The organism is Betaproteobacteria bacterium, from assembly GCA_016713305.1.
GTDB lineage: Bacteria > Pseudomonadota > Gammaproteobacteria > Burkholderiales.
On record JADJPK010000011.1, the window covers coordinates 57,672 to 115,342 of the forward strand.

Here is a 57,671-nt window from a genome sequence, read left to right on the forward strand (position 1 = left end):
ATGCCGGGTCAGCGGTACAACGGCGCTTGGGCGGTGAAGGCCAAGGAGACCGACTTCAAGAAGCTCATCGACGATTCGTTCGCGGAAATGCTGGCCAACGGCGAGATCCAGGCGATCGTCGAGAAATACGATGTGCCGTGGTTTCCGCCCTTTCCCGAAGGGCAGGGCAACTGAGCAGCAGTGGATCGCGTGATGCAGGTGCGCGGATCGCGAGCCGGACTTCCAACACCACCTCCGACCTAAGAGAAACGACATGTGGAACAGCTTCATTGAACTGAGCACTCTTTCCATGGGAGTCATCCCGGTGCTCGTGGTGCTCTTCACCGTGGGTCTTGCCGTGGTGATCGAGCGCCTGTGGTTCTTCCACCGGGTGCTGAATCAGGGCGCCGCCATCGAGCACGACCTCAAACGCACCGGCTATCGCGATCTGGACGGACTGCGCGCGGTTGCAGCACGCTTCCCCGGCGCGATGCAATCCGTGCTGGTGACCACGGGCGCGGATTCGCAGGCCGCCGATGCCGAGGCAGCCGAACGCCTCATCGACGAATCGATTCTCGAGGTCGTGCCGGTGATGGACCGCAACCTCTGGGTGCTGGACACCGCTGTCACGCTGGGTCCGCTGCTCGGTCTGCTGGGCACGATCTTCGGCATGATCAAGACGTTCAACGTGCTGGGCAATCAAGGCGTCGGAGCCGGCGCGGGCGCGGTCACGGGAGGCATCGGCGAAGCGCTGGTGGCCACCGGCGTCGGGCTGTTCATCGCGATCGTCGGTCTCATCTTCCTCAACTACTTCAACAAGCGCGTGCGTCTTGGCGTGCAGCAGATGGAACTCATCAAGATCACGGTCGTGAACCGCCTCCACGGCGGCGGCGCCCGCTAGGAGCTGCGCACATGCGCTCGCGCACAGACCGTTACTTCGAGGCCGACAAGGCGCGGATCGAAGTGATCCCGATGATCGACATCATGATGTTCCTGCTGGTGTTCTTCATCATGATCACGATCGACACCATCGCCGGCAGCGGCATCGCGCTGGACCTGCCCGGTTCCAAGACCACCCAGGTCATCAAGGACACGCAGATCACCATCGGCGTGCAGAAGGACGGCGCCATGTTCATCCAGGGCAAGCCGCACACGCCGGAGGAACTCACGGCACGGCTCAAGGCCGACAAGGAGAAAGGCAAGGTCGACGTCGTCATCGCCGGAGACAAGGAAGTCCCGCTGCAGAAGTTGCTCGACGTGATGGACATCGTGCGCGCCGAGGGCATCCAGTCTGTCGGTATCGCCGCTTCCAAGACGGCACCGGCCGACGCCGCTGCTACACCTGCCACGACGACGCCCGCCAAGAAATGAGCGAGACCTCGCCGCCGCGGGCTTCCGAGCCGCGGCCTCCGGGAGCGGGCCGCAAACTCCTGTCGTTTCCTCGTGCGCTGGCCATCGCCCTCGCGCTGGAGGCGGCCGTGTGGGTGTACGCGACGATCAACTGGAGCGACCTGTTTCCGCCTCCCGAACCCGAGCCCATGAAGGTCGAGTTCGTGAAGCTGCCCGAGCCTCCTCCGCCGCCTCCGCCTCCGCCGCAGCCACCGAAGCCGAAGAAGAAGAAGCCGGAACCGCCCAAACCGCCGGAGCCGCCCAAGCCGGAAGACAAGCCGCTGCCATTGCCGGAGCCGCCCAAGCCCGAACCGCCGCCACCCGAGCCGGAGCCGCCGCCCCCTCCGCCACCCCCGCCGGATCTGCCTCCGCCCGACAAGCGGGCCAAGCCGGTGAAGAAGCCGCCGGCCGTGTATCCGAAGGACGCGCTGTCGCAGGGCATCGAAGGCAAGGTGCGCGTGCGCCTGCTGGTGAGCGGTACGGGCAAGGTGCTGAAGACCGAGGTGATCGAGTCGACGCCTCCGGGCGTGTTCGACTATTCCGCCACCAAGGCGGCGAAGCACTACATCTTTCCGCCCGACGAGAACGGCGTGGAGGAATTCGAGATCGACCAGGTGTTCGTCTACCGGATCGAAGACGACCGCTATGGTCCTCAGACGGGGACGGGGCAACGACCCGAGCAGGCGCCGAGCAGAAGCCGCAGTGACCTCCCCGGGGTGTCGTTACGGCATGGCCGCGATCTACACTTGCGGCCATGGCCCAAGATGATCCGCCGCCCGATCTCGCCGCTGCCCGGAACGCGTACGACCGAAGGGAGTTCGCCCGCGCGCTGACGCTCCTCGATGCGCTTCCGGCCGGGCAGGGGCCATCGGCGGAAGCGCTCAATCTTCGCGGCAACGTCCACCTTGCGTGCGAAGAACCGGCGCGGGCGCGCAGGTGCTACGAGGCGGCACTTGCGGCCGACCCCGACTTCGCCAAGGCCCGCTTCAACCTGGGCCTCGCCTGCCTGCAGGACGGAGACGCGACCGCGGCAGGGACGCATCTCCTTGCCTCCCTGGAGCAGAGTCAGGGGACTTCCGAAGACCATCTGCTTGCCGGCAATGTGCTGCACGCCACCGGCCGCCTGAAAGAGGCAATGGACCAGTGGAGCCGCGCCGCCGAGATCGATCCGTCCCAGTTCGCCGCCTGGATCAATCTTGGCAGTCACAGCCGCGCCGCCGGGCGCTTGCCGGAGGCCATCGCCGCCCTGTCGCAAGCCGTGTCGATCGCGCCGGGCGTCGCTCAGGCCCACCTCGAACTGGGCATTGCGCTGCGCGAAGCCGGAGAGCTCGCGCCGGCCGTCGAGTCCCTGCGAACGGCAAGCGAACTGGATCCCGCGGGAATCGCGCCAACGCTGCATCTTGCCGACGCTCTTCGCCTTGTCGATCGCTCCCCGGAGGCGATGCTGCTGCTCGACGCACTGGCGTCGCAGCACCCGGGCGAGGGTGCCATTGCCAAGCTTCAGGGATTGCTCGCGCTCCAGTCCGGCCAGCGTGAAGCGGCTGCTGCGCACTATGGGCGTGCGGCGGAACTGCTGCCCGGCGACGAGGAAGTGCGTCACCTGCGCGATGCCGCAGAAGGGCGACGGGTCGACACGGCGCCCGCGGGGTACGTGCGCGCATTGTTCGACGATTTCGCCGGCCGGTTCGATGCCGAACTGGTGGATGGCCTCCGCTATGCGGTCCCCGAGGTGCTCGCATCCGAGTTGCTGCGTTGGCTGCCGGCGGAGGGAACGGGAAAGATCGTGGACCTGGGATGCGGGACGGGCCTGGTCGGAGAAGCGCTTCGCGGGTCCGGACTGCGGCTCACCGGCGTCGACCTGTCGCCCCGCATGCTGGAGAAGGCGAGAGAACGCGGCCTCTACGAGGAACTCGTGTGCGCGGACTTGCTGGGCTACCTTGCCGACGCCATACCGCAATCGTTCGTGGCTGCCACGGCCGCCGATGTGCTCATTTACGAAGGCCGCATCGAACAGGTTCTCTCCGGGTGCATGCGCGTGCTGGTGCGTGGCGGCATCGTGGCCTTGTCGATAGAGACGCACGACGAACCGGACGCGGGCATCACCGTCCTGCGGCCAAGCGGCCGCTTTGCGCACCACGCGGACACCGTGGTGGCGCGTGCCCGCGTGCTGGGTTTCGAGGTCCTGCAGCAGCACACGCTGGCGCTTCGCATGGATCAGGGGCGCCCTCTGGCCGGGGCCGTGCTGGTGTTTCGAGCCGGCGGACGCTGAGACTCCACGGGTGTCTGCCCGTGCGCAATGGCGGGTACGCCGTTTTCTGCCCGGACGCCTACTCCACGTCCGTTTCGGTTTGCAACGCAATTCGAATCGGGAGGAATGCGGATTTCGTCCGCAAATCTCCGGCACGGTTTCATTGAGGCGGAGGACGGGTCCGCTTAGACTCGCGCGACAGGACCGAGGAGACCGGGATGCACGAGCTGGTAGTGCGGAATGCGACGCTGTTGGATGGCACCGGGGCGCCCCGCAAGATGGCGGACATCGCAGTGGACGGTTCGACGATCTCGGCGGTCGGCACGGATATCGGGTCCGCTCGCCGGGAGATCGATGCCGGAGGATTGCTGCTCACGCCCGGCTGGGTCGACATCCACACGCACTACGATGGACAGGCGACGTGGGACCCCTACCTCACGCCTTCTTCGTGGCATGGTGTCACCACGGCCGTCTTCGGCAATTGCGGCGTTGGCTTCGCGCCCGTGCGTCCCGGCAAGGAGCGCTATCTCATCCAGCTGATGGAAGGCGTGGAGGACATCCCCGAGACGGTCCTGGCAGAAGGAATCGACTTCCGTTGGGAAAGCTTCGAGCAGTACCTCGACGTTCTGGAAGCGGCGCCGCACATCCTGGACATCGGTGCCCAGGTGCCGCACGCTGCGCTGCGCTTCCACGCCATGGGCGACCGCGGTGCCGATCACGCGCAGCGTCCGACCGACGACGAGATCGAACGCATGGGTTTCGGGCTCGAATCGGCCTTGCGAGCCGGCGCACTGGGCCTCAGCACCTCACGGACGAAGAAACATCGGACGCGCGACGGCCGCTACACGCCAGGACTTTCGGCGGCAGACGTGGAACTGGCGGGTCTTGCTCGCGCCATGCGACGAGCGGGCGCAGGTGTGATCGAGGTCAACTCGGATTTCGGCGATGGCGACTTCGAGCGGTTGCGCGCGGCGGCCGAGATCGCCGGCCGGCCGCTGTCGGTGCTGCTGCTCCAGGTCCACAACGCTCCGGATCTGTGGAAGGACACGCTTTCGCGCATCCACGCGGCACGGGCACGCGGCATGGACGTGACCGGGCAGGTGGGGTCCCGGCCCATCGGCGTCATCTTCGCGCTGGAGGAGCGTGCACCCGTTCCTCACGCATCCCCTGTTCACGGCGATGGACGATCTCTTACCTCAGGCGCGGTACGCGCACCTCGTCTCCGACGCAGACCTGCGCCGCCGGTTGTGGTCCGAACGGCCCGACGACGCGCACACGAAGTGGATGGCCGACGCGATGGCGCGCACCTTCCGCCTTTGCGAACCCTTGAACTACGAGCCGGATCCGATGGAGAGCGTGGCCGCGCATGCTGCCCGCGAAGGCAGGGATCCTTTCGAAGTCGTGCTGGACTGGATGCTCGAAGACGGCGGCAAGGCGATGCTGCTGCACACGTTCGAGAACTACTTCGACGGCGATCTCGAAATCGTGCGGACGATGCTGGAGGATCCGGCCACGGTTTGCGGGCTGGCAGATGCGGGCGCGCACGTGGGACTTCTCTGCGATGCCAGCTCCGCCACGAGTCTCATCACCCATTGGTCGCGCGACCGCACCCGCGGGCCGAAGCTGCCGCTCGAGTTCCTGGTGAAGAAGCAGACGTACGACACCGCCCGCACGTACGGACTGCACGATCGCGGCGTTCTCGCGACTGGCTACAAGGCCGACTTCAATCTGATCGACTACGAGAACCTCGAGCTCGAGATGCCCCGTGTCGCCTACGACCTGCCGGCGGGAGGTCGCAGGTTGGTTCAGAAGGCGCGAGGCTACCGGCACACGTTCGTGTCGGGCGTGGAGACGATGCGCGATGGCGAAGCGACGGGTGAAATGCCCGGCCGGCTGATCCGGGGTGGCTGCCCGGCGCCTTGAGCGCCATTTCTTTCGTTCCCGGGGAAGACGTCGTCTCGCAGATCCGCCGAGGGCTGCGGGCACGGCCGTCCGCACATGAGCCCGAACGTATCGAACGAGTGCTTGTAAGACAAAATACAGTTCGGTCATACTGCCGCAGCCGGCAATTGGCGCAGGGCGTGGGATGCCCGGTTCCAGATGTCGGCGGCACCTGCGCCGTGCAACGGGGCGGTGCCGGTCGGAACATCACGAAACCAAGCTCAAACGGGAGAGAGAACTCATGCAACAACGACATATCGGCCGAACGGCCATCCGCACGCTGGCCGCAGCCTGCGCCGCAGCTGCGATTTCGCTGCCCGCCCTTGCCGACGAGGTCAAGTGCGGCATGTCCAAATGGGGCCCGAACGATCAGATCGGTAACCTCAACCATCTCGGCTCGCACAAAGTGTTGCAGGCCATGAAGACCGTGACCAAGGGCAAGGCCTATCAACTCGGCATCGAGACCAACCGCCTGACCCCCGCGTTTCCTCCCCGCAACTACGCCGTGACCGTGCTTCAGCCCAACCAGGTCAACGGTGTCAGTCTGGGGCCGACGAAAATGACGTACAACGACGACATCGTGATGGGTTGGAACGGTGTCGGCTCCCAGATCGACGGCCTGGGCCACATCGGCGTCGACGCCAAGTACTTCAACTGCCTCAAGGGCGAAGACATTGGCAAGGTGACCGGTCTTGCCAAGTACGGCATCGAGACGCTTCCGCCCATTGCCACTCGCGGCATCCTGCTGGACATGGTCCCCCTGTACGGGAAGGACGGTCTCGTTCCCGAAGGGACTGCCTTCAACAGGGCGGAAATCGAAGCGGCCATGAAGCGTCAGGGCATCAAGAGCATCGACAAGGGCGATGTGGTGCTGTTTCACACGGGCTGGACCTCGCTCATCGGCAAGGACGACAAGCGTTATGGATCGGTCGAGCCGGGCCTAGGCCGTGAGGGAGCCCGCTACCTTGCAGGTCTGGGTGTCGCAGCCATCGGCGCCGATACGTGGGGTCTGGAAGTGCTGCCCTTCGAAAAGGGTGCCGGCGTCTTCGAGGTGCACCAGATCCTGCTTCCCGAGAACGGCATCTTCATCCTGGAGAACATGGAAACGGCAGAGATGGCCAAGGATCAGGCATGGGAGTTCCTGTTCACGCTGGGCCCCTCGCGCCTCACCGGAGCGGTCCAGGCGATCATCAACCCCATCGCCATCAAGTAGACCACGCCCCTGTATTGCCTGGACCGGCGATGGCTGCTGGTCCAGGCAGTCGAAGGCGCTGGTCAGGCTTCGCGCAGTGGTGATGTCTCCGAGGCCATTCCGGCCGGCAGGGGCGATGTGGCAGGAATGGATGCGTCGCCGGGACTGTCCGGACCACCTGCCCCGTGCCGTATCCGATCGAGGTCACGCCAAAGCAGCGAAGACTCCAATTTGGCAGTTTCCTTCGAGTCGTGTGTGCTCATTGCATTCGTTCCTGGCGTCGCCCAAGGTTCCGATCCCGGTCCTCTGGCCGCCCTCGATGGGTTGACCCGCTTCAACGCCATCCTCGAAGCATCCCGGGCGCGATACTGCGGCCTTCTGTTCTCCCCGGGGCATGGGGTCGTGGTGATGGCCGTTGCCGTGCTCGTCGGTGCTGCGTTCGTGGTGTCTCTTGTCCGCGGCAGGCCCCCTGCCGCCAGAAACGTCCGAACTTGATTCGGGTGAGGACGGACAATGATCCGTGAGCGGCCGGCGGTGTTCTTCCTCCTGTCCTCAGGGCACTCTGTTCCATCGGCTCCGGTGCCGTTCCTTGAAGCGGTCGTAGACGTCGCGCAGACGAGAGTCCAGCCTGGACAGCACGGTGTTGCGCATGTCGTAGGGCAGGCCTCCGTAGAACGGCTCGGCGATGGCGCCCGCCACGCTGGCCATGGTGTCCGCATCACCCCCCAGTGACACGGCGTTGCGGATGGCGTCTTCGACGCTCGTGGAATCGAGAAAGGCGCGGATGGCCTGCGGCATCGAGCCCAGCGTGGAACTGTCGAACTCGTGTGCGACCCTGAGTTCGTCCACGGACTGTGCGAGCGAGTAGCCGAAGCGCTGTTCGACGGCATCGCGGATCTCGTCTCGCGTCGCGCCGTTGCGTGCGAGGAAGATACAGGTCGCCACAGCCTGCGCGCCTGCCACTGCGTCCGGGTGGTCGTGGGTGACGCCGGCGCAGTGCCGGGCTTCTTCCAGCACATGGTCCAATGAATCGAAGGCGTAGGGGATCGCGGCGACCCGCGCGGCGGCTGCGTTGCCGAAGCTGCGATAGGGTTCGCGTTGTTTCTGGAACGCCCACCGCACGAACGTGCCGGTGTAGCCCGCCCCGGGATACGCCTCGAAATACCGGTGGAACGTCTCCGCGTAGTCCAGGCCGTCGATGAGGCATTCCGCCACCGCGAGCGTCAGGATCGTCTCGTCGGTGACGCGGCTCGACGCCACGAACAGCGGAAAGTCCTTCGTCTTGGTGGCGGTCCATTCGTGGACAGACCCGACGATGTCACCGGCGATGGCGCCCAGCATCGATGATCCACCTTCCCTCTGGCAAGGTCGCGGGGGCCCCTGTCACGCGACGTGCCGCACGTACTTCGACACGTGCTACTTGTCATGCCCCGGACTTCGCGGTTTCGAATTGTTGTTATTGCTCGAGGGGCGGGGGCACGGGCATTGGCTCCCGCGCGACGCTCCACGGATCCGGGCTGACATCGAAAACCAAGCCAACGCCGGAATGGATTCCAGAATAGAGGCCGGCGTGCTCCAGAGCACGTGAATTTGTCACAACCGGAGAGAAATTCTCGGGCAGGAGTTCGGCGGACGAGGGTTGATCAGGCGGGGAGAGGACTTCCGCCTGCGGGAGGGGCTACCAGGTCTTCGGCGGACTGCGGAGCACGACCATCCGGTTGTCCTCCGTCTCCACATAACCCCCCGCGCGGAGGTCCTTGAGGATGCGGCTCACCATCTCGCGGGAAGCGCCCACGCGGGTAGCGATGTCCTGCTGGGTGAGCCTGCGCTCGATCACCAGGCGGCCGTTCTCTTCCACGGCCATGTCCAGCAGCAGATGGGCCACCCGCCCATAGACGTCCAGCAAGGAGAGATTGCCCACGGTGCGGGTGAGTACCCTGACCCGGCCGATCAGCATGCGCAGCATGGCGAGCGCAAGCTCCGGGTGCTCCATCATGTAGGTTTCGAGTTGGGCGCGGGTGAGCACCGAGAATCGGCAGGCTTCGGCCGTGACCACGGTGGCGCTCACGTGTTCCGTGGGCAACTGCCAGATGTGGCGAGGCTGCGTTTCCTGGTTCACCTTTCCCTCAGTCCTGCGTGTTGTTGTTGTGGCGACCCTCGCCCATGCGAATCTTATGCCGTCTCCGATCGGCAACGTCAACTGCGCGGTTTTCCAGCTGACATCGCTCCGGACGCTACCGGGTCTTGCCCTTGCGGGCGTTGAGGAATCTCTCCATGGCCGCCTGCGGCTCGCCGGATTCGTAGGCCCGGGTCTGCGCGAGGATGGCGTCCTCCAGCGATCGGTCGAACCCGGGCTGGGTGAGCCGGCGAAAGCGGTCCTTCGTGAGACGAACGGCCGTGGCCGGCAGGGAAGCGAGTTTCCCCGCGAGGCCCTCGGCGGTGATCAGAACTTCATGCTGCGGCACGAGCCGGTTGAGCAATCCCATCTCGTAGGCACGCTGTCCGGTGACCAGGTCTCCGAGCAGGGAAAGCTCCAGATTGTGGGCGAGGCCGACGTGGGTGGTCATCATCTGCGAACCCACGACCGACGCAAGCCCCGCCCTGACCTCCGGCTGGCCGATGCGCATCTCGGGGTAACCCACGCGCAGGTCGCAGCAAAGCCCGATCTGGAATCCCGCTCCGGCGGCTGTTCCGTTGAAGGCGGCCACCGAGGGCTTGTCGAGATCTCGCACGGCCCGGTACATGGCGTGGTTGGCGGAAAGCCACGCTTCGATGTCATCCACGCGGTACTTCGCCGTTTCGGCGAGGTCCTGCCCCGAACAGAATCCCCGGTCGCCCGCGCCGGTGATCACCACGGCGCGCGCATCTGCGTCGTGGTTCGCCGCGTGCAGTGCCTCGATGAGCGCCTGCCGCAGCGCGACATCGATGGCATTCATGGCATCCGGCCGGTTCAGCGTGAGAACCAGCACGCCGTCACGGATCTCGCTCAGCAGCACCGCGCTCATGGGTGATCCTCAGGGACATTGCTGGCGGGCACGACGTCCAGCAACTCGACGTCGAAGATCAGCGTCGAGTTGGGCGGTACCTCGCCGAAGGCGATCCGCGTGCCGTAGCCCAGCTTGGGGGGAACCACCAGCGTACGTTTTCCGCCCACCCGCATGCCCATGATGCCGCGGTCGAATCCCGTGATCATGCGGTTCACGCCTGCGAGGACGGACAGCGACTGGCCGCGATCCTTCGTGCTGTCGAACTTCCTGCCCTTGCGTTCCGGAGCGGACAGATCGTAGACCCAGCCTTCGTACTCCAGCACGACGAACTGCCCCCGCACCGTCTCCTGTCCATCGCCCACGACGCGGTCGATGGCGATGGTCTTTTCCACCGGACCATCGGGGAGGCGATCGGAGAATTCCACGTACATGCCCTGGGCGAAGACGGGTCCTGCGGAGAAGGAGAGCAGGAGGGAAGCGAACAGCAGACGAAGAAAGTGCGGCACGGAGGGGACTCGCAAGAGAAAGAGGGATGACACGGACGATGTGGGCATGTTCACAAGCCCTGCACGGCGTCGCGAAGCTGCTCGCGGCGCGGAAGCGAGCGGCGGTCGAACTCGAGATACCGGACGCCTCGTTCGCGCAGCAGCATCTGCGCCGCCTGACTGGGATTGTGCGGGTCTCCCATGTCGATCACGGCGAGCGGCGTGTAGTCCGGCCGGCACAGCACGGCATCGAAGACATGCTGCGCAACGGCGCCCATGGCGGCTGTCCCGAGCAACTGAGCGGCCGGAAGCCGGGGAAACACGATGAGCTCCGGAAAGGCGGTGCGGCAGGCGAGATAGAGCACCTTCTGCGGTCCGGCGAGCACCGGTTCGGGTGCCGGCCGGGCGTGTTCCTTCGCGAGGAGCGGCCTCTGTTCCGGAGGCGTTTCCAGAGCTGCTGGTGTCGGCGCAGGCGTGGCGGCTGCAGCCGGCAAGGCCACACCTGCGCGGTGCGCGGCGATGATCTGCTCGAGCTCGTTCGAGGCCGCGTCATCCTTCTTCCGTGAACGCTTGCCGAACTCCATCTTGAACATCGGGCCCGACGCTTCGCCGCGCAGTTTCGACATGATCCGCACCCACGCGAAGATCACGCCGAACATGACGGCGAAGCCGACGATCACCTTGAACCAATTCATGACAGAGCCGCCGGGGACAGGGAGACCGCTGCAAGTGTAATGGAAGGTTCGACAGCGCCAGGCAGGTTCCGCGGACTTGCTGCCCTCTCCGTGCCCGGAGGCGGAATCGGCACCCGTTCCGGCCGCCGCACGGGCTGGGTGACTCCCGCGAGCGGCGAAGGATCGCTCGATCAATGGGGCGCCCTCGAATAGAATCCGGCTCGCCGTCCGGCCGTCGAGGCCCGGACACGTGGACAGGTCGATTCATCACATCGAAGGAGAGCAAGCATGGGAGCAGGGGACAAGCGCACGCGCCGCGGCAAGATTGCCGTGAGCAGTTATGGAAATTCGCGGCCGCAGCAACCGAAGAAGGCAGCCGCTCCGTCCAGCAAGACTGCGGCGAAGCCCAAGGCCAAGTGAGGAAAGTCCCGCTGCATCGCCTTGCGGCGATGCAGCGGGTCGTCGCCACCGCGCCCGCGGCATGAAGTGCCTCGATGCGATGGAGCACGTGCACCGCGGTGCGCGGTCCCTGGCGTGCAGTGCCGGATGTCGCCGCAACGTCGATAGAGGCTTCTTCCAGTGACTTCCTACGCGAGATACGAGCCGCTCCTGCGCGAACTGCAGGACCTCGCCCGCGGCCGCCCCGATCTGTTCTCGCTCGAGAGCATCGGCAAGAGCTTCGAAGGCCGCGACATCTGGCTGATGACCGCCACGAACACCGCCACCGGTCCCGCCCGGGACAAGCCGGCCGTGTGGGTAGACGGCAACATCCACGCCACGGAAGTGGCGGGCTCTGCGGCATGCATGCATTTCCTGCGGACGCTGGCCGAAGGTCATGGCCGCGATGCCGACATCACGCGGGCACTCGACACGCGTGCCTTCCATGTCTGTCCTCGGCTCAACCCGGACGGCGCCGAATGGGCGCTGGCCGACCAGCCGCGGATCATCCGGTCCTCGACCCGGCCCTATCCCCACGACGAGGAGCCGTCGGGCGGATTGCAAAGGCAGGACGTCGACGGAGACGGCCGCATCCTCAGCATGAGGGTGCGGGATGCCAACGGTCCGTGGAAGGTGTCAGATCGCGATCCGCGGCTGATGGTCCGCCGGGACCCGGTGGAGACCGGCGGGGTCTACTACCGGCTCCTGCCGGAGGGCCTGATCGACCGCTATGACGGCGTGACGATCGCGATGCAGGCGCGCCGGGAGGGTCTCGATCTCAACCGGAACTATCCGGCCAACTGGCGGCAGGAACACGAGCAGCACGGTGCGGGCCCCTATCCCGCGTCCGAACCGGAAGTGCGTTCGGCCGTGGCGTTCATCAGCGCGCATCCCAACATCACCTGCGGCATCGCCTTCCACACCTACAGCGGCGTGCTGCTGCGCCCCTATTCGCACAAGGCCGACGACACGCTCCCTGCGGAAGACCTGTGGACGTATCAGAAGATCGGAGCCAAGGGGACCGAACTCACCGGCTATCCCAACATCTCCGTCTTCCACGATTTCCGCTATCACCCCAAGGAAGTCATCACGGGCGCGTTCGACGACTGGCTGTACGAACATCTGGGCGTTTTCGCCTGGACCGTGGAGATCTGGAGTCCGCAGCGCGAGGCGGGCATCACCGACTACAAGTTCATCGACTGGTATCGCGAGCATCCGGTGGACGACGATCTCGCCCTCCTGCGATGGAACGATGAAGTCCTGAACGGAGAGGGATTCGTCCCGTGGTATCCGTTCGAGCATCCGCAGCTCGGAACCGTCGAACTGGGCGGTTGGAACGCCCTCTACACGTGGAGCAATCCGCCGCCGCAGTTCCTGCAGCGGGAGGTGGCAAGGTTTCCTGCGTGGATCATCTGGCAGGCGCTCGTCTCGCCGCTCCTCGAGTGGCATTCCGCCGATGTGCAGGGGTTGGGCGAGGGTGTGTGGAAAGTGAGAGCCGTCGTGCACAACACGGGCTGGCTCCCCACCCACGTCACGCGCCGCGCGAAGGACAACCGCTTCGTGCGCGGGGTGATCTTCGAGCTGTCGCTCCCCGAGGGAGCGGCATTGCTGCAGGGAGAGCCGCGCACGGAACTCGGACAGTTGCACGGCCGGGCCTACACCTCCAGTGCGCCGTCGGAGTGGTCGGGATGGGGCGGCGACACCACCGAAGACCGCGCGAAGTGCGAGTGGGTCGTCGCTGCACCGAAGGGTTCTTCCCTCGAAATCGTTGCACGACACGACAGGGCGGGCACGCTTCGCCGGCGTGTCACGCTCGCTTGAACCGGCGCCGGCCGGGACTCTTCTCCACCTGACCGCCAGGACCTGAAGCCGGCATTCCCGGCTGGGGGCGGTACCCCGAATTCTTCGAACCATCGACCTTGCACCGCAAGGCGCGGCGCGAACGCACCGCGCTCGCTCACCCCTTTCGTGTCGTCCACAAACGACAATGTCATGATCTGACGAAGATTCTATTGTTGCCCCTGGGAGCGCGGCGTATCTTGGCCTCGCACGCGCCGAAGACGACGCCGTGCTTCACGTACGCACTGTTCGGAGGTGACTCAGGTCAGATTCGCCCACGAGGGAACAGCGGACCGCTCACGCCGTCCAGGCCCGCCGCTTCAGCACGCAACCACAAGAACAGACTTCCCTGACGTCGCCGCATTGACGGCGCCGCACGTGATTCTTCGCATCGGAACACGCAACCTTAGGAGGAAGCGTTCATGGAGACAGAATCAAGATGGAGACTTGCGGCCAGAGTGGCCGCATTGGCGGCGGCGGCGACCATGGCGCCCGACGCATCCGCGCTATACGTGGGCATGTATGCCATCGGGGATTTCGTGTCGGGAGGCGCGGGGTGTGGCGGGGGGGACAGAAGCTCCTGGCCCGGCATGGCGCAGGCGTGGTGGGACCACATGGGCGTGCACGGGCACTACCAGGGCCCCGCCGCGAACCGGTACCGGTACATCGACGGCAACATGAACATCAGCCGGTTCTGCGACACGTCGTACGACGGCGATTGCCGCGATCACCAATCCGCATCCCCGTCCGGTGTGGATTGGATGGATGCGGCGATCATCGCCACGCACGGATCCGACGCGGGAGACCATTGGGCAGGCACGATGCGCCAGTCGAACGGCTCGATCTCGAGCAGTTGCGAGATCGATGGCGGCGGCAGCTCCAACGAAATGCGCGTCGGCGACAGCTACGTCATGTTCCTCCACCTGTCGTCCTGCTATAGCGCCGACGACGACAACCTGAGCGGCATTCCCAACGCCATGCGCGACGGCGCCAGCACTCGCATCGCGCACCTGTGGACGGGCTTCCACGGCCTCATGTGGATCTCGTCCAGCTTCAACGGCGACTACACCGATGTCGCGCACGACGGACACTCGTCCAGCGTCGCGTATTCCTGGGTCACCAATCTCTACCGGCCCAACGAGTTCGATTGCGAGTGGTACGACCCGTGGAACTGGTTCGGCACCTGCCAGGACCAATGCCCGATCGCGGTATCGGTCAGCAATTCCGGGTCGGATGCGCTCACCCGCCTGTGGAACGAGCGCTACAACTTCACCTACGCGGACCCGCCGAGCAACAGCAACTACGCCTACATGTACTACGGCGGTTGCGATCCGTCGGGCGAGACCACCTGGAACCCGTGAGCGTCGTCCCGGCCCCGCCGGGAACGACCACGTCCGCAAGGAGGACAGCACCATGTTTTCGAGATCGATCATGCACAAGGCGGTACTCGCGGCGCTGATTGCCGCGGGAGCGAGCGGCGCGGCACACGCGCAGAAGCAGGAAGAGGAACCGTCGCTGGACAGATTGCTGGGGTTGGTGGGCGCCGCGCTTCCGCCGGTCATCGGCAACAGCAACAGCGGTCTGGTGGAGGCGCTGCTCAGCGCCGACCTCGGAACACCGCTCAGCAAGAGTTTCAACTTCAACACCGCACGCGGTGGAACTTTCGGCGCGCGCATCACGCCTGCGTTCGGACCGGACTGCCAGCGCACCGGGACGCCCACCGGCGATCCCGATCAAGGGGAGTGCACCGCGACCACGGGACAGGAGGGCGGAGGCGAAGCCTTCAAGTCGCTGAGCTTCAGCAAGAACCTGGGTGTGGGGAATATCCGCTATCTCTCGCGGCCGAGGGTCGTCGACTTGAAGCCGGGCGACCTCAAGCCGGTGAAGATGAGCAACCCCGATGCATACGGAAAGGCGGTCGAGTTCCTCGGCAAGTACCTGGGGCTTCCGACCAACGAGATCCCCACGCCGCCCAACGGTGAGCTGGTCCCGGTGAAGGACCTCACGATCGGTTTCGACAAGGGCGCGGGCCAGGCGCCGGTGGTGGTGCAGAAGGTCGTCTATCTGCGCCGCGGCCTCAAGCTCAAGTCTCCCTTCGTCGATCCGCAGACCAAGCGCGAGCTCACCTATGTCCCCGCGCCCGGACTCGCCCGTGTGGCGATGGACGCGGATGGCCAGGTGACACAGGCCGTGATCAGCAACTGGCAGGAACTTCGCCGCAGCGATCAGGTGGATCCGCGTAACGCCAAGACCCGCGATCAGCTCGTGCAGGAGATCGCCCGCAACCTCCTGGCTGAAGGCGGTGGCAACGTGGCCTCGCTGAAGATCCTTATCGGCATGTCGTCGGAGTTTCGCGGCACATACGGCCTGCTGCTTCCTGCAGTCCAGGTCTACGTGTCCCCGGGAGGGCGCGACACGGAGCCGCCCGGGGCGACGACGGCCGGTTACGTTCGCGAGTTTGCGCTCGTCGATGCGGCAGACAGGACGAATCCTCGTTGAACGAACTTTGCGCGGACTCCAGTACACCGGGCGTCCGCGCCTTTCCGCACGGGAATTGAAAGGAGAGACTGATGCAATCCAAATCGTTTCCAAGAACGCTCGGCGTTCTGGCACTGACAGGGATGCTGGCGGGTGGAGGAACGGCCTCCGCTGCCATCACGCTGGGCACCGATCTGGGCGGTGCGTCGTACGAGAACGTCGCGTACGGTGCAACGGGTCTGGCAAGCCAGATCACGCCCTTCCTCTACGTTGACGGACTGCTCGGCACCAAGTCGCCGGGAGAGCAGGTGCTGGGTACGGCGCTCACGTTCGCCTCTTCGGCCACGGGCTTCGGCACGTCGGTCGTGGACCTCACCTACAGCTTCAGCAACACGGGGGCCGTCGATTTTTCGGATCTGCGGTTCATGTTCCGCGTGCAGGCGGATGGCGATGGACGGACAGGCGTGCCGGCGTATCAGGACAACGTGAGCGAGTCGTGGGGCGCGGCGGCGGCCGGCGATCCGGACCGGCGGCAGGTGACGGCGCTGGCGGCGGATCTGAGCAATGCGCTGTCCAGCACCATGGTGACCGCCAACGGTGTCACGGACGGTGCCAACGGATGCCCGGGCGCCTGCGATGCCGACGTGGCATTGCAGTGGAACCGCGCCTCGCTCGCAGCCGGGGCGACGTGGACGGTCCACGTCCGCCTGGTGGACGACGCCAGCATGGTCGACAGCAGCAGCGGCCGGTATCTGCGGATGGTGTCGGCGGACACGGCGAACACGGAACTCTTCGTGGGAAACGTTCAACTCGTTCCGGAGCCGCAGACGTGGGCCTTGATGGCGGGGGGTATTGCGCTGGTTGGTCTGCAAATGCGTCGCCGCGCATTCTCACGGTGATGTGATCAAGACCGCGGGCCGGCGACGGCTCGCGGTGATCGTTCGATATCGAGGAGACGAAATGCGATCGATGGCTGCGGCACTCGCAGGATGGCTCGGGCTGATCGTTTGCGTCGTGCTGTCGGCGACGCCCGTTCACGCGGAGGAGGCGGCACCGGCCGATCTGCGCGAGGAAGTGAGACAGATGCGCCAGGAACTGGATGCGCTCAGGCAGGACATGCAGGCGATCAAGCAGGCGCTGTCGGCCGCTCGCCGCGGCGGCACCGGCTGGGAAAGGGTCGATCCTTCCCCGCTGGACCCGGAAGACAGTCCCATGCTCGGTTCCGCGGATGCACCCCTGGTGCTGGTGGAATTCTCGGATTATCAGTGCCCGTACTGCGGGCGGCATTTCGCGGAGACCTTTCCGCAAATCAAGCGCGAATTCGTGGATAGCGGAAAGCTGCGCTATCTCGTGGCGGAGATGCCGTTGGAGCGCATTCACCCCCTGGCATTGAAGGCCGCTCAGGCGGCGCGTTGCGCGGGCGATCAGGGCAAATTCTGGGAGATGCATGCCCGGCTGTTCTCGAAGCAGCGGGAGCTGGAGCCGTGGTCGGCCCATGCGCAGGCGGTGGGCGTGGACGAGACCCGTTTCGGCAGGTGCATGGAAGACGAATCGGTCCAGAAAAGGATCCGCGCGAACGTGGAAGGCGCCGTGCAGGCGGGGGTGAGCAGCACCCCCACATTCCTGTTGGCGAAGTCGACGGAGGATGGACTGCGCGTGGTGCGGCGGCTGCGCGGCGCGGCGCCCTATTCGATGTTCAAGTCGGAGATCGAGGCGGCGCTGGCAGAAGTCGGGCGATAGGCACGGCGACGGGACGGGACCCAGGGTGTCGGACATCCACCTCGGACATCGGACGTCGACATCGGAGCTCGGACATCCACCTCGGACATCGGACATCGGACATCGGAGCTCGGACATCCACCTCGGACATCGGACATCGACATCGGACATCGACATCGGGAACCCACCCCCATCCTGTCCTTCCCCCTGAAGGGGAAGGGACCTGCTGCGACAGACGGTCGCGAGTGGATCCTTCGATTGTCCCGCTTCGAGTCGACCGCTCAATCCGTGTCTCGTGGCGACCCTGCCCGAGGTCGGGTCCCTTCCCCTTCAGGGGGAAGGACAGGATGGGGGTGGGTTCGATGGGTGGACGCGCCTCCGGTCGCGTCGAGGCACGGGCATCATCGACCACTGCCGGCGCTCGACCCTACGCTGCCGAGTGCACCGCCTCAGGCAAGGTGCGACCCTGCCCGAGGTCGGGTCCCTTCCCCTTCAGGGGGAAGGACAGGATGGGGGTGGGTTCGATGGGTGGACGCGGCTCCGGTCGCGTCCAGGCATGGGCCCCGATCGATCGCCGACGGCCGCTCGACCTCACGTTGCCGAGTGCACGGCCTCAGGCAAGGTGCGACCCTGCCCGAGGTCGGGTTCCTTCCCCTTCAGGGGGAAGGACAGGATGGGGGTGGGTTCGATGGATGGACGCGGCTCCGGTCGTGTCAGTGCACCGACGGCTGACCGAAGCTCGAGATCGGCTGTCGCCGGGCGCTCGACCCTACGCTGCCGCGTGCACTGCCTCCAGCAGTGGCGCCACCGTTCCCTGCGCGTCGAAGGACCAGGCCCGCGGCATCTCGAGGATCTCGAACTTGTCCGGCTGCGAACGGACTTCGCTCAGCATCGCCTCGGAAACCTCGATCTCGCCCAGGTGCAGCGTATTGCGGATGCGCACGATGCGGCAGTTCTCGGGCTTCACCCGCACGACCGTCTTCACCGCCAGCGCGATCGCGTCGTGGTCGGTGTTCATGATCATGGGGATTGCCGCGCCGTCGAGATTCATCGACGTGATGATGTTCGCGTACGTGGAGGGGATGTCCAGTTCCTTGTACAGCCGCATGGTGATCACGTCCGCAGAGCCGAGGCCCGTGGCGTTGCCGTGCGTGATCTTCGTGAGGCCCAGCACCACGATCTTCTTGACCATGGGCTTGGCGGACCAGTTCACCGCGCGGCGGTTGCGGCCGGTGATGTTGGGGTCGAAGCCGGCGCCGGAGATGTTCTTGCCCATCTCGTCGATGACCAGCACGTCGATGTCGTCGAAGTAGATCTGCGGCATCTGCCGCTTGGCGATCGCCTGGAGTTCCGGCTCGCGTGTGGCCAGCTTCTCCGAAGGCACGATCTCGACATGGGACGTCTCGTCGTAGGCGTTTTCCAGGATACCCACGGCGAACAGCACGTTGCGCTTGGTGATGTTGACGTCGCGCACCTTGGGCAGAAGTTCGGGGAACCGGTCCATGCCGTGGGTGTGGTAGGTCGCCGCGCCGACGATCTTGCCGATGCCGATGGCCAGCATCTTGGTGAGACCGCTCTCGGTCGCGCCGCGGAAGCCCGTGTGGGGCTTGATGCGGTTGATGACGACGACCGCGTCGGCCTCGGCCGCATGGCGGTCCATGTGGACCGGCGTGCCGTCGTCCAGATGACCGACGATCACCGTATCCATGGTCGCCTTGATGGGGACGCCGGTGGCCGCCTCCGTGATCCCGTACGTCTCCAGAACCTTCCTCTGGCCTTCCGCCGTGGCTGCCCCGTGACTGCCCATGCAGGGGAACACGAAAGGCTTTGCGCCGAGCGCCTTCAGTTCCTCGATCACCGTGCAGGCGATCAGTGCGATGTTGGCGATGCCCCGGCTGCCGCAGCCGACGGCCACGACCTGGCCCGGCTTCACCCGCTCGCGGATCTCCGGCCGGGCGAACTCGCGGCGGACGGCGCCGGCGATGTCGTCGAGGCGGGTCGGGTCGAACTTCTGGCGTACCCGGGCCATGGGGGGCAGGGGCACATCCAGGCCGCCGGCGATGTTGACTTCGATGCGATCGGGAATCATGGGGATCTCTCCGGTGAATCTTGCGTCTATTGTGCCTTGGCGGGCGGTCCCTGTCAGGACGGACCCTGCCTTTCGGATCAGGCTGGAGTGTCCGGGCCCCCCGGTGTATTCCCCTGGTGGTTTCGGTACTATCGCGCGTGCCGGCCCTGCTTCGAAGTCCGGACCCCAAAATCGACAACAAGAGACCCCCATGCCCATGATCCGCCGAAGCATTGCGCTCCTTCTCGCCGCGAACGCAGCCTCCGCGCTTGCCGCCGACTATTCCTGCATCAACGAAGCCGGCGGATTCTGGGACGACCCCGCCAACTGGTCGTCGACGCCGTCGGCCCCGGGAACGGTTCCGGGCGGGAACGACGCCGTCACCATTTCGACGCTCTCGGGCGCGACCGTGACGCTGAGGCAGGAACCAGGCGCACCGGCATCGCCCTTCACGCAGTACGCGGCCGGGTCGCTCACGGTGAACACCCCGTTCGAAATCACCGGCGGCAACCTGCAGGTCACGGGCGATGCCACCTTCAACGAGTCGTTCGCCTGGGTTGCCGGTGGGCTCCATCTGTTCGTGACGAGCCCCGGCGGCACCTGGACCTTCAAGAAAGGGATCCACTACACCAACGCCTTTCTCGGCGGCATGAACGCCACGGCGGCGGTGCTGCAGGGCACGTCCGTACTGGATGGTGCCCAGGGCATCCTCTGGAATGCGAACACCACGCTCGTGTCGGGGGCGGCGCTGGAGATGCGCAATGGCGACCGGGCCCTCTTCAACAACAGGCTGGACATCGACGGCACGTTCGACCGTACCGGAGGGGCCGCCGAAGCCACGCTTTCGTATTCGACCGGACGCAATTCAGGGGTTGTGCGCAACCGCGTGGGAACGTTGATCGTTCAGCAACGAAGCCAGGACCAGTTCGAGGCGCACACCGGCGAGTTCGTCGTCGACTCGGGGGCGTCCCTCCGTTTCCAGGGGACGCACACGTTCGAGGGTGTCATTCGCGGAGACGGTGACGTGGAACTGGACGGTTTCACGGACTTCGCCATCGATGCCACGCGGTACGAAGCGGCTGGTGTGCTCAAGCTGAGCAGAGGTGCGAAGCTCATCTGGCAAGGGGACGGAACGGTCGCGAGCCTCGACGGTGCGGCGGGCAACCTCGCTCTGCAGGGAACGATGGATGTGACCGGCGTGTCCTCGATGGGCTTGACCATCGTCACGGGCGCTCAGGGCAGCCTCATCCGTTTCAAGTCCGGAATGAACGCGTCGTTCGGCTATGTTCACAACGTAGCGGGCACCACCGAACTGGGCGGCACCTCCACCTTCGGGTCCGGTGCGGGGCTGTCCGGCGGCCCGGGAGCGACGCTCCATGTTCTCGAGGGAGGTTCCGTCCTGCTCGAAGGCAGCGGTTCCTCGGTCGGGGGTGCAGCCCTGTTCAACGAGGGGACCTTCGTCAAGCGTGGATCCCAGACGAGCCACGAACTCGCTCTTGAAGTAAGCAACGAAGGCACCTTCAAGGTGGAGGCCGGTACGCTGGTCTCCAATCCGATCGTCGCTTTCACCAATGCCGGCACGGTCGACGTCGCGGAAGGCGCCATGCTCGACCGCAACGGCGGCACCTATGTCCAGACCGCAGGGACTACGCACGTGGATGGCCAGTTCCTTGCCGACGAGTTCCGCTTCGAAGGCGGTACGGTCACCGGCTCCGGCGTGCTCCGGAACAATGCCGACGAGACCAAAGTGTTCCTGGACGGCACGCTGTCTCCGGGCAACTCGCCGGGAATGTTCACCATCCAGGGCGACCTCGACATGGGGGACAACGCCGTGCTGGACGTGGAGATCGGTCCGGACAGCGATCTGCTGGTCGTCAACGGCCACGTGAGCTTTGCAGGCGTGCTGCGGTTCCGCTTCGCACCCGGCTATGTGCCGACCGGACCGGGGCCCGCGTTCGGTGTCGTGCTGTTCGACACGGCGGACGGTTCGATCGCGATCGAACCGGCGGGGGATGCGGCGCTGCCTCAGTACCGGTTCCAATTGCTGACGGAGGCGCATCTGGTCTCCGTGCAGGTCGTCGCCGTGCCGGAGCCCGCGGAGTGGGCCATGCTGCTGGCGGGGGCAGGCCTCGTAGGCTCCATGGTCCGGTCCCGCCGCCGCGCCTGAAAAGGCGGTCCTTACGGTCAGTTCTCCGCCACCCTCTTGGCGATGTGCGCGAGGGCTTCCTCGACCTGGTCGATGAGGATCAGGCACACGTCGCCGGACTGAAGCCGCGCGAGCGCCGCGTCGATGGCCGCGAACTCGCCGCGGATCTCCTCGATGGATCGCGTTCGAGTCGCCTGCTTCAGCCCCGCGCGCAGCAGCGCGAGCACTTCACCATCCGCCCGGCCTCTCTGTGCGGCATCCTGATAGAGAATCACGTCGTCGAACCCCTCCCCGACGACCTGCGCCTGGTCGAGAATGTCCTGGTCACGCCGGTCGCCGGCAGCGCTGATCACGATCATCCGGCGCCGCGAAGGAATCGCCTCCAGCGCCTGTGCGAGCGCCAGGATCGCATCCGGGTTGTGTCCGTAGTCCGCGATGACCTTCGCGCCCCGGAACGCGAATTCGTTGAACCGGCCCGGCACGGTCGCGGCGTCGCTCTCGAAGCGCGCCAGCGCCGATTCGATGCCGGGCCAGGGAACGTCCACCGCCCACGCAGCGGCGACGGACGCCAGCACGTTCTCCACCTGGAACGGAAGGGTGCCGCCTCGGGTGAGGGGAATGGCGGACAGGGGAATGCGGCGCACTTCCCGCCGGCCCTCGGCCGCCACGAGATCGCCGCGGTCGGTATACACCGATCGCCTGCCCCGCGCGCGATGCTCGGCGATCACCGGCAGCCCTGGATTGCGGGCAAAGAAGGTGACCGAGCCCGGGCAAACGCTCGCCATGGACGCCACCCGCGGGTCCGCGGCATTCAGCACCGCCACGCCGTGGGGCGCCACGTTCTGCACGATCACCCGCTTGAGCACGGTGAGTTCCTCCACGGTCTCGATGTAATTGAGACCCAGGTGGTCGCCCTTGCCGACGTTGGTCACGATCGCCACGGAGCAGCGGTCGAATCCCAGACCCTCTCGCAACAATCCCCCACGCGCTGTCTCGAGCACCGCAGCCTCCACATCGGGATGCATCAGCACGTTGCGGGCACTGCGGGGTCCGCTGCAGTCGCCGCTGTCGATCTGCCGTCCGCCGATGAACACACCGTCGGTATTGGTCATGCCCACGCACAGCCCCGAGGCGGCAATCATCGCGGTGGTCAGGCGCACCACCGTGGTCTTGCCGTTGGTGCCGGTTACTGCAACGACCGGCACCCGCGCATCGCCGTGGTCGCCGAACATGTCGCGAACGATGGCTTCGCCGACATCCCGGCCCCGGCCGTAGGAGGGGTGGATGTGCATCCGCAGACCCGGTGCGGCGTTCACCTCGACGATGGCCCCGTTCTGCGACTCCAGGGATTGCGACACGGTCTGGCAAACGACATCCACGCCGCAGATGTCCAGGCCTACCGTGCGTGCCGCCTCCACCGCACGCTGTGCGAGCTCGGCATGCACGTCGTCCGTCACGTCGGTGGCCGTGCCGCCCGTGCTCAGATTGGCGTTGTTGCGCAGGACCACCCGGGCGCCTTTCGGCGGGATGGAGTCGGGTTCGAAACCCTGGATGCGCAGCCAGGCGTGGGCGATGTCGTCGAACCGGATCTTGGTGAGCGACGTCGCGTGACCTTCCCCTCGCCGCGGGTCCGCGTTCACCTGTTCGACCAACTGGCGGATCGTGTGTCTTCCGTCGCCGATCACATGGGGCGGTTCCCGCCGAGCGGCCGCCACGAGCCGGTTGCCTACCACCAGCAGGCGGTGATCGTGCCCGGGCACGAACCGCTCCACGATCACGTCGGTTTCGTATTCCTGCGCGACGCGGAACGCGATCTCCAGGTGGTCCCGGGTCACGATGTTGGTCGTCACGCCCTTGCCCTGGTTGCCGTCCCTTGGCTTGACCACCACCGGCGCGCCGATCCGCTCCATCGCCGCCACCGCAGCTTTCAGCGTGTCGACGCACACGCCGTCCGGCACGGGAACGCCTGCCGCGGCGAGCAACGACTTGCTGAGCTCCTTGTCCTGGGCGATGGATTCGGCGATGGCGCTGGTGCTGTCGATCTCCGCAGCCTGGATGCGGCGCTGGTAGCGCCCCCAGCCGAATTGCACGAGGCTGCCTTCGGTGAGCCGCCTGTAGGGAATGCCTCGCGCGACCGCCGCGTGCACGATCGCGCCCGTGCTGGGCCCCAGACGGACGTCCTCGTCGAGGTCGTGCAGCTGCTTGAGGGCTGCGTCGAGGTCGAAGGGCCGGTCGGCAAGCGCCGCCTCGTAGAGTTCGCACGCCAGCCGCAGCGCAAGCCGGCCCACGGCCTCCTCGGTGTATTCGACGATGACGCGATAGGACTCCGGCTTCACGGTGGGGGCCGTGTGGCTGAAGGTGACGGCGCAACCGGCCTCGGCCTGCAGCCGCAGAAGCGCGAACTCCAGTGCACGGGCTGCCGGCAGCAGTCCCGTGTGGCCGATGGGCCGGATCGGCCCGATCCCGGGGAAGCGTGCACGCAACCGGGCCTCGAAGCCCGGCATCTGATCGATGGACCGCTCGTGGGCGTCCAGCAGCACCACCAGTTCCAGCGCCGTGTGCCGCGACCACAGATTGGGTCCGCGCAGCGCCCGGACTCGAGTGACTTCCATGATCGGATCCTCAGTTCGGGGGCGGCGTCCCGGTCACACACGCGGGATCGAAGGTTTCGAGGCCGGTCCGGAGGGTTTCGAACGGAACACCGAGGGACCAGGCGGCGGCCACGGCGGCAAGCGTACGGACAACGGCGGGCGCCATGTGCGGGCCCTGGACGTACGGGACGTCCGACAGATGAACGATGGGGACATCGGTGGTGCCCGTGGATACCGTGATGCGGCCGTCACGGACACTTGCCGAACATCCGCCATCCGCGCGCTGACGGACGATCGCCGGGTTGTCCGGACTCGCCGCGATCAGCACGACCCCTGCCGTCGCTCAGCCCGGCCATTTCCAGCGCGGCAGGATCGTCGGCATTCAGCACGGCCGTTCCGCCGGGCAGTACCACGTCGATCTGCGTGCGGAACACCTTGAAGAGGTCCTCCATGGTGTCGATGCTCCGCTCGGGCATCGCGTCGCCCGCGTCGATACCCATCACGATTCCCACCTGGCACCGGTCGTAGGCGAGCCCTTCGGCCGCCAGGGTGCGGGCCGAGGACTCGATCACGGCCGCATCCAGGAACCGGTTCATGAGGAGCTTGCGGCCGTAGCCCCAACCTGTGGCGTCAGACGCTTCGATCCGCCGGCCGCGCAGATACAGCCCCTCCCGGCACGCCAGACCTGCCGCCACGCCGTCGAGATCCAGCAGATGTCCGATGAGCAGCGTCACTGTCGCCGCGTCCCGGCTGCCTGCCACGCCCACGACGGGAATGCGCCCGTCTTCCTCAGCCGGAAACAGGTGGTCGACGATTGCCCTGCCCACCGGACGGCCCGGTCCGTTGGCGGGGCGCAGATGAAATTGCAGGCCCGGTCCGGCGTTGACCTCGACGATGGCGCCATTCTGTTCCGCGAGCGGTCTGCCGATGTCTTCCGCCACGAGATCGATGCCCGCGATGTCGAGGCCCACCATCCGCGCGGCCAGCACGACCGTCCGCGCGACGTCCGGATGAACCTCGTCCGTGACGTCCATCGCCATGTTGCCGTTGCGCTGGATCAGCACGCGCGTACCGGCGGAAGGCACCGAATGCGGTTCGAGCCCCTGGTGGGAAAGCTCCAGCCGGGCCGCAGCATCGATGCGCACGAAATTGAGCGGGTGGTCCTCCGTGGCTCCCCGCCGGGGATCGCTGTTCAACTGCGACTCGATGAGCGCTTCCACGGTCGAGCGGCCATCGCCGGTCACATAGGCGATGTCCCCCCGGGACGCCGCGACCATGCGGTCGCCCACCACCAGCAGGCGGTGCTCGCTGCCGCGAATGAACTGCTCGACCAGCACTCCCGACCCTTCGTCCTGCGCGACGGCGTAGGCCTTCTCGATCTCCGCCTGCGTGGCAAGACCGAGAAAGACGCCGCGGCCGTGATTGCCGTCCTGTGGCTTCACGACCACGGGCAGTCCCACCTCGAGGGCGGCGTCCCAGGCGTCCTCGGGGCTGTCGACCGCGCGGCCCTGGGGCACGGGCATTCCGCAGGACTCCAGCAGCTGCTTGGTCAGATTCTTGTCACGGGAGATGCTCTCGCCGATGGCGCTGGTCCGGTCCGTCTCCGCCGTCCAGATGCGGCGCTGCCGGCTGCCATAGCCGAGCTGGACCAGGTTGCCGTCGTTCAACCGGATGGCGGGGATCTTCCGCTCCTCGGCGCCGGCGGCGATCGCCGCCGTGCTGGGTCCCAGACAGAGGGAATCGCTCATCCGGCGGACCCGGGCGACGGCGGCCGCGACGTCGTACGAGCTTCCGTCCATGGCGGCCAGGACCAGATCGCGCGCCATCTCCACGGCCGCCAGGGTGACGTCGTCGTGCCACGACGTCACGACCATCTTGTAGACGCCCCGGGCGGGCGTCTCGCGCGTCCGGCCGAATCCGCCGGGCATGCCGGCAAGCGTCTGCAGGCCGGGAATCCGGTCGGAGGGGGAATCCTCGAGTGCGCCGATGTCGATCAGGCATTCGAGCACCGGACCGTAGGTCCACATGTTGGGGCCGCGCAGGGAGGTGACGCCGAGAATCTCGATGTTTCTTTGCATGGTTCTTGTCGAATTGCCCGGGCCGGGAGGGCCCGGGCACCGGGCAAACGCACCAGTGTTTCAGGCGGTTTACATGTCATGGACACTTTCGGTCGAACCCGGCACATCGGTTGAGGTACCCTCGGGCGTCGCCCCGTGAGGCAGGATACCTTTCGCATTCCCCATGTCCGACCTTCCCCCGCCGCTTCCGGCACCGGCCAGGACTCCCGATCCCGACCGGGCCGCAACCGCCGCAGGACTTCCCGAACCCTGGGCGGGCGAGATCCGGGGGTGCCTGGAGTCAGGCGAAAGCATCGTCGCGTGGCTGATGACGGACCTGGACGAACGGCTGCATTTCCGGCGCGGCATCGTCGTGCTTACCGACCGGCGCCTTCTGTCGGGCGCGCCGGGGCAACCGATCCGTCACTGGAGCACCGGCGCCGCGCTCGACCTGCGGCTGAGCGATCACGCGGGAGCCGGCAACCTCGAACTGTTCCAGGGCGGGACGCGGCTCTCCCGGTGGCGATTCACCCTGGCCGCCAACGCCGCGGCCCGGCGGCTCCTGGAGCGATTCGAGGACCGACGGTCGGGCGGAACGCAGGCGACGGATTTCTCTGCCTGCGAGCAATGTGGGGCACCGCTCGGTCCGGAGGGCGAGTGCCCGCGATGCGAAGCCGATTCCGACCGTCCGCCCACGCCGCGGAATCTGTTTCGCCTCTGGCGATTCGCCCGGCCTTACCGTGCGAAGCTCTTCCTCGGATTCGTCCTGACGCTCCTTGCCACCTCCGCCACGCTGGTGCCGCCCTATCTCACTCTGCCGCTCATGGACCGCGTGCTGATTCCCTACGGCAACGGCGTGCCCATCGATTTCGGCCTCGTCACCGTGCTGCTGTCGGCGCTCCTGGCGTCGGTGGTGTTGGCATGGGGGCTGGGCTGGGCGCGCACCTATGTGCTGGCGCTGGTGAGCGAACGTATCGGCGCGGACCTGCGCACGGCGACTTACGAACACCTCCTGCGGCTTTCGCTCGAGTACTTCGGCGGGCGGCGCACCGGCGATCTCATGGCCCGCATCGGGTCCGAGACGGATCGCATCTGCCTGTTCCTTTCGCTGCACCTGCTCGATTTCGCCACCGACGTGCTGATGATCGCCATGACCGCGGTCGTGCTCTTCACCATCGACCCCTGGCTCGCACTCATCACGCTGCTGCCGCTGCCGTTCATCGCCTGGCTCATCCATCTGGTGCGCGACCGGCTGCGGCACGGTTTCGAAAAGGTGGACCGCGTGTGGGGCGAGGTCAACAACGTGCTGGCGGACACGATTCCGGGCATCCGCGTAGTGAAGGCATTCGCGCAGGAGCAGCGCGAGGCCGCGCGGTTCCGCGAAGCCAACCGCCACAACCTCGCCGTCAACGACCGCGTGAACTTCACCTGGTCGGTGTTCTCTCCCACGGTCACCCTCCTGACGGAGGCAGGCCTGCTCGTCGTCTGGGCCTTCGGCATCTGGCAGGTGTCCAGAAGCGAGATCACGGTCGGTGTGCTCACGGCGTTCCTGGCGTACATCGGCCGCTTCTACACGAGGCTCGACTCCATGAGCCGCATCGTGTCCTTCACGCAGAAGGCGGCGGCGGGGGCCAAGCGCATCTTCGAGATTCTCGATCACGTCTCCAGCGTGCCGGAACCCGCGAAGCCGGTGCCGCTCGGCGACGTCACGGGGCGCATCGAACTGCGCAACGTGCACTTCCGCTATGGCAACCGCGCCGTGCTGAAGAGGCTCGACCTGGACATCCGTCCTGGAGAGATGATCGGCCTCGTTGGGCACAGCGGCTCGGGCAAGAGCACGCTGGTCAATCTCATCTGCCGCTTCTACGACGTCACCGAAGGCGCCATCCTGCTCGACGGGACAGACCTGCGCGCGTTCTCCGTTCCAGACTACCGCCGCCACATCGGTCTCGTGCTGCAGGAGCCTTTCCTGTTCTTCGGCACCATCGCGGAGAACATCGCCTATGGCCGGCCGCAGGCGAGCCGCGCCGAGATCATCGCGGCGGCCCGGGCGGCGCACGCGCACGAGTTCATCCTGCGGCTGCCACACGGGTACGACTCGCTCGTCGGAGAACGCGGACAGGCATTGTCCGGAGGGGAGCGACAGCGCATCTCGATCGCGCGGGCGCTACTCATCGATCCGCGCCTGCTGATCCTCGACGAAGCGACATCGTCGGTGGACACGCAGACGGAAAAGGAAATCCAGAAGGCGCTGGACAACCTTGTGCGCGGACGCACCACCATCGCCGTCGCCCACCGCCTGAGCACGCTGCGGCGCGCGGATCGTCTGGTCGTGCTCGATCGCGGCGAAGTCGTGGAGGTGGGGCCGCACGACGAACTGATGGCGCGCGAGGGCGCATATTTCCGCCTGTATCAGGCGCAGGCACGCAACGTCGATGGCCCGGAGGAGGACGACGCGCCCGCTGCCGCGCAGCCGCATCCTTTGCGAGTGGCCGGAGGTGCCGCATGACGGCAGGAGAGACAAGCCGGGCGACGAATGACTTCACGCTCGTGCGGACGGCCGCGGGGCGTCTCGCGTTCGTCGGCCCGACGGGCGAAGCGCATCACGGTGTCGTGCCGGTGCGCGCGTTTCCCATTTCGTCGCCGGACGAATCGATCTCGCTCGTGACCTCCGACGGACACGAACTCGCATGGATCGACCGCCTCGCGGACGTGCCGGACGACATCCGGTCCCTCATCGAGGAAGAACTCGCCGCCCGCGATTTCGTTCCGGAGATCCGCCGCATCCGCGCCGTGTCGTCCTTCGCGACACCCAGCACGTGGACAGTCGACACCGATCGAGGCGAGACCACTTTCGTGCTGCGCGGCGAAGACGACATCCGGCGGATGAGCCACGCCATGCTGCTGATCGCGGATTCCAACGGCGTGCAATACCTCATCCGCGATCAGAAGGCCCTGGACCGCGCGAGCCGGCGGTTGCTCGATCGGTTCCTTTGACGGGTTGCTTCGAATGATGAGAATTCCTCCGGACATCATCCCGTCGGAACGCGCCTTGGAATGCGCGTGCACGCTGATCGCGGGCGCCGACGCGCTGCTCGTCACGGCGGGTGCCGGCATGGGCATCGATTCGGGCCTGCCGGATTTCCGCGGCCCGGGCGGTTTCTGGCGGGCCTATCCCGCGCTGGGCAGGCGAGGCATCGATTTCACGGATATCGCCTCGCCCGCTGCCTTCGACGCGCTCCCGCGCCTGGCCTGGGGCTTCTACGGTCACAGGCTGGCCCTGTACCGGGCGACCCGTCCCCACAAGGGCTTTGCCATCCTGCGGCGCCTGGGAAAGCGCACGAAGAATGGTCTGCGGGTGTTCACCTCCAACGTCGATGGTCAGTTCCAGAAGGCCGGCGTCTCCGAGGATCACGTCGCCGAGTGCCACGGTTCGATCCACTGGCTGCAGTGCCTGCAGAACTGCGGCCGCAGGCCCTGGACCGCAGATGGCATTGCACCGGATGTCGACGAGGAAACCTGCGAGTGGCGGGGGCGTTGCCCACGTGCCCCGATTGCGGGGGTCTCGCGCGCCCGAACATCCTGATGTTCGGCGACTACGGGTGGACGGGTAGCCGTTACTCCAGGCAGGAAGAGCAGCTCGAACGCTGGCTCGGTCGCGCACGGGCGCTGGTGGTGATCGAAGTGGGTGCGGGCACGGCGATTCCGTCAGCGCGCCGTTTTGGAGAGTGGACGCGAGCGCCCATCATCCGGATCAATCCTCGAGAGCCGGAGATCCGGGGCGAGCGCGACGTTTCCTTGCCTCTCGGCGCGCTGGATGCCCTGCAGTTCCTGGAGGCACGGCTCGACAACGCTCGCGCTTGATCGAGGGCCGGGGGTGGGCGCGGCCGGTCAATGGCCGGAGAGCCTCACGCCGACGCGCAACTCCTCCTCTCCAGCCACTTCAGGATCACTTCGTAGAACTGCTCCGGCATCACCGGCTTGGTCACGAAGTCGTTCATGCCGGCCTCCATGCACCGGGCGCGATCCTCCGCAAAGGCATTCGCCGTCATGGCCACGATGGGGAGCAGGCCGCGGTCCGGCAACTGGCGGATGGCGCGCGTGGCCTCCAGGCCGTTCATGACGGGCATCTGCATGTCCATGACGATGAGCGCGTAGTCGTTGCGCGAAGCGTGGTCCACGGCTTGAGCGCCATCTTCCACCAGGTCGACCAGAAGGCCGGCGTCTTCGAGAATCAGCTGGGCGATCTCGCGATTGATCGGTTCGTCCTCCGCCACCAGCACCCGCGCACCCGCGTGACGCTGCCTCAGTCCTTTCTCCGCGCTCTCGGCGGCTGCGGGAGCTTCCTCTGGCGGAACCGGCGCGTTCTTTCGCAGCTTCACGGTGAACCAGAACGTGCTTCCTCCACCTGGCGTGCTTTTCACGCCCGCATCCCCCTGCATGAGCTGTGAAATACGTTTGGTGATCGCCAGACCAAGCCCCGTGCCGCCGTACTTGCGGGTCGTGCTGTTGTCTGCCTGCTCGAATGCGGAGAACAGTCGCGGAATGGCCGCGGGTTCTATGCCGATTCCCGAGTCCTCCACTTCGAAGCGTACCCACGCAGAGTCGTCCGTTTCCCGTTCGATTGCCGCGCGCAGGGTGACGTGGCCGGCATCCGTGAACTTGATGGCGTTTCCCGCGTAGTTGAGCAGCGCTTGCTGCAGTCGCGTGGAATCGCCCAGCAGATCGCAGGACATCGCGGGCAGTTCCGAAGCCAGGCGCAGGTTCTTGCTGCGCGCCCGGTCGCCGAGGATCGACATCACGTTGCCGAAGAGACTCTTCAGGTCGATCGCCGTCTCTTCCAGGACGAATTGTCCGGCTTCGATCTTGGACAGATCGAGGATCGCGTCGATGATCTCCATGAGGTGCTTGCCGGCGATCTCGATCTTCTGCAGGCGGTCGTCCTGTTCCGGCGAGACGCCCCCACGGCGAATGAGGTGCGTCATCCCGGTGATGGCGTTGAGCGGCGTGCGGATCTCGTGGCTCATGTTGGCCAGGAAGGCGCTCTTGGCGATGCTGGCAGCCTCGGCCGCCTGTTTGGCCTCCACCAGCGCGCGTTCGGCTTCCTTGCGGTGCGTGATGTCGGTGATGAAGGCGATGAACCTGCCGTCGGCGCCGTCGGCGCCGGCCAGATGGTGCAAGGTGATCTCCACGGGGAGGAACGCGCCCGAGCGGGTGCGCAGCGCGGTATCGAACTTCGCGCGGCCTGCCTCGCGCACCCAGGCGTTGAAACCGGCGAAGTCTTCCCGCGGCACCCTGGGGTCCACGTCGGCCACGGACATCGCAAGCATCTCGTCCACCCGGTAGCCCAGCATGCTGGCGCCGTGCTTGTTGACGTAGAGGAACTTTCCCGTGCGGGCATCGCTCCAGTGGATGCCGATGCCTACCGCCTCCATCGCGAACACGGTGTCGGAAAGGCGGGCGTTGACTGCCACCAGATCCGCGGTCCGTGCTTTCACCTGCGTCTCGAGTTCCTGATGACTGCGGTCCAGGGCCTCTCGCGCCGCCTTGGCCTCGGTGACGTCGCGGGACAGGGTGAGGAGGCAACGCTTCCCCTGCAGTTCGACGAACTTGCCCGAGACCTGCCAGTAGCCCGTGTGACCGTCCTTGGCCCGGAAGCACGCTTCCAGACCGAGACACACCCCGTCCTTCTCGAGGGCTGCGAAGAGGCGCTCCCTGTCCGCGAGATCCACCCACAGACCGAGTTCCGTGCCGGTGCGGCCCAGTACTTCCTCCCGCTCGAAACCCGACGCCTTCACGAAAGCGGAGTTGACATCCATGATGCGGCCGTCGGGCACATCCGCGATGATCACGGCGTCCTGAGTCGTCTCGAAGGTGATGCGGTAGCGCTCCTCGCTTTCCTTCAGCGCATTCTGTGAACGCTTGAGGACAGTGATGTCGCGAGTGACCGAGAGGACGCAGACTTCACCGTTCACGTTCGTCACGGTCGCGGACATGAGGGCCCATCGGGTGGAGCCGTTCTTGGCCTGGAACTGCGTTTCCAGATTCCGGCAGACCCCGTCCCGATGGAGCGCCTCGTAGAGCCGGTCGCGGTCGGAAAGATTCCTCCATAGGCCCAGTTCGAGGCCCGTCTTGCCGATCACTTCCTCCCGCTTGAGTCCCAATCCCTTGAGAAACGCCCGATTCGCCTCCAGGAAGCGTCCCTCGGCGAGCGTGGTGATGTTCACGGCGTCGAGCGAGGTCTCGAAGGCGATCCGGTAGCGCTCCTCGCTGCGCTCCAGCTCCTGGCGAAGCTGGGTATCACTCTCGCGTCTCGCGCGCTCGCCCGACAGACGTCGCAGGCGCATGGCCACGAGCGAGAACGCCACGCCGGTGACGGAGAAGGTTCCGACCAGCACCCACGCTTCGAAGGGTGTGGCCGCAGGTGCGGAGGCAAATGTGGAGGGAAGGAACAGCGCGAACGCGAGTATCGATGCGAGCGCCGTCGCCAGGACACCCGCCATGGGGCCCGCGGCGAGAGCGGAGAAGAACGCAGCGGGGTAGAAGAAGAGCAGCGCGTGAGGACGGATGTGTTCCCACGCCAGCCACTGTGCCAGGGCGGCTGCCAGAGTCAACGCGACAGCCACGAGAACGCTGCGTAGGGAAGTCATCCGGACCTCGTCGTGTTCTTGTTCGGGGGCAGGCGCGAACGCGGATGAACCTGTCCCTTCGACCGGCGGCTGACCGATATCGATCGGGCGGCTCCGTGTCGGGGACATCCCCTGGCTCTGCATTCATCCGCCGCGTCTCCTGCACGGTGACACGGATTCCACAATTCCCGCGCGCGCCGTTGCTGCCGGACGCGCTGCCTCCGCACGATGCATGGGTGCGGCCGGGCGGGTGGAGGACTCGGTTCCACCCGTTACATTCGTTTATCGACGGGGCCCCACGGGTCCGAAGCACCCGGCTCGGCGGGGCCCGGCCTTGCTCGCCACTTCGAGACCGGCGGGACGGGACGCCTCCTGCGTTCCCTCCCGTCAGCCGTTGAACCTGCCGTTCTCTTCCGCCAACTGCTCCAGCAGCGCCGTCGGTTTCCAGAAGGCCCCGTACCGCGCGTGATATCCCCGGACCGCTTCCAGCACCTTGGGCAATCCCACAGTGTCGGCGTAGAACATCGGACCGCCACGGTAGCGCGGAAAACCGTACCCGTACAAGTAAACGATGTCCACGTCGCTCGCACGCTGGGCAATGCCTTCCTCCACGATCTGCGCGCCCACGTTCACGAGTTGGTACATGCAGCGTTCCAGAATTTCCTGGTCGCTGATATCGCGCCGCTCGATGCCCGCGTCCTTCGAGGCCTGGACGATCAGCGCCTCGATTTCCGGATCGGGAATCGGCGAGCGGTTGCCGGCTTCGTAGCGGTAGTAGCCGGCGCCGGTCTTCTGGCCGAAGCGGCCGCGTTCGCAGATGAGATCGCCGATGCGCGAATACCGCTCGTTCGGATCCCGCGTGGCGGCCTGGCGCTTGCGAATGGCCCAGCCGATGTCCAGCCCGGCGAGATCGCTCACGCGGAACGGCCCCATGGCCCAGCCGAATTCCTCCATCACGCGGTCCACCTGCTGCGGCAGCGCGCCTTCTTCCAGCAGGAAGACGGCTTCGCGGAAATAGGCGTGGACCATGCGGTTGCCGACGAAGCCGTCGCACACGCCCACGAGAACGCCGACCTTCTTGATGGTGCGGGCGAGTTTCATGCTGGTCGCGATGACGTCGTTCGCGGTCTTGGCACCCCGCACGATCTCGAGCAGGCGCATCACGTTGGCCGGGCTGAAGAAGTGCAGGCCGATCACGTCCTGGGGGCGGGACGTCACCGCGGCGATCTGGTCGATGTCCAGCGTGGAGGTGTTCGTGGCCAGGATCGCACCCGGCTTCGCGACGGCATCCAGCTTGCGGAAGACGTCCTTCTTGACGTCCATCTCCTCGAACACGGCTTCGACGACGATGTCGGCATCCTTGATGTCGTCGTAGGACAGCACACCGCTCATCAGACCCATGCGCTTGTCCATGGCTTCCTGGGTGAGGCGCCCCTTCGACACCGTGGCCGCGTAGTTCTTGCGGATGATGTCGAGACCCTTGTCCAGGCGCTCCTGCGAGGCCTCGAGGATCTTCACGGGAATGCCGGCGTTGGCGAAGTTCATGGCGATGCCGCCGCCCATGGTGCCCGCGCCGATCACGGCCGCGGACTTGATCTCGCGCACCGGCGTGTCGTCCGGGACATCCTTGATCTTGTTGGCGGCCCGCTCGGAGAAGAACGCGTGGCGCAGCGATTTCGATTCGGCGGTCGCGACCAGCTTCTCGAAGCCGTCGCGCTCGAACTTGATGCCCTCGGCGAAGGGCTTCCTGACGGCGGCCTCGACGCATTCCATGCAGACGAGCGGTGCGGGATAGCCTTTGTATTCCTTGGCGATACGCTGGCGGGCGGCGGCGAAGAAGGCATCCACGTCGCCTTCGACGGCCGCCGTCAGCGCACTCGCGCGGCGGATCGGACGGCCTTCCTTCGAGACCTTGTTCGCGAACGCGACCGCGGCGGCGCGCAGGTCACCGGTGACGATCTCGTCGACGATGCCCAACTCGTGGGCTTTTTCCGTGCTGACGGGATCGCCCGTGATGATCATCTCCAGTGCGGTCTTGGCGCCGATCAGCCGGGGCAGGCGCTGGGTCCCGCCCGCGCCGGGAAGGATGCCCAGCTTCACTTCGGGCAGACCGATCTGGGCGCCGGTGATCGCGCAGCGGTAGTGCGCGCCGAGCGCCAGTTCCAGTCCACCGCCCATCGTCGGGCCGGCGATGGCCGCGACCATGGGCTTGGTGACCGTGTCCATGTAGAAGAGCACGTCGCGCAGGTTCGCGAGCCCCATGGGGGCGGGCTTGCCGAACTCGGAGATGTCCGCCCCGCCGGAGAAATTCTTTCCGCCGCCGATCAGCAGGAACACCCGTACGGCGGGATCGTGGTCGCCTTCCTTGAGCGCATCGAGAACACCCTGGAGGAGCCCCTTGCTCACGGACAGCGCGTTGACCGGGGGATTGTGGAGGGTGATGACCCCGACGTGGCCTTGAACCTGGTATTCGACGATGTTGGGCATGGCGATCTCTGGAATGAATCGAAACGGCGCCGGGGTGCGGCAGGGAGGGGAACTTTAGCATTCCTGCCAGGCACGGCCGCGTGTACGGCGCCCTGCGCGAACCCGGCGGACGCAGTGGAGGTATGAAGATCTTCATCATGACATCCGGGTGAGCGGCGTGTTACACCGTCTCCTGGCTGGGAAGGCCTGATCTTCCGCGGGAGGGCGCCGTGAGCGACCGCAGTCTGGGTGGATTGCCGATCACCGGTTGGCTCGCCATCGTGCTGGCCATGGTGGGCGTGCTCGTGTGGAAACAGGTGCCCCTGGACCCCAAGCGTGCGGCCGGGTCCGACGTGCAGGGCGCCCAGGTCCGGGCGCTGCAGGACGTCAATGCCCGCCTGTGGGAAGACCCGTACGCGGCCGTGGCCCGGGCGCGGCGCGACTTGCCCAAGGCGGACAGCTCCGCTGCGGAAGAGCGCTCGCTCGACGCAGTCTGCGGTCAGCTTTCCGCGAGTGCCTCCAGCGGCGAGATGCGGCTGCACGTGCTCGCCGTCATGGTATCGAACGCACCGTATTCCGACGGCGAGGAGAATCGCCGCCGGACCCGATATGCCGTGCAGTCCGCCTTGAGCGTTGCGCACTTCGTGCCCGAGAACGCCGATCACCTCGGATTCTTCCGCTGGCGTGGCGTGACCGATGTTCCCTTCGAGGTCTTCCGGCGCAAGAACACCGGGCGCGACCGCTATTTCACCCTGGTCCTGTGGCTGGAGGACGAGGTGGTGTCCTGGACCGACGTCGCCAATCCTGCCGCGCAGTCCATGGACGGCGAACCGCTGCGCCAGCTCACCGAGTTGCGCGACCAGGTACGCCGGCATTGCCTGGGCCCGCGGCCGTCCGGCCCCGAGCGTTTCGGCTTCTCGGTGCTGGGCCCGGCCAACTCGCAGACGCTGCGCACCATGACGCGCGAACTGCAGTCGGAGGGCGCAAACCGCCGGAGACCCGGCGGGGATTCGGCGACCCCATCGATCTGTACTCTGCCTTTGCCACGGCACCGGCGAAGGAGATCATGAACAGCAATGAGGATCCGGCGGCCACGGAGTCTTGCGCCGAGGCGCCGGACGAGTGGTACTGCCGTCTGGGTTTTCTCTTCTGGGCGCACGGCATGCGGTTTCACAGGGTCACCGGCACGGACGACGCGGCCACCGCGTTGCTGCTGGACGAACTCGAAGGGCGGGGCGTGCGCATCCGCGACACGGATGCCCCGAGGAAGACGCTGCGCCACGTGGCCATCGTGTCCGAGCACGACACCTACTACGGTCGGCGATTGCCCGTGGTCTTTCTGCGTGGCGCGGGACAGGAAGCCGCGTGCGAGACCGACCTCAGCGAGTCGGAGGGCGCTCAAGGCGCGGCCACCGGCTGCCGGGTGCTGCGGTTTAGCTATCTGCGCGGACTGGACGGAGAAGGTCCACGGACCGTGGCGGCTCCCAAGGATTCATCCGCCGCCGCGCAGAAACAGAATCAGGTCGGTACCGTGGAACCGGCGGAAGGCCTTTCACAGTTCGACTACCTTCGCCGTCTTGCCGGCCGGATCGATGCCTTCAACGCGGCGCTGAAGCGTGAAGGCCGCGGCGAGATCGGCGCCATCGGCATCCTGGGCAGCGATGTCTACGACAAGATCGCCTTGCTGCGTGCGCTGCGGCCGGAGTTTCCCCGCGCCGTCTTCTTCACCACCGATCTCGATGCCCGCCTGCTGAGCGCGCAGCACCTGGAATGGACTCGCAACGTTGTCGTCGCCTCGAGCTTCGGGTTCTCGTTGACGCCCTGCCTGCAGAAGGACGTTCCGCCGTTCCGCGGCACGTACCAGACGGCCGCCTATTTCGGCGCGCGGGTGGCGCTGTTCAATGCCATGCCCGCGGGCAGCCCCTTCCGGGACGACGCGTGCCCGGACGCGTTTCTGCCGGCGACGGACCACGGGTCGAACGTCGCTTCCGATCCGCGACTTCGGATCACGCCCTCCATGCTCGACCACTGGCTCATTCGTCCGCGGTTGTTCGAACTCGGGCGCACCGGACCGGTTGCGCTGGACGATGCGCCCGGCCGATGCACGGCACTGTCCTCCTGCGCTCAGATCCATCCGCAGCAGCGCGACGTGCGCCGCGGCGAGGAACACTTCCTCTGGGGCTTCGCCGGTATCGGGATCGTGTTCGGGACGCTGCTGGTGCTGCGCGGAACGCGCGCGATCGTGCTGCGGCCATTTGCAGTGGGTGCGGCCTATCTCATGAAGGGCACGCCGGCCGAACGCATCGGCGCCGTGCTCGCGGTGGCCGCTGTCGTCGGGCCGCCCCTGTGCCTGGGCTGGATCGGCCTGCGCAGCATCCGCGATCCGGGGGGCGAGCCATTCTTCTGGGCCGAAGGCGTGAGCGTGTGGCCTTCGGAACTGCTGCGGGTCACGGGACTGATGCTGGGCGTGTGCTTTCTCGTCTACCTCTTCTCCGAAACGGCGCGCAGCGCGCAACGTCTGGCAGAACGCTTCGGGCTCCAGCGCAGGGCAGACAAGCGGCACTCATGGCAGATCGCCGCGGGCATCATCGGCCGGCCGGAAGCGCAGGAGCCGCACGGCCAGGCGGCCGCCCTGTGGGCTCAGTACGTTTCGTCCAGCCGTCTCCCATGGCGGCTGCTTCGCGTGCTCGTCCACGTCGCGCTGTTCTATGCCGTCGCGGCGGTCTTGTTCCATCTCACCGACTCGCCCAACAACCCGGCCCGCGGGGCCGAGGCGATGGGCGTGGAGAAGGTCCTCAGACTGGCATTGGTGTTCGTCTTCCTGTTCCTGCTCTTCGCGGTCAACGACGCCATCCGGCTGTGCCGCAATCTGGTCCAGGCCCTCACGGAGATCCGCGAGACGATGGACTGGCCGGACGCCGCGGTGAAGCGCTACGGGACGTCGCTGGGACTCTCGGAAGACATGGCGCCGGAGGCCCGGAACGCCATTCTCGATGCCTGGATCGACACACGGTTCGTGGTGCAGATCACGGCGGACGTCGGTCCGCTGCTGTACTTTCCGTTCGCGCTGCTGGGGCTGATGATCGCCGCGCGCTGGAACGTCACCGACCACTGGGATCTCGCGCCGGGCCTGGTGGTGGTGCTGGCCGTGAGCTTCGTCGCGGCCTGTATCAACGCCATCGAGATGCAGCGCGCAGCTTCCCGCGCCCGCAAGGCGGCATTGCAGCGGCTGAACGCCGTGCTTCTGCGCAGCGGCGGCGGCGCCGACAAGGACTATCCGTCGACGCAATACCTGCAATCGCTCATCCGGTCGGTGGAAACGTTGCGCGAAGGCGCGTTCGTGCCGTTCGTCGAACAGCCGCTGGTGCGTGCGGCGCTCATCCCGTTCAGCAGCGCGGGCGGTCTCTACCTGGTGGATCTGTTCGCGCTGGCGAGTTGAGCGGAGCCCCCCTCATTCAACCGCGGAGGACCTGTTGGGCGGCCCGGTGGCAACCGTGGAGAAGGCGGCCATTGCCCTTCGCCCACGGGCTGGGGGTCGGACCGTTCAGTACAGCCCGGACGGTCGCACGCTCATGAGGGTCCTTCCTGGCACACGCTCCACATCCACCAGATCCAGCGCCGGATTGCACCGGTACGTGAGGAAGCAGCGGTCCCGCACGTTCGAGAGTGCGGCAGGATCGAACAACGCGGCATTGACGCCATCGCACCGGACGGACTTCACCAGCAATCCGCTGTCCCCCCGCGAACGGTAGAACGCGCCCAGGGGCTGGGTGTGGAGGTAGTCCGCGCGGCTCACCAGTTCGGGGAATTCCGCTTCGGCGCCGCGCAGGTCGACCAGCGCGGCCTTGCAGTGCACGTCGCAGATGCGGCGCTCGCCGGTGATCGGGCGGTCGTGGTCCGGGAAGCTGTCCATCACGAACCGGTGCCAGTGATATACGGTCTCGTGGATCGTCGTCTCCAGTTCGAACGAGCCGTACCAGACGCCGTAATGCCGGCCATCGCTGAACCGGCTGGCGTTCCAGTGCGACGGGTCGAAGACGTAGGCCACGGCGACGCCGTAGTCGAACGGGCGATGGATGAGCGCCTGGTGCGTGGCGGCGTTGGATTCCTGCTCGACGGCGATCGCGAGGGTCCAGTCGGCGGGCGAGGAAGACAGGTCGTCGAAGAGATCCTGGGAGGTCCGGATGCCCTTGATGTTGCGGATCAGATCGGCGTCGAAGTCGACGGTTTCCGCCTGCGGAACGCGCAGGGTCACGTCCCGCGCTCGTGATCGAGATAGCGCCGGATCGACAACAGGCCTTCGAAGCCATGCTGGATCACGATGTCCACGGGGCGGGCGCCCAGCAGACGGTTGGGCGTACTCATCCAGCGATAGGCGAGGTCGCGGTCATGCGGGAAGAGGATCCGCAGCGACTTGTGGATGCCCAGCAGATGACCGGCGCGGTCCAGCAGGTCGCGGCTGTCGGCCAGCGGTTCACCCCGGCGATAACGAGCCAGGGTCGAGCGGTTGCCTGCCGACAACCCGAGAAGCTCCGCCTGTTCGGTCGCCGGAAGCCGCCAGTGTTCCAGCAGGCGGCTCACCATCGCGGCGAGCCGCGTGCGGGATTCGCGCGAGTGAATGTCTGCCGTGGACGGTGACGGGTGAAGCGCTTCCAAGATCCGGACCTTGTCGATGCTGAATTCGGTGGACTGGAGGAAGCGTAGCAATTGCTACGTCCTGGGTCAAGAACGAGGCTTTCCCGAAGACGCGGCTCGATCGGTTCATCCGACCGGGTTCACACCCCCGAGATAGCGGTGCCAGACGGTGTGGTCCGCATCCAACTCGGCCGACGAACCTTGCCATACGACCCGGCCACGCTCGATGAGGGTATGGTGCTGGGCCAGCGCGATGAGACGGGTGACGTACTTGTCGATGACCAGGATGCTCTGTCCCTGGGTGCGCAGCGTGTGCAGGCATTGCCAGATCTCTTCGCGCACCAGCGGCGCGAGACCCTCCGTGGCCTCGTCCAGGATGAGCAGCTTCGGGTTGGTCATCAGCGCGCGGCCGATGGCGAGCATCTGCTGCTCTCCCCCCGAAAGCTGGTTGCCCATGTTGCCCCTGCGCTCCGCCAGACGCGGAAACAGCGCGTAGACCCGGGACGCCGACCATGGCCCGGCCGCGCGGTGGCGGTTGGAGGCGAAGGCGACAAGATTCTCCTCCACGGTCAGATTGGGAAAGATCTGCCGGCCCTCCGGCACGAGTGCGATGCCGGCGCGCGCGATGGCTTCCGTGGACGTGCCGTCGATGCGCTCGCCGCAGAACCGGATGCTGCCCTCTCGGCAGGGCAGCAGGCCGAGAATCGTGCGCAACGTCGTCGTCTTGCCCATGCCATTGCGGCCGAGCAGGGTGGCGACCTCGCCTTGGGTGACGGTCAGATTGAGGCCGAACAGCACCTCCGTGCCGCTGTAGCCGCTGTGGACGCCGGAGAGTTCCAGCATCGGTGTCACGACGGCACTCCGAGCGCCGCAGGCTCGTCCAGCTCGTCGCCCAGATAGGCACGCTTCACCTCGGCGTTCGTGCGAATCTCCGCGGGTGTGCCAGTCGCCACGATCTTCCCGGACACGAGCACCGAGATGCGGTCGGCCAGACGGAAGACGGCGTCCATGTCGTGCTCCACCAGCAGCAGGGTGCATTCTCCGCGCAGGGCGGAAACGAGGGTCACCATGCGGGCGGATTCCTCCGGGCCGAGGCCCGCAAGCGGTTCGTCAAGCAGCAGGACGCGGGGCCGCGTCGCCAGCGCCAGGCCTATTTCCAGCCGGCGTTGCTCGCCATGGGCGAGCGCACCGGCGGCGACGTCGAGGCGATCCGACAGATCGATGCGGGCAGCGATCCGCGCGGCTTCCTCGAGCGGAGCCCGATCGAATCGCGCCTGACGCCAGAACCGGAAGCTCGATCCCGTGCGAGCCTGCACGGCCAGTGCGAGATTGTCGGCGACGCTGAAGCGGCGAAACAGGCTGGTGAGCTGGTAGGAGCGGGCGAGCCCCGCGCGGACGCGCTCGTGCATCGACAGGGCCGTGATGTCGTGGCCTTCCAACGTGACTGTGCCTTCGTCCGAGCGGAGAGCCCCGGAAATCTGATGGATGAGGGTGGTCTTGCCGGCGCCGTTCGGACCGATCAGCGCGTGGATTCCGCCGGCGGCTACGGAAAGAGTCACGTGGTCGGTGGCGACGAGCCCGCCGAAGCGCTTCACCAGGGCATCGAGCCGGAGCGCCTCAGTCACTCCGGTTCCTCCGCACCAGTGTGGCGAGCCCGTCCGGCGCGAACAGCACGACCGCCACAAGCACCGCGCCGACGTAGAACTGCCAGTGGAGGGTGTGACCGGAGATGACTTCCTCGAGCACCAGCAGCACCATGGCCCCCAGCGCGGGGCCGAGAAACCGGCCGAGTCCGCCGAGGATCACCATGATCAGCAGCATCCCGGACTGGGTCCAGTTGAGGAACGCGGGGCTCGCCATGTCGTTCTGATTGGCCGCCAGGGCGCCCGCGAGTCCGGCCGCCGCGCCCGCGATCACGAAGGCGGCGAGCCGGATCCGGAACACGGGATATCCGCTGGCTTCCATGCGCGACTCGTTCTCGCGCACGCCCTGCAACGCACGGCCGAACCGGGAGTTCACCACCCGCCACAGCACGCCGATCGCAGCGGCCACGACGGCGAGCGTCACGTAGTAGAACGTCAGGTCGGACTTGAGGTTCAGGCCGAAGCCGACGGCGGAGCGGGCCGTCAGCGGCAGACCATCCTCCCCGCCGTAATCCTTCAGCGAGATGAACACGTAGTACGTCATCTGTGCGAAGGCCAGGGTGATCATGATGAAGTACACGCCGCGCGTCCGCAGGCTGATCGCTCCGATCACCAGCGCCGCCAGCCCCGCCCACGCGCAGGCGAGCGGCCACGCGATCCAGGCCGACTGCAGCCCGTGCGCGGACGCGATCCCCACCACGTATGCACCTGCGCCGAAGTACGCCGCGTGTCCGAAGCTCACCATGCCCCCGAACCCGACGAGCAGGTTGAGGCTCGTCGCCGCCAGCGCGTAGATCATCACGCGGCTTGCCAGCACCAGATAGAAGGGTTCGTCGAGCCAGGCAAGAAGCGCCGGCAGAAGGCAGAGCGCCGCGATGACAGGGATCACCACCCGCAGCTGCCATGGCTGATGCAGGCCGACGGCGGAGGTGCGAACGTCAGCCACGGGCAGGGAACAGACCGCGCGGCCGCCAAAACAGCACCGCCGCCATGAGCACGTAGATGAGGATCGATGCCAGGGCCGGTCCCAGGGTCCCTGCGATCTGCGGCGGCAGGACCGCGCGGAGCGACATGGGCAGGAAGGTGCGGCCGATGGTGTCCACCGTGCCGACCAGCAGGGCGCCGACGAACGCACCGCGCACCGAGCCGATGCCGCCGATCACGATGACGACGAAGGCGAGAATGAGAATGCTCTCGCCCATGCCCACCTGCACGGCGAGGAGGGGACCGAGCATCGCGCCGGCGAGCGCACACAGCGCGGCCCCGATCGCGAAGACGGCCGTGAACACCACACTCACGCGAACACCCATCACGCGCGCCATTTCACGGTTGGAAGCACCGGCGCGCACGAGCATGCCGAGCTTCGTCCTGGCAACCAGCAGGTACAGCAGCACGGCGACAGCGACGCCCACGCCGATGATCATGAGGCGGTAGGCTGGATAGACGAGACCTCCGCCCAGTTCGACCGGACCCGCCAGCGCGGCCGGCATGTCGATGGACAGCGCCTCCGGCCCCCAGATCATCCGGACGGCCTCGTTGCTCATGAGGATGAGCCCGAAGGTCGCGAGCACCTGGTGCAGGTGATCACGCTGGTACAGCCGCCGCAACAGCGTGAGTTCGAGCAGGACACCAACCACGGCGGTCCCCGCCATGGCCCCGATGACCGCAATCACGAACGAACCCGATGCGGCGGCAATGGTCGCGGCGAGATAGGCGCCGACCATGTACAGCGAGCCGTGGGCGAGATTGATCATGTCCATGATGCCGAAGACGAGCGTCAGCCCGGCGGCGAGCAGGAACAGCATGAGGCCGAACTGCAATCCGTTGAGGCTTTGCTCGAAGATGAGGACGACATCCATGAATTGCTGGCGAAATGCGGGAACCGGCGAGCAGCTCCCCCACCCTGTGCTCGCTATGCCGTTACCACGGCTTCATCTTGCATGCCGGGGCATAGGCGTCCGGATGGTTCGTGAGCACCGTGCTCACGAGCTTGTTCGTGATGCGCCCCGACGGGTCCTTCCAGATCTGGCGCAGGTAGTAGTTCTGGATGGGGAAGTGATTGACGTTGAATTTGAACTCGCCACGCACCGATTTGAAGTTTGCCGCGGCGAGCGCCTTGCCGAACGCGGCCTTGTCCTCGATCTTCCCCTTCGCGTCGCGCACTGCGGCGTCGAGCATCCGCGCCGTGTCGTAGCCCTGCGCCGCGTAGACGGTGGGCGTGCGGCCGTATTCCTTCTGGAAGTCCGCCACGAACTTGCGGTTCTCCGCATTGCCCAGGTCGTGCGCCCAGTGCGCCGTGTTGTACATGCCCAGCATGGGTTCGCCCACGGCCTTGATCACGTCCTCGTCGGCGGAAAAGCCGGGTGTCACGAGCACCATCTGCTTGTTGAGCCCTGCGGCCACCCACTGCTTGATGAAGTTGATGCCCATCCCGCCCGGCTGAAAGATGTACACGGCTTCGGGCTTCGCAGCGCGCACCTGCGCCAGCTCCGCGGCGAAGTCGAGCTGGCCCAGCTTGGTGTAGATCTCGTCGATGACCTGGCCCTTGAAGAGGCGCTTGAAGCCGGTGAGCGCATCCTTGCCCGCGGGGTAGTTCGGCGCGAGCAGGACGACCGACTTGTAGCCTTTGCTGGTGGCGAACTGCCCGGCGGCCTCGTGGTAACCATCGTTCTGCCAGGAGGCTGCGTAGAAGTAGGGATTGCAGCCTTCGCCCGAGAGCGCACCGGGGCCGGCGTTCGCACTTACCATGAAGGTCTGGTTCTCCATCACGGCGGGATTGACGGCCAGCATCACGTTCGTGAACACGATACCGGTCACCACGTCGACGCGGTCCTTCTTGAGCAACCGTGTCGCGAGTTGCTTGCCGGTGTCGGGGTTCATCTGGTCGTCCGCGACGATGACTTCCGCGGGCAGGCCGCCCAGCTTGCCGCCGTTGGCCTTGAGCGCCAGGTTGAAGGCGTCGCGGATGTCGATGCCCAGCGCCGCGGAGGGCCCGGAAAGCGTGCTCATGAATCCGATCTTGATCTGGTCGGCCGCGGGCGCGTGGGCGGCGATTCCGGCCAGGACGGCGGCCGCGATGCTTCGTTTCATCGTCATCTTCCTCGAAGGTCTTGTTCCGGGGCGGTCCGGGCAATGCTCCGGCACCGTGGCGCGCCGATGGTATACGAGCATACGTTCGACAGCAGCGGAATGTGACGCACCGGCGACGGGCTGGTGTAACCGACAGCGTTCCCCACGCTCGGATTCGTTGAACATCCCGCAATGCACCATCGTTCGTGGTGGAGTTAACCAGACGAGTGGGCGGGCCGCATTGCCGATGGCACGGTGGGCGCGTGTTGCAATGCAGCGCAAGGCCGTCGTGTCGGGCATCCGCATACGTCATCGTGCGGGACCGCTGATCGACGGGAAATGCCCGCCGTCATTGGGCTTGCGTTAATACTGGACAGCGTCGATGCCTATGGTATGGTGCCTGTCGTCTGACGTTCGACGCACAGGACCGATCACACAGTCTCGCGCCATAACAGACAGGAAAGCGAAGTAGCACACCTCACGACCACTGGGAGGATAGTCATGGATGTACAGGTCAATAAGCAGAATCAGAGTTTCAACGGGGACCCGCAGATGCCGCTGATGTGGTATCTGCGCGATGAGCTGGGTCTCACCGGTACCAAGTTCGGCTGCGGCGTCGGCCTGTGCGGCGCCTGTACCGTGCACGTGAACGGCAAGGCCGTTCGCAGCTGTGTCACGCCGATGAGCGAAGTGTCGAGCCAGTCCGTCACGACCATCGAAGGCTTGTCTCCCGACGGCAATCACCCGGTGCAGAAGGCCTGGCGCGCGCACAACGTGCCCCAGTGCGGTTACTGCCAGCCCGGCCAGATCATGCAGGCGGCCGGTCTGCTCAACCAGAACAAGAAGCCGAGCGATGCGCAGATCAACGAGATGATGGCCGGCAACATCTGCCGCTGCGGCTGCTATCAGCGCATCTTCGCCGCCGTCAAGACCGCGTCGCAGGAGGCCTGAGATGAACTTCCAACAGTACGCTGATCAACCCATTCTCAAGAACGTCAGCCGTCGCGACGTCCTCAAGGGCATCGTGTCGGGCGGTGGTCTGGTCCTCGCCGGACAGTTCCTCCCGCGCGATGCCATGGCCGACGGCGGTCACGTCAACCAGTACGACACCGGCGCGGGCGGCATGCCCGGCGGCGTGGTGTGGGATCCGCACGTCTTCGTGTCCGTCTCTCCGGACGGAACCGTGACCATCGTCACGCACCGTCAGGAAATGGGTACGGGTTCGCGCACCAGCCTGCCGATGGTCGTGGCCGACGAAATGGAAGCCGACTGGGCCAAGGTCAAGATCGTCCAGGCCCCCGGCGACGAAAAGAAGTACGGCAACCAGGACACGGACGGCTCGCGCAGCATCCGTCACTTCGTCCAGCCGATGCGCACCTGCGGCGCTGCTGCCCGCAAGATGCTCGAGACCGCTGCGGCCATGACCTGGAGCGTTCCCGATACCGAAGTCCGGGCGCAGAACCACAAGGTTGTTCACCTGCCCAGCGGCAAGTCGCTCGGCTTCGGCGAACTCGCGACCAAGGCGGCAGCGCTGCCCACGCCGAAGCAGCGCGACGTGGAACTGAAGGATCCTTCCCAGTTCCGCTACATCGGCAAGGGCAAGGTCCAGATCACCGATCTGCACAACATCACCACCGGCAAGGCGATCTACGCCCAGGACGTCCGCGTCCCCGGCATGCTGTTCGCCACCATCGAGCGTCCCCCGGTCGTGCTGGGCAAGGCGGTCAAGTGGGATGAGGCGGCCGCCATGGCCGTGCCCGGCGTCAAGAAGGTGGTGTTCATTGCCCCGACCCCCATGCCTGCCGTGTTCGCCCCCCTGGGCGGCGTGGCGGTGATCGCGACCAGCACCTACGCGGCGCAGAAGGGCCGTGCAGCGCTGAACGTGCAGTGGGACGATGGTCCCAACGCCGACTACGATTCCGACAACTTCAAGGAAGCCATGGCGGCGGCGGCCCACAAGCAGGGCAAGATCGAGCGCAACGAAGGCGACTTCGACGCCGCGATCAAAGGCGCTGCCAAGGTCATCGAGCGCGACTACTACATTCCGCACGGCCACCACGCCACGATGGAACCGCCGGCAGCGGTCTGCCAGATCAAGGGCGGCAAGGCCGAGGTGTGGGCCTGCGTGCAGAGCCCGGGCGGAACGCGCGGCGTGATCGCCGGTGCCCTGGGCATGAAGGAAGACGATGTCACCGTGAATGTCACGCTGCTGGGCGGCGGCTTCGGCCGCAAGTCCAAGTGCGACTTCGCGGTGGAAGCGGCTCTCCTGTCGCGCGCGATGGACGGCCAGCCGGTCAAGGTGGTGTGGACGCGTGAAGACGACATCCAGCACGGCTACTACCACTCGGTGTCCTACCAGAACGTCACGGCCGGCCTGGATGCGAGCGGCAAGGTCATCGCCTGGCGGCAGCGCAGCGTCTCTCCCTCGCTCATGTCCAACTTCATGCCCGATCCCAAGCGCGAGAGCGCCCTGGAACTGGGCCTGGGCCTGATCGACACGCCGTTCGACGTGCCGAACCTGCGCCTGGAAACGGGTGAGGCGGTCGCCAAGACCCGGATTGGCTGGTTCCGTTCGGTGAACAACATTCCGCACGCCTTCGCGATGCAGTCCATGGTGGCCGAACTGGCTGCCGAACTGGGCAAGGATCCGAAGGACTTCCTGCTGGAGATGATCGGGCCCGCCCGCATCGTCGATCCGCGCAAGACGGTCACGCAGGAACTGTGGAACTACGGCGATCCGTGGGGTACCTATCCGATCGACACCGGCCGTCTGCGCGCCGTGGTCGAGCGCGCCGCGAAGGAAGCCGGTTGGGGCAGGAAGCTGCCGGCCGGACACGCCCTGGGCATCGCCTGCCAGCGGTCCTTCCTGTCCTACGTCGCGACGGTGGTGGAAGTGGCCGTGGACAAGGACGGCAACGTGAGCGTGCCGCGTGTCGACACCGCCTTCGATGCCGGCTTCGTGGTCAACCCGGAGCGCTTCCGTTCGCAGGTGGAAGGTGCCGCCGTGATGGGTCTGACCATCGCCAAGCACACCAACATCACCTTCAAGAACGGCCGCGTGCAGCAGAGCAACTTCGGCGACTACAAGGTGCTGCGGATCGGTGAGGGCGCGATGGATGTGCGCGTCCACATCATGCCGCATGGCATCGAGACGCCTTCCAGCGGTGTGGGTGAGCCCGGCGTTCCGCCGTTCGCGCCCGCGTTCTACAACGCCATCTACGCGGCCACCGGCAAGCGCATCCGCAATCTGCCGCTGGGCGACCAGCTGTCCGCGTAAGACCCGGGAGAGTGACCGGGGGCCTGGCCTCCGGTCTTTCTCCGGCGATCGCAATTCCGGTCTCTGGCCCGTTCCTCATGGAACGGGCTTTTTTTTGGGTGAGCGGCCATCCGTCTGCCTTGCAGGCCCGGCCGGGAAAACGGAATCGCCCTTTCCCCAGTGCAAATCGGTGACGAATCGATGCTGCACTGCGCCAATCGGGCTATGATCGGGGAGCCGTCGGACGCCCTCGGACGCGCACGTCTCCAGAACATTTACAGCGCCCATGAAGACCATTCGCAGCCTGCTCGTCGCCAACCGCTCGGAAATCGCCATTCGCGTCATGCGCGCGGCCGCCGAGATGGGGATCCGCACCGTCGCCATCTTCTCCAACGAGGACCGTTTCGCGCTCCACCGTTTCAAGGCGGATGAAAGCTACCTGGTCGGCGCGGGCAAGAAGCCCATCCAGGCCTATCTGGATATCGAGGACGTCCTGAGGATCGCCGTCGAGGCGAAGGTCGATGCCATCCACCCCGGCTACGGTTTTCTGTCCGAGAACCCCGACTTCGCCGAGGCCTGCGGGAAAGCCGGCATCACTTTCATCGGGCCCAAGCCCGAGGTGATGCGACTGCTTGGCAACAAGGTGGCGGCCAGGAATCTGGCCGAGAAGATGGGCGTTCCCGTCGTGCCGGCGACCGGAGCGCTCCCGGCGGACTTCGACGACGCGCGGCGCATGGCGGCCGAAGTCGGCTACCCCCTGATGCTCAAGGCGAGCTGGGGCGGGGGTGGCCGCGGAATGCGTGTCGTCGAGTCCGAGGCCGATCTGTTCCACCACCTGGAAGTGGCCCGGCGCGAGGCGCTCGCAGCCTTCGGCAACGACGAGGTATATCTGGAGAAGCTGGTGCGCCGGGCGCGCCACGTGGAAGTCCAGGTGATGGGCGACAAGCACGGGAATCTCGTCCACCTGTTCGAGCGCGATTGTTCCGTGCAGCGGCGCAACCAGAAGGTGGTCGAGCGGGCGCCCGCGCCTTACCTCTCGGACGCTCAGCGCGCCGAACTGTGCGAGTCGGCACTGTCGCTCGCCCGCGGCGCGAACTACACGCACGCGGGGACCGTCGAGTTCCTGATGGATGCGGACACGGGCAGGTTCTACTTCATCGAAGTCAACCCGCGGATCCAGGTCGAGCACACGGTGACCGAGCAGATCACCGGTGTCGACATCGTCAAGGCACAGATCCGGATCAGCGAAGGTGCCCGGATCGGCGAGCCGGATTCCTACGTACCGGCGCAGAACGAGCTGCGGATCAACGGCGCTGCCTTGCAGTGCCGAGTGACGACCGAAGATCCCGAGAACCAGTTCACGCCCGACTATGGGCGGATCTCGGTGTATCGCAGCGCCGCCGGTTTCGGCATCCGGCTCGACGCGGGCACGGCATACAGCGGCGCGGTGATCACGCCCTACTACGACTCGCTGCTGGTGAAGGTCACATCGTGGGGCCACAACAAGGAAGAGGCGATTGCCCGGATGGATCGCGCGCTGCGCGAGTTCCGCATCCGTGGGGTGTCGAGCAATCTGCAGTTCCTCGAGAACGTCATCCGCCATCCGCAGTTCGTGAGCGGCGAGTGCATCACCCGCTTCATCGACGAAACGCCGGAGCTGTTCCGGTTCTCCCACCGGCGCGACCGTGCCACCAAGCTGTTGCGCTTCATCGGCGATGTGGTCGTGAATGGCAACGCGGAGATGAAGCGCCGGCGCAAGGACGACACCACGCACGGTCCGGCGCAATTGCCGCGCGGCCGGCCGTCGCGCGAAATCCCCAAGGGTTCCCGCGACAAGCTGAAGGAACTGGGCGCCGACGGCTTTGCGAAGTGGATGAAGGATTCGCAGCGCGTGCTGCTGACCGACACCACGATGCGCGATGCTCACCAGTCGCTGTTCGCCACGCGCATGCGCACGCACGACATGCTGCCCATCGCGCCGTACTACGCGCGGATGGCGCCGGGCCTGTTCTCGCTGGAGTGCTGGGGCGGCGCCACGTTCGATGTCGCGCTGCGGTTCCTCAAGGAGGATCCGTGGCACCGGCTGGCCTTGCTGCGCGAAGCGATTCCCAACGTCTGCTTCCAGATGCTGCTGCGGGCCTCCAACGCGGTGGGATACACGAACTACCCCGACAACGTCGTGCGCTACTTCGTGCAGCAGGCGGCGAAGGAGGGCATCGACATCTTCCGCGTGTTCGATTCGCTCAACTGGGTGGAGAACATGCGGGTGGCCATCGACGCCGTGCGCGAATCCGGCGCGGTGTGCGAGGCGGCCATCTGCTACACGGGCGATCTCTTCGATAGCTCACGGCCCAAGTACAACCTCAAGTACTACGTCGACATGGCCAAGGCGCTGGAGCGCGCCGGCGCGCAGGTGCTGGGCATCAAGGACATGGCGGGGGTCTGCCGGCCGCGCGCCGCGCGTGCGCTCGTCACCGCGCTCAAGCAGGAAGTCGGTCTGCCCATCCACTTCCACACGCACGACACGAGCGGCATCGCGGCGGCGAGCGTGCTCGCGGCCATCGAGGCCGGCGTCGACGCCGTGGACGGCGCGCTGGACGCGATGAGCGGCCTCACCTCGCAGCCCAACCTCGGCTCCATCGTGGCCGCGCTGGAGGGGACCGACCGCGAACCGGACGTCGATCTCGAATCGCTGAAGTCGCTGTCGACTTACTGGGAAGGCGTGCGCAGGCACTACGCGCCCTTCGAGGCGGACATGCGTTCCGGGACCTCCGACGTGTACCTGCACGAGATGCCCGGCGGCCAGTACACCAACCTCCGCGAGCAGGCTCGGGCCATGGGCCTCGAGCATCGCTGGCCGGAAGTGGCTCGCGCCTACGCGCAAGTCAACCAGCTCTTCGGTGACATCGTGAAAGTCACGCCCACCTCCAAGGTGGTGGGCGACCTGGCGCTGTTCATGGTGGCGAACGATCTGACGCCGGAAGACGTGCTCGATGCTTCGCGCGAGATCGCCTTCCCCGAGTCGGTGGTGTCCATGCTGAAGGGCGAGCTGGGCTTCCCGCCCGACGGTTTCCCGGAGGCCATCACCCAGCGCGTGTTGAAAGGCGACAAGCCGGTGCAGGGCCGCGTCGCAGCCTATCTTCCTCCCGCGAATCTGGATGCAGTGCGAGCCGAGGCTGAACACTCCGCCGGCCGGAAGCTGAGCGACACGGACCTCGCGTCGTATCTCATGTACCCCAAGGTCTTCACCGATTTCGCCAAGCACCTGCGGCACTACGACGACGTGTCGGTGCTGCCCACGCCGGTGTTCTTCCAGGGCATGAAGGATGGCGACGAGGTGGCCGTGGACATCGACCGGGGCAAGACGCTGGTCATCCGTCTGCAAGGACGTGCGGACATGGACGAAGAGGGCCAGGTCCGGCTGTTCTTCGAACTGAACGGCCAGGCCCGCGTCGTGCGCATTCCCAAGGCCGGCGTGGCCGCAGCCGTGAAGCAGCGCTCGAAGGCTGAGGATGGCAACACCGATCACATCGGTGCGCCCATGCCCGGCAGCGTGGTCCTGGTGCCGGTGAAGGCCGGCCAGGCCGTGAAGAAGGGCGACCCGCTGCTGTCCATCGAGGCGATGAAGATGGAGAGCGTGATCCGGGCCGAGCGGGACTGCCACGTGAGGGCTGTGCACGTGAAGCCCGGCGACGCAGTGGCTGCGAAGGACCTGTTGATCGAATTGGGGGCGTGACCGGCGGCCATCCCCCTTCAGAGCGGGCAGAGAACAACTGCGGTGAATGGGCCAGATGGACTCTGTCGAGCGCTGCGAAGACATCGCTCGCAGCAGGTCCCTTCTCCTTCAAGGAGAAGGACAGGATGAGGATGGGTCAGGAGGACGCAGGCGACAGGAGGCTAGCCCTCGGTGACGCCCGCCACTGAGCAGGTCCCTTCTCCTTCAAGGAGAAGGACAGGATGAGGATGGGTCACGAAGGATGCAGGCGTCGGGAGGCCGGTCTTCTCGGGTGACGCCGCCACTTCGCAGGTACCTTCTCCTTCAAGGAGAAGGACAGGATGAGGATGGGCGCAGCGCCACTCCAACCCGCAAACTCGCCCCGCGCCAACGCCGTTCAACCGATCCGACAGCATCAACCGCCGCTCGATAATCCGTAGACAAGCCGAACGAGCGCCGCCTGACTGCTCGTACCGGTCTTCGAGTAGACGCGCTTGAGCTGCGTACGCACGGTTTCCACATTCACCCCCCGTTCCGCCGCGATCTCCGGCGCCGTATGGCCGATGCAGGCAAGGCGAACCACCGCGATCTCGGTAGGCGTCAGTCGATACAGGTCTCGCAGGAGAACCTCGTCCACCCTGAGCGGCCGCGCGGGGTCAGAAATGAACACGATCGCCGCCGGGCTCACGGTTCCGATTCCAAACGAGTTCTCGATGGGCAACGGCGAGAAGTTGAGCAGCAAGGGAGGCTCTCCTTCCCCCCGGGGCACGTGGAGCGCCTTCGAGAAGTTTTCTGCCGACGCGCTGTGCGTTCGCAGAGAACCGATGATGGCGTTGCCTAGAGCTGCGTTGACTGCAGGGCGCAGACACAGCAATTCGTCCCGGCCGTCCGATCGCCGGTGAAGCCCGATCGCCTTGGTGGCGTTGAGCAACTCGCCTGCGGCCCGGTTGAAGAAAGACACTGCGCCGCTGGCATCCACGAGCAGAACCCCGGAGCGGATGCGATCCAGCGCGGCCTGAGTTGTTGCAATCCGGAACGACGCATCCTGAAGCCGGTAGGACATTCCCAGAGAGCGCGACACGTGAGGGCTCAGCAGTTGCATCCACTGCTTGGCACGCGGGCTGAACGAGCCATTCTCCTCACCGCGGTATGTCGACAAGAACGTGACACGCAGACCCGCAGCGTCCGGCCCGAAGATCACGGAGGCGCACAGGCGAGACGCGTGGGCCGGTTTGAGAAATTCCTTGAAATAGATCGACTTCGTCGTTCTCTGTGGGGTACCAGGTCCTTGTCGGTGACCACCGTGCCCGAAACGCACAAGCCCTTGTCCTGAAGGGCCTGTGTCCAGACATCGTGGGCGTGATACTTGTCCTTGTACTGTCGAACGAAGGTATCGCCGATGCCTTCGCTGATGTGGAAACCGCCACGGCCGGCATCGTCGAAAGGCGTGAAGAGCTGACCGGAATCGGCCGAAACGGCATCCACGATTTCCTTCACCACCGGCTGCCAGAGTTCCGGAGCCAGCGCCGCATCGTAGATCTTGCCTATCGTGCTGCTCAGACGTTCCAAGGGACCCTCCAATCAGCGCAAGTCTCCATCCACCGGCCACCCTGAAAAAGGCAACCTGCGACTTGTGACTTGCGATCGCGTTCGGGCGAGGCGCTGCACCTGCTGGCGAAGCGCCTGGCATGCGATTCTCGATCCTCCGGGCAGAGAACCGGCCGCTCCTCTTCTTGCCACTTTTACCAGAATGATCTGCCATCCGGAAGGCGGACCCATCACCAAATCGGGTGATGACTCGGGGGTTGCGGAGACACTTGCCACCGACGAAGGCCCTGTCGTCCCAACGAAGTCGCTTTGACCGGATTGTGTCGTGCGTCACCCGCGCGGGTGATGCATGCAGCGACCCTGTAAGCGAGAATCTCGACACCGCGCGTCGGCCCCACGTGTCGCGCACAGGTTCGCCCCATCGAATCGAACCGCGAGAAACGACGCCGATCGGCGCCACCGGAGACCTGATCCAAGGAACCTGACCATGGAGACGCTGGCTGGCCGTGTTGCATTGCTCCTGACCCTTGTTGGGTGCAGCTTGATCTGCGCCCCGGTATCGATAGCCGCGCTCTTGCCGGTGGCGAGCACGACGTACGCGGGGTCGTACTACGACGCCGGTCCGTTCGATGACCGCACGCTGCCTGCCGATCTTCTGTCCGCGCATGGGCTTGCCCTGCACCCATTCACCAATGACGACATCAACAACTCGCTCGCCGCAATCAATCCGAACATTTTCATCGCGGGCATCGATTCGAATCAGTTCGTCGTCCCGACCCTGCCAGGTTCGCCGTGCCGGCTCGGCTGCAGTCTGTTCCTGGACATCGAGGCACTGCAGAGCTATTTGGGACCCTCCATCGAGATCAAGGGAATCGCGGTCTCGATGTTCCAGATCGGAAGCGAGAATGAGGGGTGGGCCACCCTGACGCAAGGTAGCCAGTCGGGACAAAAATTCGGTATCCCGTTCTCCAGCGAGGACCAATACACCCTTCTGTACCGTGGCGGGGTCTTCGACAATCCGGCTGATTTGGCCGCAATGATGCTGGAGATCGGCTTCGTGGTCGGAGACACGGGTCTCTCCCGGGGCTTATGGGCGCAGGCTTACTACATCACGGCGAGCGACGTTCGTGCGGTTCCTGAGCCAGACATGCTTGGATTGGGCGCGCTGGCGGTGCTTGGTCTGATCGTCATCAGGCGGCCCCGCTACGGCCGGGTGCCGTTGGCTGCGCTGGTGAACTGACAGGCCGTTGAAGTACCAACGATGACTGCGGGTGCCTTCAATCGCAATCAGTCCATTGAGGTCTAACAACCGACGAGTCTTGGCACGGCGACATTCTCGGGCCCGGTTCTCGGGGATTCGAGTGTTCGAAGGCGGCTGTTCCGCTCTATTCATGGTCGACAGGGAGCACTGCAAGCGCAACTGCGCCACAGTTTTCTGCTTCGCGAGGTTGAAAGTGAATCGGCATTTCATAATCCTGCTAACACCAAGGTGAGGACAACCATGCCAAAGTTTCGCCTCGATGCAGCTATCCTCGTCATGATGATTTTGCTGGTCGGATGCGTTCAAACGAACTACTTGCGGGAGATACCACCACACTTGCGTGCAGTACCTGCGACTGCGTCTCCCGAAGCAGGTGCCGGGCTGGTGGTGTCGGTGAACTGGCCCGCGGCGATCGATCCAAAGGCGCGTACCGCCGTCGATCAGTTCAGCCAGACCTTCTATCGCGCGGCTATCGGCTCGGTGTACGACGACGAGGAACTCAGCCCTAAAGTAGACATTACTGGCGGTCTTCCGATCGCATCCACATACTTCGCGGCCGAAGCGTACATGGCCCTGAGGCACGCGCTACCGGCGGCACAGGTGATTCTGGAGCCTCAGATCATCACCCTCAATGATGCTGGTCAGCCAACGGAGCGATCTCTAGTTCAGTCGTCCCTTCCGGTGGCGATACGATTCGACATCGCCGCGCCTCAGGGTGGACCGTACCCGTTCGTCAACGAAACCTTCACGTTCTCCGTCCGAACGCCCGCCTCGCTGAGCGGAAAGAACTGCGGACTCTTTGCAGGGTCGGCCTCCGAAATCGACCCCACCATTGTGTGGACCAGTTCTGGTGAATGCGTCGCGTCCGGAAGCGAATTCCCGAAGAAGCCAGTTTGGTATCTCGATAGAGCCACACTCAAGAAGTTCGTCGACTTACGGGCGTACGGCGACCCCACTCTCCCACCGACTCGAGATCGCACCGTTCTATTCCCGTTTGTGTGGAGCGTCAGCCAGGGCATGACCGGCAGCACTATGCCGGACTATGTGAAGCGCAGCCGTCCTGCGACACCTGCGGAGGCGGATGACACCATTGCCCATCCCTACATAGAGAACTTCGCGCGTATCGCTTCCCAGGTTGGTGAGCAAGTCGCACCGCAGGCGGCACACAGCGACGTCAATGTTCGCTACCTAGAACAGTTCGACTCTAGCCTCGCCGAACGCGTGGCGAGCGGCATGACTCTCACGGAGGCCGACAAGACCAACATTGCGATTGTAAGGAAGCTGCTCGCCTCCGAGACCCGAGTCCGAGTTCGTCGTGATCATGAACTCGCACGAGGGATTCTTTCTGGCACGTATGGAGTCTCGGTACGGAAGGTACGTGATGCGAGTTTTTCCGGCGTGAACAAGGAAATGTCAGCGGCACTGGGTTCCGCATTGCTTTCCTTGGGTGCGATGACAGCGGCCGGTCCGGACGCCTCTCTGGCAGAATTGACCAGCCTGCAGCAAGACGGCTTTATGGCCATAGCGGATGCAACCAACAAGTCGGGCCAGGAGTTTCTCCGCACCATCACACCGAGCCTCAAGAATCTCGATGGGGCTTGGATCGAGTACGCCGAGCAGAGGATCGCCGTTGATGTCACCGACCAAGCATCTCTGGTGGCCGCATTGAAGCAGCTATACGAGAAGAATCGCGTCAAGTGATGCCGCGCCGTTGAAGGGTCTATTTCGGTTCTATCAAGACTCGATCTTCTCCCTGGCATCGTGTCGATCTGTCCAATTCCTTACGAACATGCCGGCGTCTGACCTCTTTTCTCCTGTTTCGCGTCCAGCGTACGAGGCCCGCACTACAAGCGGGAGTGTTTCGCTGGCACTACGTGAGTCATGCGTGGGTAGCACTATCCCCGCTGTGTTCAGGGTGTGGTGTGGCACTCTGCTGCTCTCGGTCTCCGCGCTAGAGTGCTCTGCAGGAACACTGTCGTCGATGGACGGGAGTTCGCAGTTGGGTCCACTGGACCGAGGCTTCTACACCAAGTTCCCCGACGATGAAGCACGCCTGCAACCCATTTGGGCGCTGCTGGAGAAGATGCGAAAGGCTCGAGATGATCTCAGGGCGAACTGTACTGGCAGCGAATGGCTTGGGATGGTTTCCAGGGTGAAAGGAAAGCTTGTCCTTACCTCGCCAGACAGGTTCAAGGCTTGCGAGGCCTCCAGCAATCTGCTCAAGAACGGAGATCCAGAGTTCCAGATTGCCTTGGAACAGATGAACAAACGGTACAAGGCCAGTTATCCGCTTCCAAAGGGCGATCGAGCAGACATCGATGCGTGGACGAAGCGAAAGACGGAGTTCTTGTACTTCGATTCGCCTGCCTGCAACGAAGCGTCCCGAGACATCGTTCGCGGCGCATCTGGATCGACGGCGATTCGGCATCAGATCTTTGCGCAGATGAACTCTAAGTGCCCATCGGAGTGGGCCCGCTTGTTCGAGCCGGAGGTTGTTGCGGAGGAAGGCGGCCAGCACTACGCAAAGCCTGGACCGAAGTGTGAGTTTGTTTCCACACCCTCTGCAGTCGATGGCACCTCAACGAAAGGAACGCGCGAGACATGTGATTCCAGAGAAGGCACTGTCGAGCCGTCAAGACACGAGGATCGATCAGAGGCCGCGAAGGATCGTCCACGCATGAGTCCGCGGGGCCCAGGCGATGCTAGTCTCGACGTAGAGCTGGCGGAATTGGAAGCGGGGGCCTACCGCAGCGCTACAAGTCCTTCGCCAGGAACGCCTGGCAACGCCAAATCTGACGCGTCGCCTGTTCTTCGCGCGGAGGGAAGTCGTGGGCTACTGGAGAGCGTAAAGCAAAGTGTCAATGCGTCAGGCGACAATGCGACACGGTCTGCCCAGGAATCCGTCGCGATAACTCAAGCGGTGAGCGACGTCGCCGTTGCTGCGCAAAGGGAACTGTCACCGAAACCCTCGACCACCGCCGGCAGTCGACCTGCTGGTGTCACTTCGTCAGCAGAGGTAGCGCGGCAAGAGCCAGGAACACCGGTAGAACACCTGCCAGGGCGAAGGCCAGTCGATTCACGGCAAACAGGGTCCTCCGCCGGCAATACGGCGAGCCAGGCGCACTCTGGGGGAGCTAGCCAGATACGATCGGGCAACGCGCGAGACACAGTCGCTCCAGGATCCGAAAGAACGAGATCAAGAAGCGAGAAGAAATTCT

At 65.6% G+C, this 57,671-nt stretch carries 40 protein-coding genes and 3 pseudogenes (1 of these 43 only partly in view); 24 read left to right on the plus strand and 19 right to left on the minus strand.

What is annotated here, in order from left to right:
• The 7 genes and pseudogenes from IPK20_15620 to IPK20_15650 form a co-directional block, all read left to right on the plus strand.
• Positions 1-174 carry the 3' portion of a transporter substrate-binding domain-containing protein gene (locus tag IPK20_15620; GenBank protein MBK8018010.1) on the plus strand. 825 nt of this gene lie to the left of the window's left edge, so the window shows 174 of its 999 coding nt (coding positions 826-999); the start codon falls outside the window, past its left edge; the stop codon is at positions 172-174.
• Positions 175-253: 79 nt separating this feature from the next.
• Positions 254-880, plus strand: coding sequence for a MotA/TolQ/ExbB proton channel family protein (locus IPK20_15625; GenBank protein ID MBK8018011.1), 627 nt, complete (start codon positions 254-256; stop codon positions 878-880).
• An 11-nt stretch (positions 881-891) separates the two neighbouring features.
• Positions 892-1,350 carry a biopolymer transporter ExbD gene (locus tag IPK20_15630; protein ID MBK8018012.1) on the plus strand — a complete coding sequence of 153 codons (459 nt, stop codon included), beginning with the start codon at positions 892-894 and terminating at the stop codon, positions 1,348-1,350.
• Positions 1,347-2,201, plus strand: coding sequence for an energy transducer TonB (locus IPK20_15635; GenBank protein MBK8018013.1), 855 nt, complete (start codon positions 1,347-1,349; stop codon positions 2,199-2,201). Before IPK20_15630 ends, IPK20_15635 begins: the two co-directional genes overlap by 4 nt.
• The gene (locus IPK20_15640; protein MBK8018014.1) at positions 2,123-3,637 is read left to right on the plus strand and encodes a tetratricopeptide repeat protein; all 1,515 of its coding nucleotides are present in this window, start codon (positions 2,123-2,125) and stop codon (positions 3,635-3,637) included. Before IPK20_15635 ends, IPK20_15640 begins: the two co-directional genes overlap by 79 nt.
• 197 nt (positions 3,638-3,834) lie before the next feature.
• Positions 3,835-5,539: pseudogene (locus IPK20_15645) on the plus strand (amidohydrolase family protein).
• A gap of 259 nt (positions 5,540-5,798) precedes the next feature.
• A complete protein-coding gene (locus tag IPK20_15650; GenBank protein MBK8018015.1) occupies positions 5,799-6,770 on the plus strand; it encodes a cyclase family protein in 972 nt (323 codons plus the stop codon).
• Between the two features lie 531 nt (positions 6,771-7,301).
• On the opposite strand, the gene IPK20_15655 is transcribed toward IPK20_15650, so the two are convergent.
• From IPK20_15655 to IPK20_15675, 5 genes are all read right to left on the minus strand, one after another.
• Positions 7,302-8,090, minus strand: a complete 789-nt coding sequence (locus tag IPK20_15655; protein ID MBK8018016.1) for an ADP-ribosylglycohydrolase family protein — start codon at positions 8,088-8,090, stop codon at positions 7,302-7,304.
• Between the two features lie 337 nt (positions 8,091-8,427).
• Positions 8,428-8,868: a helix-turn-helix domain-containing protein gene (locus tag IPK20_15660; protein ID MBK8018017.1), complete on the minus strand. Its 441-nt coding sequence runs from the start codon at positions 8,866-8,868 to the stop codon at positions 8,428-8,430.
• Between the two features lie 115 nt (positions 8,869-8,983).
• The gene (locus IPK20_15665) at positions 8,984-9,754 is read right to left on the minus strand and encodes an enoyl-CoA hydratase/isomerase family protein (GenBank protein MBK8018018.1); all 771 of its coding nucleotides are present in this window, start codon (positions 9,752-9,754) and stop codon (positions 8,984-8,986) included.
• Positions 9,751-10,167, minus strand: a complete 417-nt coding sequence (locus IPK20_15670; GenBank protein MBK8018019.1) for an FKBP-type peptidyl-prolyl cis-trans isomerase — start codon at positions 10,165-10,167, stop codon at positions 9,751-9,753. The genes IPK20_15665 and IPK20_15670 overlap by 4 nt, the downstream gene beginning before the upstream one ends.
• 125 nt (positions 10,168-10,292) lie before the next feature.
• Positions 10,293-10,916 (minus strand): hypothetical protein, encoded by a 624-nt coding sequence (locus tag IPK20_15675; protein ID MBK8018020.1) that lies wholly within the window; start codon positions 10,914-10,916, stop codon positions 10,293-10,295.
• 267 nt (positions 10,917-11,183) lie between these two features.
• On the opposite strand from IPK20_15675, the gene IPK20_15680 reads away from it, so the two are divergent.
• From IPK20_15680 to IPK20_15705, 6 genes are all read left to right on the plus strand, one after another.
• Positions 11,184-11,315, plus strand: coding sequence for a 30S ribosomal protein THX (locus IPK20_15680; protein MBK8018021.1), 132 nt, complete (start codon positions 11,184-11,186; stop codon positions 11,313-11,315).
• Positions 11,316-11,474: 159 nt separating this feature from the next.
• The gene (locus IPK20_15685) at positions 11,475-13,154 is read left to right on the plus strand and encodes a carboxypeptidase (protein MBK8018022.1); all 1,680 of its coding nucleotides are present in this window, start codon (positions 11,475-11,477) and stop codon (positions 13,152-13,154) included.
• Positions 13,155-13,594: 440 nt separating this feature from the next.
• The gene (locus IPK20_15690) at positions 13,595-14,533 is read left to right on the plus strand and encodes a hypothetical protein (GenBank protein ID MBK8018023.1); all 939 of its coding nucleotides are present in this window, start codon (positions 13,595-13,597) and stop codon (positions 14,531-14,533) included.
• Positions 14,534-14,585: 52 nt separating this feature from the next.
• A complete protein-coding gene (locus tag IPK20_15695) occupies positions 14,586-15,671 on the plus strand; it encodes a hypothetical protein (protein MBK8018024.1) in 1,086 nt (361 codons plus the stop codon).
• A gap of 404 nt (positions 15,672-16,075) precedes the next feature.
• Positions 16,076-16,549: a PEPxxWA-CTERM sorting domain-containing protein gene (locus IPK20_15700; protein MBK8018025.1), complete on the plus strand. Its 474-nt coding sequence runs from the start codon at positions 16,076-16,078 to the stop codon at positions 16,547-16,549.
• 61 nt (positions 16,550-16,610) lie between these two features.
• The gene (locus IPK20_15705; protein ID MBK8018026.1) at positions 16,611-17,390 is read left to right on the plus strand and encodes a DsbA family protein; all 780 of its coding nucleotides are present in this window, start codon (positions 16,611-16,613) and stop codon (positions 17,388-17,390) included.
• 748 nt (positions 17,391-18,138) lie between these two features.
• Here the strand turns inward: IPK20_15705 and IPK20_15710 are convergent.
• A complete protein-coding gene (locus IPK20_15710; GenBank protein MBK8018027.1) occupies positions 18,139-19,458 on the minus strand; it encodes a DUF2088 domain-containing protein in 1,320 nt (439 codons plus the stop codon).
• A gap of 190 nt (positions 19,459-19,648) precedes the next feature.
• On the opposite strand from IPK20_15710, the gene IPK20_15715 reads away from it, so the two are divergent.
• Entirely contained in the window at positions 19,649-21,604 is a 1,956-nt protein-coding gene (locus tag IPK20_15715) for a PEP-CTERM sorting domain-containing protein (GenBank protein ID MBK8018028.1), read from the plus strand.
• Between the two features lie 17 nt (positions 21,605-21,621).
• On the opposite strand, the gene cphA (IPK20_15720) is transcribed toward IPK20_15715, so the two are convergent.
• Both cphA (IPK20_15720) and cphA (IPK20_15725) read right to left on the minus strand, forming a co-directional pair.
• On the minus strand, positions 21,622-24,195 hold the full coding sequence (gene cphA / locus IPK20_15720) for a cyanophycin synthetase (protein ID MBK8018029.1): 2,574 nt from the start codon (positions 24,193-24,195) through the stop codon (positions 21,622-21,624).
• Between the two features lie 10 nt (positions 24,196-24,205).
• Positions 24,206-26,252, minus strand: a pseudogene (gene cphA / locus IPK20_15725) (cyanophycin synthetase).
• A 163-nt stretch (positions 26,253-26,415) separates the two neighbouring features.
• Between cphA (IPK20_15725) and IPK20_15730 the strand changes: the two are divergent.
• From IPK20_15730 to IPK20_15740, 3 genes and pseudogenes are all read left to right on the plus strand, one after another.
• Positions 26,416-28,740, plus strand: a complete 2,325-nt coding sequence (locus IPK20_15730; GenBank protein MBK8018030.1) for an ABC transporter ATP-binding protein — start codon at positions 26,416-26,418, stop codon at positions 28,738-28,740.
• A complete protein-coding gene (locus tag IPK20_15735) occupies positions 28,737-29,228 on the plus strand; it encodes a DUF1854 domain-containing protein (protein ID MBK8018031.1) in 492 nt (163 codons plus the stop codon). Before IPK20_15730 ends, IPK20_15735 begins: the two co-directional genes overlap by 4 nt.
• A gap of 16 nt (positions 29,229-29,244) precedes the next feature.
• Positions 29,245-30,095 (plus strand): annotated as a pseudogene (locus IPK20_15740) (NAD-dependent deacetylase).
• 44 nt (positions 30,096-30,139) lie between these two features.
• On the opposite strand, the gene IPK20_15745 reads toward IPK20_15740, so the two are convergent.
• Positions 30,140-32,881 carry a PAS domain S-box protein gene (locus IPK20_15745; GenBank protein ID MBK8018032.1) on the minus strand — a complete coding sequence of 914 codons (2,742 nt, stop codon included), beginning with the start codon at positions 32,879-32,881 and terminating at the stop codon, positions 30,140-30,142.
• Between the two features lie 366 nt (positions 32,882-33,247).
• Positions 33,248-35,347, minus strand: a complete 2,100-nt coding sequence (locus tag IPK20_15750) for an enoyl-CoA hydratase/isomerase family protein (protein ID MBK8018033.1) — start codon at positions 35,345-35,347, stop codon at positions 33,248-33,250.
• Positions 35,348-35,556: 209 nt separating this feature from the next.
• On the opposite strand from IPK20_15750, the gene IPK20_15755 reads away from it, so the two are divergent.
• The gene (locus IPK20_15755) at positions 35,557-36,396 is read left to right on the plus strand and encodes a hypothetical protein (protein MBK8018034.1); all 840 of its coding nucleotides are present in this window, start codon (positions 35,557-35,559) and stop codon (positions 36,394-36,396) included.
• Positions 36,393-38,765 carry a hypothetical protein gene (locus IPK20_15760; protein ID MBK8018035.1) on the plus strand — a complete coding sequence of 791 codons (2,373 nt, stop codon included), beginning with the start codon at positions 36,393-36,395 and terminating at the stop codon, positions 38,763-38,765. The genes IPK20_15755 and IPK20_15760 overlap by 4 nt, the downstream gene beginning before the upstream one ends.
• Positions 38,766-38,870: 105 nt before the next feature.
• On the opposite strand, the gene IPK20_15765 is transcribed toward IPK20_15760, so the two are convergent.
• The 7 genes from IPK20_15765 to IPK20_15795 all read right to left on the minus strand — a co-directional run bounded on the left by IPK20_15765 (position 38,871) and on the right by IPK20_15795 (position 44,700).
• On the minus strand, positions 38,871-39,581 hold the full coding sequence (locus IPK20_15765) for an RES family NAD+ phosphorylase (GenBank protein MBK8018036.1): 711 nt from the start codon (positions 39,579-39,581) through the stop codon (positions 38,871-38,873).
• Positions 39,578-39,910: a DUF2384 domain-containing protein gene (locus IPK20_15770; protein ID MBK8018037.1), complete on the minus strand. Its 333-nt coding sequence runs from the start codon at positions 39,908-39,910 to the stop codon at positions 39,578-39,580. Before IPK20_15770 ends, IPK20_15765 begins: the two co-directional genes overlap by 4 nt.
• A gap of 177 nt (positions 39,911-40,087) precedes the next feature.
• Complete coding sequence (locus tag IPK20_15775; protein ID MBK8018038.1) at positions 40,088-40,804, minus strand: ABC transporter ATP-binding protein; 717 nt, start codon at positions 40,802-40,804, stop codon at positions 40,088-40,090.
• A 5-nt stretch (positions 40,805-40,809) separates the two neighbouring features.
• Entirely contained in the window at positions 40,810-41,586 is a 777-nt protein-coding gene (locus tag IPK20_15780) for an ABC transporter ATP-binding protein (GenBank protein MBK8018039.1), read from the minus strand.
• Complete coding sequence (locus IPK20_15785; GenBank protein ID MBK8018040.1) at positions 41,579-42,424, minus strand: branched-chain amino acid ABC transporter permease; 846 nt, start codon at positions 42,422-42,424, stop codon at positions 41,579-41,581. The genes IPK20_15780 and IPK20_15785 overlap by 8 nt, the downstream gene beginning before the upstream one ends.
• Before the next feature lie 118 nt (positions 42,425-42,542).
• Positions 42,543-43,463 carry a branched-chain amino acid ABC transporter permease gene (locus tag IPK20_15790; protein MBK8018041.1) on the minus strand — a complete coding sequence of 307 codons (921 nt, stop codon included), beginning with the start codon at positions 43,461-43,463 and terminating at the stop codon, positions 42,543-42,545.
• A 61-nt stretch (positions 43,464-43,524) separates the two neighbouring features.
• Entirely contained in the window at positions 43,525-44,700 is a 1,176-nt protein-coding gene (locus IPK20_15795; GenBank protein MBK8018042.1) for an ABC transporter substrate-binding protein, read from the minus strand.
• Between the two features lie 474 nt (positions 44,701-45,174).
• Here IPK20_15795 and IPK20_15800 point away from each other — a divergent pair, with 474 nt between their 5' ends.
• The 3 genes from IPK20_15800 to IPK20_15810 all read left to right on the plus strand — a co-directional run bounded on the left by IPK20_15800 (position 45,175) and on the right by IPK20_15810 (position 51,665).
• Positions 45,175-45,624 (plus strand): (2Fe-2S)-binding protein, encoded by a 450-nt coding sequence (locus IPK20_15800; protein ID MBK8018043.1) that lies wholly within the window; start codon positions 45,175-45,177, stop codon positions 45,622-45,624.
• A gap of 1 nt (position 45,625) precedes the next feature.
• Positions 45,626-47,950: a xanthine dehydrogenase family protein molybdopterin-binding subunit gene (locus IPK20_15805; protein ID MBK8018044.1), complete on the plus strand. Its 2,325-nt coding sequence runs from the start codon at positions 45,626-45,628 to the stop codon at positions 47,948-47,950.
• Between the two features lie 265 nt (positions 47,951-48,215).
• Complete coding sequence (locus IPK20_15810; protein MBK8018045.1) at positions 48,216-51,665, plus strand: pyruvate carboxylase; 3,450 nt, start codon at positions 48,216-48,218, stop codon at positions 51,663-51,665.
• A 394-nt stretch (positions 51,666-52,059) separates the two neighbouring features.
• On the opposite strand, the gene IPK20_15815 is transcribed toward IPK20_15810, so the two are convergent.
• Positions 52,060-52,725: a helix-turn-helix transcriptional regulator gene (locus IPK20_15815; GenBank protein ID MBK8018046.1), complete on the minus strand. Its 666-nt coding sequence runs from the start codon at positions 52,723-52,725 to the stop codon at positions 52,060-52,062.
• 116 nt (positions 52,726-52,841) lie between these two features.
• Positions 52,842-53,213 (minus strand): hypothetical protein, encoded by a 372-nt coding sequence (locus IPK20_15820; GenBank protein MBK8018047.1) that lies wholly within the window; start codon positions 53,211-53,213, stop codon positions 52,842-52,844.
• A gap of 466 nt (positions 53,214-53,679) precedes the next feature.
• Between IPK20_15820 and IPK20_15825 the strand changes: the two genes are divergently transcribed.
• Both IPK20_15825 and IPK20_15830 read left to right on the plus strand, forming a co-directional pair.
• A complete protein-coding gene (locus IPK20_15825; GenBank protein ID MBK8018048.1) occupies positions 53,680-54,432 on the plus strand; it encodes a hypothetical protein in 753 nt (250 codons plus the stop codon).
• 261 nt (positions 54,433-54,693) lie between these two features.
• Complete coding sequence (locus IPK20_15830) at positions 54,694-56,154, plus strand: hypothetical protein (GenBank protein MBK8018049.1); 1,461 nt, start codon at positions 54,694-54,696, stop codon at positions 56,152-56,154.
• Positions 56,155-57,671 lie beyond the last annotated feature (1,517 nt).

Bases quoted from the DNA above. Each gene is read 5' to 3' on its own strand.
- IPK20_15825 (MBK8018048.1), top strand. From the start codon at position 53,680: ATGGAGACGCTGGCTGGCCGTGTTGCATTGCTCCTGACCCTTGTTGGG.
- IPK20_15795 (MBK8018042.1), bottom strand. From the start codon at position 44,700: ATGACGATGAAACGAAGCATCGCGGCCGCCGTCCTGGCCGGAATCGCC.
- IPK20_15760 (MBK8018035.1), top strand. From the start codon at position 36,393: ATGAACAGCAATGAGGATCCGGCGGCCACGGAGTCTTGCGCCGAGGCG.
- IPK20_15810 (MBK8018045.1), top strand. From the start codon at position 48,216: ATGAAGACCATTCGCAGCCTGCTCGTCGCCAACCGCTCGGAAATCGCC.
- IPK20_15745 (MBK8018032.1), bottom strand. From the start codon at position 32,881: ATGACTTCCCTACGCAGCGTTCTCGTGGCTGTCGCGTTGACTCTGGCA.
- IPK20_15665 (MBK8018018.1), bottom strand. From the start codon at position 9,754: ATGAGCGCGGTGCTGCTGAGCGAGATCCGTGACGGCGTGCTGGTTCTC.
- cphA (MBK8018029.1), bottom strand. From the start codon at position 24,195: ATGGAAGTCACTCGAGTCCGGGCGCTGCGCGGACCCAATCTGTGGTCG.
- IPK20_15675 (MBK8018020.1), bottom strand. From the start codon at position 10,916: ATGAATTGGTTCAAGGTGATCGTCGGCTTCGCCGTCATGTTCGGCGTG.
- IPK20_15775 (MBK8018038.1), bottom strand. From the start codon at position 40,804: ATGCTGGAACTCTCCGGCGTCCACAGCGGCTACAGCGGCACGGAGGTG.
- IPK20_15690 (MBK8018023.1), top strand. From the start codon at position 13,595: ATGGAGACAGAATCAAGATGGAGACTTGCGGCCAGAGTGGCCGCATTG.
- IPK20_15700 (MBK8018025.1), top strand. From the start codon at position 16,076: ATGTTCCGCGTGCAGGCGGATGGCGATGGACGGACAGGCGTGCCGGCG.
- IPK20_15790 (MBK8018041.1), bottom strand. From the start codon at position 43,463: ATGGATGTCGTCCTCATCTTCGAGCAAAGCCTCAACGGATTGCAGTTC.
- IPK20_15830 (MBK8018049.1), top strand. From the start codon at position 54,694: ATGCCAAAGTTTCGCCTCGATGCAGCTATCCTCGTCATGATGATTTTG.
- IPK20_15705 (MBK8018026.1), top strand. From the start codon at position 16,611: ATGCGATCGATGGCTGCGGCACTCGCAGGATGGCTCGGGCTGATCGTT.
- IPK20_15680 (MBK8018021.1), top strand. From the start codon at position 11,184: ATGGGAGCAGGGGACAAGCGCACGCGCCGCGGCAAGATTGCCGTGAGC.
- IPK20_15625 (MBK8018011.1), top strand. From the start codon at position 254: ATGTGGAACAGCTTCATTGAACTGAGCACTCTTTCCATGGGAGTCATC.
- IPK20_15695 (MBK8018024.1), top strand. From the start codon at position 14,586: ATGTTTTCGAGATCGATCATGCACAAGGCGGTACTCGCGGCGCTGATT.
- IPK20_15750 (MBK8018033.1), bottom strand. From the start codon at position 35,347: ATGCCCAACATCGTCGAATACCAGGTTCAAGGCCACGTCGGGGTCATC.
- IPK20_15770 (MBK8018037.1), bottom strand. From the start codon at position 39,910: ATGGTGAGCCGCCTGCTGGAACACTGGCGGCTTCCGGCGACCGAACAG.
- IPK20_15730 (MBK8018030.1), top strand. From the start codon at position 26,416: ATGTCCGACCTTCCCCCGCCGCTTCCGGCACCGGCCAGGACTCCCGAT.
- IPK20_15630 (MBK8018012.1), top strand. From the start codon at position 892: ATGCGCTCGCGCACAGACCGTTACTTCGAGGCCGACAAGGCGCGGATC.
- IPK20_15710 (MBK8018027.1), bottom strand. From the start codon at position 19,458: ATGATTCCCGATCGCATCGAAGTCAACATCGCCGGCGGCCTGGATGTG.
- IPK20_15670 (MBK8018019.1), bottom strand. From the start codon at position 10,167: ATGTACGTGGAATTCTCCGATCGCCTCCCCGATGGTCCGGTGGAAAAG.
- IPK20_15715 (MBK8018028.1), top strand. From the start codon at position 19,649: ATGCCCATGATCCGCCGAAGCATTGCGCTCCTTCTCGCCGCGAACGCA.
- IPK20_15735 (MBK8018031.1), top strand. From the start codon at position 28,737: ATGACGGCAGGAGAGACAAGCCGGGCGACGAATGACTTCACGCTCGTG.
- IPK20_15635 (MBK8018013.1), top strand. From the start codon at position 1,347: ATGAGCGAGACCTCGCCGCCGCGGGCTTCCGAGCCGCGGCCTCCGGGA.
- IPK20_15640 (MBK8018014.1), top strand. From the start codon at position 2,123: ATGGCCCAAGATGATCCGCCGCCCGATCTCGCCGCTGCCCGGAACGCG.
- IPK20_15650 (MBK8018015.1), top strand. From the start codon at position 5,799: ATGCAACAACGACATATCGGCCGAACGGCCATCCGCACGCTGGCCGCA.
- IPK20_15800 (MBK8018043.1), top strand. From the start codon at position 45,175: ATGGATGTACAGGTCAATAAGCAGAATCAGAGTTTCAACGGGGACCCG.
- IPK20_15805 (MBK8018044.1), top strand. From the start codon at position 45,626: ATGAACTTCCAACAGTACGCTGATCAACCCATTCTCAAGAACGTCAGC.
- IPK20_15655 (MBK8018016.1), bottom strand. From the start codon at position 8,090: ATGCTGGGCGCCATCGCCGGTGACATCGTCGGGTCTGTCCACGAATGG.